Origin of the sequence: Micromonospora sp. URMC 103 (assembly GCF_051386435.1) — a bacterium.
In the GTDB taxonomy this organism is placed as follows: Bacteria; Actinomycetota; Actinomycetes; order Mycobacteriales; family Micromonosporaceae; genus Micromonospora.
Genome location: NZ_JBPQTR010000004.1, coordinates 1303594 through 1361264 on the forward strand (window position 1 = coordinate 1303594; position 57671 = coordinate 1361264).

Sequence of the window (57671 nt, forward strand, 5' to 3'; positions counted from 1 at the left end):
GATCCGCATGGCTCAGTGCCCCCCTTCCGGCGGCGTCGACGCCACCGACGTGACGGTCGCCACGATGTCGTCGGTGACCAGCATGAAGATCTGGTCACCCTCCTGCACCACGCTCGACGCGGTCGGCAGCGTGCCGATGCCGAAGCGACTCAGGTAGGCCACCCGCGCCCCGGTCGCCTCCTCCAGCGCGCGCACCGGCCGGCCCACCCAGTCCTTGTGGACCGGCACCTCGACGATCGACACGGTGCTCGTAGGGTCGCGGAAGATCTCGACGTTCCCCTCCGGCACGAGGTGGCGCAGCATCCGGTCGGCGGTCCACCGCACCGTGGCCACGGTCGGGATGCCGAGCCGCTCGTAGACCTGCGCCCGCCGCTGGTCGTAGATGCGGGCCGCCACGCGGGAGACGCCGAACGTCTCGCGGGCCAGCCGGGCGGAGATGATGTTGGAGTTGTCGCCGCTGGAGACCGCGGCGAAGGCGTCGGCCCGCTCGATGCCGGCCTGGCGCAGCACGTCGCCGTCGAAGCCGGCGCCGGTCACCGTGATCCCGGCGAAATCCGGACCCAGCCGGCGGAACGCGTCGGCGTCCTGGTCGATCACGGCCACCGAGTGCCCCCGGGACTCCAGGGTGTGGGCGAGGGTGGAACCCACCCGCCCGCAACCCATGATCACGACATGCACGCTTCCCTCCCAAGGTGCGCACCCGTCCGCACGGGGCCCGTCGTGTGCGAGCCTGCCACGTCCCGGCGGGGAACGGGCACCGACGGTACCGTGCGCGCGCACAGGTGATGATCGCCCACCCCCGCAGTGTCGGGCGGGTGGTCGTACCCTTGGCGTTCGTGGCCAGTCCCACCTCGCTCATGAAGCGGCTGCTCCTCGGTCGACCGTTCCGGTCCGACCGGCTGCAGCACACCCTCCTGCCGAAGCGCATCGCGCTGCCCGTGTTCGCGTCCGACGCGCTCTCGAGCGTCGCGTACGCGCCCGACGAGATCCTGCTGACCCTGTCGATCGCGGGGGCGTCCGCGTACGTCTTCTCGCCGTGGATCGCGCTCGCGGTGGTCGTGGTCATGTTGACCGTGGTCGCGAGCTACCGGCAGAACGTGCACGCGTACCCCTCCGGTGGCGGGGACTACGAGGTGGCGACCGTCAACCTCGGCCCGAAGTTCGGCATCGGGGTCGCCAGCGCGCTGCTGGTCGACTACGTGCTCACGGTCGCCGTGTCCGTCTCCTCCGGCGTGGCCAACCTCGGCTCGGTGCTGCCCTTCGTGGCCACCCACAAGGTCATGATCGCGGTCGTGGCCGTGGTGCTGCTCAGCGCCGTGAACCTCCGGGGCCTGCGCGAGTCGGGCACCGCGTTCGCCATCCCCACGTACGGCTTCGTCATCGTGATGGGCGGGATGCTGCTCACCGGCCTCGTCCGGGTCTTCGTGCTCGGCGACGACCTGCGGGCGCCCAGCGCCGACCTGGTGATCCAGGCCGAGCACAGCGTGACCGGTTTCGCCCTGATCTTCCTCCTGCTGCGGACGTTCAGCTCGGGCGCCGCCGCGCTCACCGGCGTCGAGGCGATCTCCAACGGCGTGCCGGCGTTCAAGGCGCCGAAGAGCCGCAACGCCGCCACCACCCTGCTGCTGCTCGGCGTGATCGCGGTGAGCCTGCTGGTCGGGATCATCTGGTTGGCCCGCCTCACGCACCTGCAGTTCGTCGAGGACCCGGTCGCCCAGATCGTCTCCGGCCCCGACGGGTACGTGCAGAAGACCGTCACCACCCAGCTCGGCGAGGCGGTCTTCGGGTCCGGCTCGATCCTGCTCTACGTGGTGGCCGGGATGACCGCGCTGATCCTGTTCCTGGCCGCGAACACCGCCTTCAACGGCTTCCCGGTGCTCGGCTCGATCCTCGCCCAGGACCGCTTCCTGCCCCGGCAGTTCCACACCCGGGGCGACCGGCTGGCCTTCTCCAACGGCATCCTCTTCCTCGCCGTCTTCGCGATCGTGCTGATCGTCGGTTTCCAGGCCGAGGTGACGCGGCTCATCCAGCTCTACATCGTCGGGGTGTTCGTCTCGTTCACCGTCTCCCAGGCCGGCATGATCCGGCACTGGAACCGGCACCTGAGGACCGAGCGGGATCCGGAGGCGCGCCGCCGGATGCACCGCTCCCGGGCCATCAACACGTTCGGCATGGGCCTGACCGGCACGGTCCTCGTGATCGTGCTGATCACCAAGTTCCTGCTCGGCGCGTGGATCGCGATCGCCGCGATGGCGGTGATCTACCTGCTCATGCTGGCCATCCGCGGCCACTACGACCGGGTCGCCCGGGAGCTGGCCCCGCCGGACGAGGGGCGGGCCGTGCTGCCCGCCCGCAACCACGCCATCGTGCTGGTCAGCAAGCTGCACCAGCCCACCCTGCGGGCCATCGCGTACGCGCGGGCCACCCGGCCGGACACCCTCACGGCGGTCACCGTGAACGTGGACGAGAAGGACACCCGGGACCTCCAGGAGGAGTGGGAGCGCCGGGAGCTGCCCGTGCCGCTCACCGTGGTCGACTCGCCGTACCGGGAGATCACCCGGCCGATCCTGGACTTCGTGGCCAACACCCGCCGGGAGTCCCCGCGCGACGTGGTGACGGTCTTCATCCCTGAGTACGTGGTCGGGCGCTGGTGGGAGAACCTGCTGCACAACCAGAGCGCCCTGCGGCTCAAGACCCGGCTGCTCTTCGAGCCGGGGGTCATGGTGACCAGCGTGCCGTGGCAGCTCGCGTCGACCGCCAGCAAGGACCTGGACCGGCTGGACGCCACCCTGTCGCGCGGCCCGGCCCGCGGTCCCCGGGTGGTGCCGCGCAGCGCGCTGCCGCCGAGCGTCCCGCCGGTGGTCTCGGTGCCGCCCGGCGAGTCCGGCTCGGGTGGTGGTGACCGTGGCTGAGCCGACCGACGGCCCCGGCCTGGCCGAGGCGGAGCGGGTCGAGCTGACCGTCGGCGCGGTGGCGCCCGGCGGGCACTGCGTGGCCCGCGTGGACGGGCAGGTGGTCTTCGTCCGGCACGCGCTGCCCGGTGAGCGGGTCGTGGCCGAGGTGACCGAGGTGCACCGCGGGTTCGTGCGGGCCGACGCGGTGACGGTGCTGGAGGCGTCGCCGGACCGGGTGGAGCCACCCTGCCCGTACGCCCGGCCGGGCCGCTGCGGCGGCTGCGACCTCCAGCACGTGGCGCCGCCGGCGCAGCGGGAGTGGAAGGCCGCCGTGGTCCGCGAGCAGCTCGTGCGGCTGGGCGGCCTCACCGATGCCGAGCTGGACGCGCTGGGCGTGCGGGTCGAGGCGCTGCCGGGCGGCCAGTTGGGCTGGCGCTCGCGGGTCCGGTACGCGGTCGACGCGGCGGACCGGGCCGGCCTGCTCAAGCACCGGTCGCACGAGGTGGTGCCCATCGACCGCTGCCTGATCGCCCACCCGACGATCCAGCGGCTGCCCGTGCTGACGCCGAGCGGGGCCCGCTGGCCGGACGCCGAAGCCGTGGAGACGGTCGCCTCCACGGGCGGCGACGTGACCGTCACGGCGGTGGCCGACGGGACGCCCACCGAGGTCCAGGGGCCCGCCGTGGTGCGTGAGGTGGCCGCCGGCCGGGAGTGGACGCTGCCCGCCTCCGCCTTCTGGCAGGTCCACCCCGCCGCCGCCGACACGCTGGTCACGGCGGTGCTGGAGCTGCTCGACCCGCGTCCCGGCGAGTCGGCCTGGGACCTCTACGGAGGCGCCGGGCTCTTCGCCGCGGCCCTCGCCGCCCGGGTCGGCGACACGGGCCGGGTCACCTCCGTCGAGGCGGCCGCGCAGGGTGTCGCCGCGGCCCGGGAGAACCTGCGTGACCTGCCCCGGGTCGAGGTGGTCCCGGCCCGGGTGGAGACCGCGCTCGCGCGGCGGCGGATCACCGGCCCGGTCGACGTGGTGGTGCTCGACCCGCCGCGCACCGGCGCGGGCGCCCGCGTGGTCCGCGAGCTGGCCGCCGCCGGGCCGCGGGCGGTCGCGTACGTGGCCTGCGACCCGGCCGCTTTCGCCCGGGACGTCCGCACGTTCGCCGAGCTGGGCTGGCGGCTCGCCGCCCTGCGCGGTTTCGACCTGTTCCCGATGACCCAGCACGTCGAGCTGGTCGGGCTGCTGCTGCCGCCGGACTGACCGCCACGGGCGGCGGTCGCGGGGCTGCCCGCGCCGGTCACCCGGCGCTAGCCTGGCGCCGTGAAGATCGTCGGGTTGATGTCGGGCACGTCGTACGACGGGGTGGACGTGGCGGCCGCCGAGTTCACCGTCGAGAGGGACACGCTCTGGCTGCGGCCGCTCGGGCACCGGGGGCTCGACTACGACGAGGAGCTGCGGGAACGGATCGGCGCGCTGCTGCCCCCGGCGGCCACCACCATCGAGGCGGTCTGCCGGCTCGACAACCGCCTCGGCGAGGTCTTCGCCGAGGCGGCGGCCGTCGGGCTGGAGCTGGCCGGCGGCGCCGTGGACCTGGTGGTATCGCCCGGCCAGACCGTCTTCCACTGGGTGCAGGACGGGACGGCCCGCGGCACCCTCCAACTCGGCGCGGTGGCCCGGGTGGCCGCCCGGGCCGGCGTACCGGTGCTCAGCGACCTGCGCGCGGCGGACATCGCGGCCGGCGGGCAGGGCGCCCCCCTCGTGCCCGCGTTCGACGCCCTGCTGCTGGCGCCGGACGCGGAGACACCCGCCGCGCCGGCCGCGCCGGCCGGAGACCGCCGGCCGGAGGACGCCGCACCGCCGCGGGCCGCGCTGAACCTCGGCGGCATCGCCAACCTCACCGTGGTGACGCCGGGCGCGCCGGTCCTGGGGTACGACGTCGGTCCGGCGAACGCGCTGCTGGACGCCGCGGCCCGCCGCCTCCTGGGCCGGCCGTGCGACCTCGACGGCGCCCGGGCGGCGGCCGGTCGCGTGCATCCCGGGCTGCTGGAGCGGCTGCTCGCCGAGCCGTACTACGCCGCGCCGGCGCCCAAGTCGACGGGGAAGGAACTGTTCCACGCCGGCTACCTGGACGAGCGTCTGGCCGCGCTCGGCGAGCCGGTGGCCGCCGACGACGTGCTGGCCACGCTCACCGAGCTGACCGCGCGGGTGGTGGCCGCCGAGTGCGACCGGCACGGGGTGACCGAGGTGATCGCGGCCGGCGGGGGAGTGCGCAATGTCACGCTCCGTGACCGCATCGCCGCGCTCGGCGCCGGCCGCTGGCGCCTGCGGACCACCGCCGAGCTGGGCGTCCCGCCGCAGGCCAAGGAGGCGTACGCGTTCGCGCTGCTCGGTTGGCTCTCCTGGCACGGCCTGCCCGGGGCCATACCGTCGGTGACCGGGGCGACGCGGGCCGCCGTCCTCGGCTCCTGGACGCCCACCGGCCCCGGTCCGCGGGCCGTCGTGGCGGCGCCGCCGCGCCGGCTGCGCGTGCGGGCCTGACCGCAGGCCGGCGGGCCCGCCTGAGCTGGGCGGATGTCGGGTCGGGCTGCGGACTGTCGGGCGGCCGATAGACTCTGCGGTCATGAGTGTTGAAGAGGACACGGCCAATCACGGCCCGCTGCTGGCCACCGTGCGCGGTCCGCAGGACGTCAAGCGAATGTCCGCCGAGCAGTTGGACATTCTTGCCGCCGAGATCCGTGACTTCCTGATCGCGAAGGTGTCCCGCACCGGCGGGCACATCGGGCCCAACCTCGGCGTGGTCGAGCTGACCCTCGCCCTGCACCGGGTCTTCGACTCCCCCCGGGACCGGCTCCTGTTCGACACCGGCCACCAGGCCTACGTGCACAAGATCGTCACGGGCCGGCAGGAGGGCTTCGACAGGCTCCGCCAGCGTGGCGGCCTCTCCGGCTACCCGAACCAGGCGGAGAGCGAGCACGACCTCATCGAGAACTCGCACGCCTCCACCGCCCTGTCGTACGCCGACGGGCTGGCCAAGGCGTACGCGCTGCGCGGGGAGCGGCGCAGCGTGGTGGCCGTGGTCGGCGACGGCGCGTTGACCGGCGGCATGTGCTGGGAGGCGCTCAACAACATCGCCACGGCCCGCAACCCCCTCGTCATCGTCGTCAACGACAACGGTCGCTCGTACTCGCCGACCATCGGCGGCCTCGCCGACCACCTCTCCTCGCTGCGCCTCAACCCGGGCTACGAGAAGGTGCTCGACACCGTGAAGGACGCCCTGGGCTCCACCCCGCTCGTCGGCAAGCCGATGTACGAGGTGCTGCACGCCGTCAAGAAGGGCATCAAGGACGCGGTCGCCCCGCAGGCCATGTTCGAGGACCTCGGCATCAAGTACGTGGGTCCGGTCGACGGGCACGACGTCGCGGCCGTCGAGTCGGCGCTGCGCGCCGCCAAGAACTTCGGCGGTCCCGTGATCGTGCACGCCGTCACCCGCAAGGGCTACGGCTACCGGCCGGCCGAGGAGGACGAGGCCGACTGCCTGCACGGCCCGAGCAGCGCCTTCGACATCGAGACCGGCCAGCTGGTCGCGGCGCCGTCGGTGAAGTGGACGCACGTCTTCGCCGACGAGCTGGTGGCGGTCGCCGACGAGCGTCCCGACGTGGTGGGCATCACGGCCGCCATGGCCGAGCCGACGGGCATCGCCACGCTGGCCCGCCGCTACCCCGAGCGCGTGTACGACGTGGGCATCGCCGAGCAGCACGCGGTCGTCTCGGCGGCCGGCCTCGCGATGGGCGGTCTGCACCCGGTCGTGGCGGTCTACGCGACGTTCCTCAACCGCGCCTTCGACCAGGTGCTGCTCGACGTCGCCATGCACAAGCTGCCCGTGACGTTCGTGCTGGACCGGGCCGGCATCACCGGCCCCGACGGGCCGAGCCACTACGGCATCTGGGACATGTCGGCCTTCGGGGTCGTGCCCGGGTTGCGGATCGCCGCGCCCCGCGACGCCGCCACGCTCCGCGAGGAGCTGCGCGAGGCGGTCGCCATCGACGACGGCCCCACCGTGCTCCGCTTCCCGACCGGCACGGTCGCCGCCGATCTGCCCGCGCTGCGCCGGGTCGGGTCGGTCGACGTGCTGGCCGAGTCGGCGCGCACCGACGTGCTGCTGGTCGCGGTGGGCGCGTTCGGCCACCTCGGCATGGAGGTCGCGGCCCGGGTCGCCGAGCAGGGCTACGGGGTCACCGTGGTCGACCCGCGCTGGGTGCGGCCCGTCCCGGCCGAGCTGGTCGAGCTGGCCGCCGGGCACCGGCTCGTGGTGAGCGTCGAGGACGGGGTCCGCGTCGGCGGCGTGGGCGACGCCCTCGCCCAGGCGATGCGGGACGCCGACGTCCGGGTGCCGTTGCGTGACCTCGGCGTGCCGGCGGACTGGCACCCGCACGGCAGCCGGGCGCAGATCCTCGCCGACCTGCGGCTCACCGCCCAGGACGTGGCCCGCGACGTCACCGGCTGGATCTCCGGGCTGGACGGCACGTCCGTCGAGCCGGTCCGGATCGTGGCCGACGACGCGGCCGCACAGAACTGACGTCCACGCACGACGGCGGGCGGTCCCGATCGGGGCCGCCCGCCGTCGCGTGAGCGGCGTCGGTCAGCGACCGCCGCCGATCGAGCGGTAGTGCGTCTTCTCCGCGTCGGTCAGGCTGACCGTCAGGGAACGGGCGGGCTGCGCGAGCACGACCAGGCCGGGGCGCTGCAGCAGCAGCGGCGTGCCCGGCGGCACCGACAGGGTCGTGTCCCGGGTGGCCCGCCAGCTCAGCACGACCACCGGATGGCCGGGCACCGGCAGCCGGTAGGCCTGCAACGGCGCGGACCGGTCGGCGGGGGAGACCACGGGCGCCGTCCCGCCGTCCGGGCGGTAGACGACGGCGGTCATCGTGTCGTCGGCGCTCTGCCAGGTGAGCTGGTGCAGCTCGCCCGGCTCGCCGCCGCTCAGCGCCGCCTCGCCGAGGGAGCGGATCGCCACCTTCGCCATGGGCCAGGACTCCGGCACCGAGCCCGGCGCGTCCCGGTCGTTGATGCGGCGCGGGATGCTGCCGAACGGGCCCCGCTCGTCGGCGAGGCGGCAGGTGTCCAGGCCCGTCAACGCGCGCCGGGCGGAGCCGGTGTCGTCCCGCACCAGGGGATAGCGCGGGCCGGTGATCCCGGTGCCGAGGTCGACCAGCCGGTCCGTGGCCCGCCCGCGGGGCAGCGACTCGGTGGCGCGCAGGGTCGCCGTCACGGGGGCGGCGGCGCACGCCGGCACGTCGGCGGGCGCGCTGATGCCGTCGGTGGTCGTCAGCTCGCGCCCGTCGGGCCCCGCGAGACGCTGCACCCGGTTGGAGACGAGGTAGCGACGGCCGGCCGAGGTCTGCACGGGCAGCACGTCGGAGTAGACGAGGTAGCCGGGGTCGGTGTACTCGGCGGCCCGCGCGACCGCGTACCGGTCACCGTCGCCGGTGAGCTGGAGCAGCCAGGAGGAGGCCTCCCCGGGCACGTCGGCGGCCACCAGGGCCAGCGGAGCGCCGTCCACCTCACCGGCGTAGAGGATGCCGGACGAGGGCAGGTGCGCCCGGTCGTCCGCGGGGGAGCGCCAGGCGCGTACCGCGTCGGTGACCGCCGCGGTGACGGCGGGGTCGCCGGCCAGCCCACCGCGGGGCGGCCAGACGGGCAGCGAGCCGTCCAGGCTGTCGTAGCCGACGGGAAGGTCCGCGGGTTGCCGCTCGGCGATCGGCCCGCAGGCCGTGGCGACCAGCAGCACGGTCAGCAGTGCGGCGGCCGTCGTGCCACGCCGGCGGACTGGAGCCACCTGTACGCCCCCGATCGCTCGCCGGACAGTCGAAGCGCAATGGTACGAGATGTCCGACGAGCGGGGCGCGGCGCCTCGTGCCGATCGGCCGCCCACAGCGGACTGCCCACAGGGGACCGACGGCGCCTGCCGTCGCAGGCCAGCCGTCCGGGACGGTGCGGTCGGGTCGATCGCGCCGGAGGTCGGCTATTTTCGTGCTTTTTACCCGCTCGGGTAGACTCCGCCGACTGTGACGCCTGCCGAGCCCCGCGCCGAGTCCGCTCCGGATGCCGACGCCGGCTCGACCGGCCTGGCTCTGGCGGTCGACGCCGCGCCGGCCCCTCCGGCGGTGCCGGACTCGCCAGCGGTGCCGGACTCTCCGGCGGTGCCCGACTCTCCGGCCGCGGACGCGGCACCGGTCCAGGTGGACGAGACCCCCGCCGCCGACGCCCCGCGGCCCGCCGCTTCCGTCCGCCGCTGGCGGTGGACCCCGCGTCGCCGGGACCTCGCCGTGTACGGCCTCTTCCTGCTCGCCGCGCTCTGGGTGACCAGTGGCATCTGGGCGGACCCGGCCGGCCGGGTCGCCTCGCTCTACAGCAGCGATCCCGCGCAGGTGCAGTTCTTCCTCGCGCACTCGGTGCGGGTGGTGCTCCACGGCGAGTTCCCGTTCTATACCGAACAGTTCAACTACCCGGACGGGGTCAACCTGATGGCCAACACGGCCATCCTGGCGCTCGGCATTCCGATGGTGCCGGTGACCCTGCTCTTCGGACCCGCGGTTTCCTTCGTCCTGCTCGTCACGCTCGGCCTCGCCGGCACGGCCGCCGCCTGGTACCGGGTGCTCTCCCGGCACGTGGTCCGCACGCCGCTGGCCGCCGCGGCGGGCGGGTGGTTCTGCGGGTTCTCGCCGGCGATGCTCTCGCACGCCAACTGGCACCCGAACATCATCAGCCAGTTCCTGCTGCCGTTCATCGTGTGGCGGGTGCTCGTCCTCACCCGCTCGCGCCGGCCCGTCCGGGACGGGGTGCTGCTGGCCCTGCTGGTCACCGCCCAGGCGTTCGTCAACGAGGAGATCCTGCTCTTCACGGCGCTGGCCTGCGGGATCTTCCTGCTCGCCGTGGTCGTCCAGGAGCCGGCCCGCTGGTCGGCGGCGTGGCGCCCGCTGGCCGTCGGCCTCGCGGCGTGCGCGGTGCTCGCCGGCGCGCTGCTCGCGTACCCGCTCTACGTCCAGTTCGCCGGGCCCATGGCGTACCACGGGCTCAGCGACACGGTGCCCGACTACGGCAACGACATCGCCGCCTTCTTCGCGCCCGGCTCACCGACGCTCGGCGGCAACGAGCGGGCCAACGTCAACCTGGCCCCGAACTACTCGGAGGAGAACGCCTTCTTCGGCTGGAGCCTCGCGCTGCTCACCGTGGGCGCCGTGCTCTGGCTGCGGCGGGAGGTGGTCGTCCGGGCGCTCGCCGCGACCGGCGCCTTCTTCGCGGTGCTCTCCCTCGGCGAGCGGGTCTCCTGGTGGGACCGGGAGCTGGTGACCGGGCCGTGGGCGGTGCTGGTCCGGTTGCCGCTGCTCGACGCCGTGGTGCCGACCCGGTTCGGCATGATCACCTCGGTGGTGATCGGTCTCCTGCTGGCGCTCGCCGTGGAGCGGGTCTGGTCGGTGCGGCCCGCCGACCGGCGTACCGTCCGGACCCTCACCGTCGCCGGCCTCGTGCTCGCCCTGCTGCCCATCGCGCCGATGCCGCTGCGGGTGGTCTCCCGTCCGCCGGTGCCGGACTTCATCACGGCCGACCGCTGGCGGGCGTACGTGGGGCCGGACCAGACGGTGGTGCCGATCCCGATCCCGAGCATGGGCAACACCTACGGCATGCGCTGGGCCGCCGCCACGAACCTCGACTTCAAGATCCCGGGCGGCTACTTCCTCGCCCCGCGCAACGGCAACACGGGTGACCCGGGCCGCTTCGGTGGCCGGCCCAGCGGCGTGGGACAGCTGCTGGAGGAGGTGGCGTCGACCGGCCGTACGCCGAAACTGGACGACCGGCAGCGCCGCCGCTCGCTGGACGAGCTGCGCCACTGGCGGGCGGCGATCCTGGTGCTGCCGGAGCGCCAGCAGAACGCCGAGCCGCTGCGGCGTACCGTCGAGCAGCTGGTCGGCCCCGGCCGCCGCGAGCTGGACGTCTGGGTGTGGGACGTGCGGACGTTGACCAGCCGACGCCCGTGACGGCCGCCGGGACCGCCGCCCCGGCAGCGAGCGGGACGGACCGGCGCGGCCCGCGCCCTCCGAGGTGGACGGTGGACGCGCTGGTGGTCGCCGCGTACCTCGGCCTCGCCGTGTTGCTCACGAGCGGGCAGTGGCGCGATCGCGGCCGGCTGTTCCACCAGGCGGGCGACCAGATCCTCTTCGAGTGGATGCTGGCCCGGGCGGCCCGCGCGGTGACGGGGCTGGAGAACCCGCTCTACAGCGGCGCGCTGAACGCGCCCGACGGGGTCAACCTCATGGCGAACACCTCGGTGCTCGGCCTCGGCGTCCCGTTGACCCCGGTCACCCTGCTCTTCGGCTCGCAGGTCGCGTTCTGCGTGGCCGTGGTGGGCTGTCTGGCCGGAACCGCCGCCGCCTGGTACGCGTTCCTGCGCCGCCGGCTGGTCGGTTCGCGGGCCGCCGCCGCGGTGGGCGGGCTCGTCTGCGGTTTCGCCCCCGGAATGATCGCCCAGGCCGGCGCGCACCTGCACATGGCCGCCCAGTTCCTGGTGCCGCCGATCCTCGCGGTGCTGTTCCGCGCCGGAAGCGGCCGGGTGCGCCGCGACGGGATCGTCCTCGGCCTGCTCGTCACCTGGCAGGTCTTCCTCGGCGAGGAGCTGCTGGTCTTCCTGGCCCTGGCCAGCGGGCTGTTCGTGCTCGGGTACGCGCTCGCGGACCGGGCCGCGGCCCGTCGGGCGGCACCCGCGCTGCTCGCGCGGATCGGGGTGGGCGCGCTGGTGGCGGGCGTGCTGCTGGCGTACCCGCTGTGGTTCCAGTTCCTCGGGCCGCAGCACTACCGGGGCATGGCCTTCGAGGTGGAGGCCTTTCCGCTCGACGCGGCGTCGTTCACCGCGGCGGCCCGGCAGACCGTGGCCGGCAACGGCCACCTGCCGAGCCCGCTGGCGCCGAACCCGACCGAGGAGAACTCGTTCTTCGGGCCGGGCCTGCTGGTGCTCGCCGTGGTGATCGTGGTCTGGCTGTGGCGGCGCCCGCTGGTCCGGGCGCTGGCCGGGTGCGGACTGGTCTTCGCGCTGCTCTCGCTCGGCCCGGAGCTGCGGGTGGGTGGTGAGGCCACCGGCGTACCCGGTCCGTACCGCCTGGTGGCCGGCCTGCCGCTGCTCGACCTCGCGGTGCCGGCGCGCCTCGCGCTGGTCTGCGTGCCGGTGCTGGGCACCCTGCTGGCCCTCGCTCTGGACCGGGTGCGCGCGCTGCGGACGGCGCCGGTGCGGCTGCTGTGGCGGGCCGCGGTGGCCGTGGCGCTGCTCCCGCTCGTGCCGACCCCGATCCGCACGGTCCCGGCCCCTGCCGTGCCGGCGTTCGTGGCGGGCGGCGGATGGCGGTCTTCCGTGCCGGCGGACCGGACGCTGGTGCCCGTGCCGCCCGTCACCAACGCGGCGGTCAGCCCGGGGATGCTCTGGTCCGCCCGGGCCGGACTCACGTTCCGGGCGCCGGGTGGGTACTTCATCGGCCCGAGCGGCCCCGACGACCCTACCGCGCGGTGGGGCGCCCCGGACCGCCCCACCTCGGTCCTGCTGCGCCGGGTCGCCGACACCGGCCAGGTGCCGCCGATCACCGATGCCGACCGCCGGCAGGCGGTGGAGGATCTGCGGCACTGGCGGGCCGCGGTCGTGGTGCAGGGCGACCCGCCCCACGCCGAGCCCGTCCGGCGCGCGCTCGACGAGCTGCTCGGCCCGGGCCGGGACGTCGGCGGCGCCCGGGTGTGGGACGTCCGCGACCGGGTGGGCTGAGCTGGGCCGTCCCGCCCGGCGCGTCCGTGTCGGCCGACGCGCGGCCGGGCGGCAGCGTCCGTGTCGGCCGACGCCGCGGCCGGGCGGCAGCGTCCGCGGCCGTCAGCCGACCAGCGGGCGTACGTCCCAGAGCCAGACGTCGTCGACGCGCTGGGGCGGGCCGAGCAGGGCGCTCATCAGCTCGCGCAGCACGGCCTCCCGCGGATGGGCGCCGAGCACCACCACCGAGGCCCGCCACCAGCGCAGGTCCTCGATCGCCTGGCGGCGGTTCTCGTCCGTGAGCGCGGGCAGCGTACCGGCGTCCATCGTGGAGTAGATGAGGCTGCTCGTGGGGCGGTTCGGCGCGCCGAACACGCCCTCGCCCTTCTCGTTCGGGCCGATGAAGTAGCCCGCCGGGACGGGGAACTCCTGCCCGGTCAGCGCGCTCCAGCGCAGTGTCGGCAGCCCGTGCACGTTGCTCGGGATCGGCACCGGCACCAGGGTCCGCCCGGCGGGGACGTAGGGCCGCCAGCCGCCGGCCGTGATGAAGTGCGGCGGCGGGTCGACCGGCTGGGCGGGCAGCGGCCGGGGCACGAGCGGGAGCAGGGCCAGCGTGATGGCCGCGTACCCCACGGGACGCAGCCAGCGCCGGCGGGCCGGGACGTCGGTGGTGGCCTCGCCGGCGCGTTGGGCCGGGATGCTGCGTGGGGCCGGGATGCGCGGCGGGCCGGACCGGCCGCCGCGCGAGAGCGCGTCCCAGGCGAGCGCGAGGAGCACACCCACCGCAGCGGCGACCACCAGCGCCAACCGGGTCGGCATCATCATCTCGACCAGCGGCAGGTCGTCGGGGATGTACGCCCAGGGGCCGTTCGTCGTCGTCTCCACGCCGTCGAGCCGGATCCGGGGGCCGAGCGCCGCGACGCCGAAGAGCACGACGAGCACCGCGAGGATCCGCGCCGCCAGCGACCGGCGGACGAGCAGCGCCAGCGCCACCACGGCCACCACCACCAGTGGCCACCCGAACCAGGTGTTCTGCTCGGTCAGGCCGATGGTCTGCTCCACCGCGGGGTCGCCGGCGAGCGAGTCCCGGGGAAAGGTCACGAAGGCGGCCAGGTCCTCGCCCCAGTTGTGGAACACCCCGCCCTGCAGGCCGCGGTAGGACTGCGGACCGTCGAACTGGAACCAGATCGGATAGGCGGTGAGCAGCAGCGCCACCCCGCCGGCCACGCCGAGCGCCGCCAGGAACGGGCGGGCCGCGGCCCACGTCGCGGACGGCCGCTGCACGGCGTACGCGAGGACCACGACCAGGCAGGCCAGCGCGGTGAGCAGCAGCATCTCCTCGTTGATGAAGATCTGGTACGCCACCAGCAGACCGAGCACGAGCCCGTTGCGCCGCCACCGGCCTGGCTCGCCAAGCCGCAGCACGCGCGCCACGATCAACGGGAGCAGGAAGTTGGAGACGAAGTTGGGCTGCCCGTTGGCGTGGTGCACGACGCCCGGGGCGAACCCGAGGAAGGCGCCACCGACGAACGCCGCCGCGCGGGAACGCACGAGGTGCCGGGAGAGCATCCAGTAGCTGGTCCCCGCGGTGGCCGCCAGCGCCCCGCCGAGATAGAGGGCGTACATCACCTGCGGGCCGAGCAGCATGGTCAGCGGGGCCAGCGGCAGCGTCACCCCGAGCAGCGAGGTGTTCGCCATCATGTTCACCCCGTCCGGGGCGTTCTGCCGGGCCGTGAAGAGCGGGTTCTCCAGGTGCCGTACGGAGTAGGCGCCGTGCGCGAAGAGCCACTCGAACCAACTGTGGTCGGTGGGCAGGTGCGAGGAGACGCGGTTCTGCACGTCCGCCCAGTAGTGAAGGCAGACGAGAACGCCGAGCACCACATAGGCTCCGAGAGCCAGCAGGTCGGCGCGGGCCGGTCGGAGCCGTCGCGCCGTACCGGCCACGGCCGGATCGGCGTCGGCGACGGGAGTCAGCGAGGGGTCTACCACCGGCACGGCCACGACGCGCCATCGTACAGGCGGGGATGGTGGCATTTGCCGGGCCGGTACGGCCACGGCCGGTTTGCCGGTCGTGCCGGCCGCCGCGGGTGACGGGAGGGTGCCGATGACGGTCATCGACCTCGGGGAGGTTGGCGGGTTCCCGGCGACGCGCCCTCCCCGCCCCCGACCCCGCATGGCCGGCCGTCCACTGCGGACGGTTGTCGTGCTGCTGCTCGTGCTGGTGACGCTCGCGGGCGCCGCCCCCGCCCCGGGACGGATCGCGGCCACGGTGCCGGGCTCGCCGCTGGCGGACGCGTTCCTCGTCGGCGACCTGGTCGTGGTCGCCGACCCGGTGGACGGGGTGAGCTCCGGCGTCCTCGAACTCACCGCCTATCCCCTGCCCGAGCGGCCGACCGCCGCCCCGCGCCGGCCCGAACCCCGGTGGCGCGTCCGGCTGCCCCTCGTCTACTCGATCTGGGGGCTGCACGAGCGGGACGGCATGCTGCTGGTCACGACCGGTCGCGGGCAGGGGGAGGGCGACACGATCGCGCTGCGGGCGGCGACCGGGCAGATCCGGTGGCGGCAGTCCGGGGTCGCCGGTTCCGAGACGAGCGGTCCGCTGCTGCTGAAGCGCCTCGAGGCGGACGGTCGTGCGGCGCTCCGGGCGGTGCGGCCCGACTCCGGCGAGGTCGTCTGGTCGCTCCCCGACGTGCCACAGAGCGCGTACAGCCTCAGCGCCGGCGCGGTCGACCGGGTCGTGCTGATCCGGCCCGGGGGCGAGGTCGAGGTCCGCGATCCGCTTACGCGGATGCTGCTGCGCCACGCCGATCTGCGTCCCGGCGCCCCGCCCGCCGAGTTGAGCGGCCAGGTCGTCGACGGTCTGCTTGTCCTCGCCGACGAGCGGATGGTGACCGCACACGACCTGGACGGACTGGAGCGGCGCTGGGCGCTGGCGCTGCCCGCCATGGGGTACGTGGAGCGCTGTGCGACGCTGCTCTGCGTCCACAGTGGCGGAAACGACGTCCGGGCCGTCGACCCGGCGACCGGCGCGCTCCGGTGGCGGACGTCGGGTTGGGACGGGGTGGTGACCGCCCGGTCGGGCCGCCTGCTCGTCGTGACCGTGCGGGACAACAGAACCCGGTACGGCGTGCTGGACGCCGGCACCGGGCGGCAGATGGCCGACCTCGGCGACTGGCGGCTGCTGTCGTCGAACGAGCCGGACAACCCGCTGCTCGGCATCCGGCCCGGCCACCCCGGCCGGCTCGCCCTTCACGAGCTGGATCTCGTGGCCGCCCGCTTCCGGCTCCGCGACATGATCCCGGACGTGAGCGAGCTCTGCCAGGCGGGGCCGGACGCCGTCCTGTGCCGGCGGCTGGACGGCTCGTTCGGGGTGTGGCGGTGGCCGCGGTGACGGACCGGCTCATCGACCTCGGCGAGCTGCGGCACGAGCCGGAGCCCGAGGCGCTGCCCCGGCCGCCGCGGGCGGTCGGCCGGCCCCTGCGCTGCGCGCTCGTGCTGCTGCTGGCGCTGGCGACACTCGTGGCGGGCGCGCCGGTGCCACGCCGCGAGGTGGTCGTCGTGCCGGCCGTCTTCGGGACGGAGGCGCTGCTCGCCGACGATCTCTTCCTGGTCATCGAACCCGGCGTGCTCGGGCGGCAGCGGGCGATCGACGCGTACCGGCTGCCGGGTGGCAAACGGGCGTGGCGGGCGCCGCTGCCGGTGCAGGGCCGGTACTGGGGGATGTTCGTGCTGGGCCGGACGCTGTTGGTGACCGGTTACCAGCAGGACGGCCGGAGCAACGTCACCGTGGCACTCGACCGGACCACCGGCGCGTACCGGTGGCAGCAGCCGGGCAACGCGCTCGTCGGCGGTGGCGCGCTGCTGCTGGAGACGGGCGACGACGAGCGGGGCCGCACCCTCCGGTCGGTCGACCCGTGCTGCGGCAGCCTGCGCTGGCAGGTGGACTTCCCGCCGGGGGGCCAGCTCACCTACCGGAACACCGAGGCCGGTGCCGACCGCGTGGTGCACAGCACGGTCGACGGCCAGGTCGAGGTGCGCTCCTCGGCCACCGGTGCCGTGCTGGCCCGGACGGACCTCTGGGGGCCCGCCGACGACCGGATGGTCAACGTCCAGGTGGCGGGCGATCTCCTGCTCGCCGTCGGCGGCGGCCCCGCCGCCGTCGCCGCGTACGACCTGGACCGCCTCCGGCCGCGCTGGCGCGTCGAGGTCGAGGACGCGCTGTACGCGTCGGAGTGCGGCCCCGTGATCTGCGTACAGGGCCGGTCCGGCGGGCTGCTGGCGCTCGACCCCGGCACCGGGCGGCGGCTCTGGGCGGACGACCGGTGGGCCGGCGTCTGGTCGAGCCGGGGGCGGCTGGTCGCCAGCGCCGTGAGCAGCGCGGGCCCCGGCGCCGAACAGCTCGCCCTGCTGGACCCGACCACCGGCACCGTCCTCGGTGAGCTGGGGCGTTGGGAGCTGGCCCACCCCGGTCGCCCCGACGGCCGGCTGATCGGCGTCCGACAGTACCGGGGCGCCGGGCGACTGCTCGTCGCCGAGCTGGACGTCGTCGCCGGCACGGCCCGGCCGCTGGACGTGTTGCGGGGCGCCGCCGGAGACTGCCAGAGCAGCGACGACCGGCTGGTGTGCCGCCGGCTGCACGGGGACTTCGGGGTGTGGCCGCTGCCCGGGTGACTCACCCGCCGCCGGCGCCGGTCACCAGTTCGCCTGCGCGGGCGCCGGGGGCAGGGGCACGTCGGACGGGCGGATGACGTACGCCATGCCACCGCTGCCGCCCTGCCAGACCGCCTCGAACCGCCCCCGGTCGACGACGCGCCGCACGGCCTCGTCGTCCGGGGCGTACGGGTCGTTGAGCACCGGATCCCCGTCGGCCGTGAAGCCCGCCAACACGATGAGGTGGCCCCGGGTGTCGTAGTCCAGCCCCGGCACCTCACCGGAGCGGAACGCCGCGGACACCACGAGCGGGATGCCGGCCGCGATGAACGCCTCCGCCTCGGCCAGCGACCGCAGCCGGGTCACGAACGCGTCCAGGCCGTGCAGGCCGGCGTAGGCGGTGTTGAACGGCCAGTTGCCGGCGCCGGCGTAGGCGTGGTCGAAGCAGTGCCGCGCCGCGTGCACCACGACGGGGCGCGGGCCGGGCGGGTCCACCCACGCGTACCGGTCGGCGGGCGGGGCGGCGCCCCAGAAGGCCAGCACCATCGACGTGCAGGTGGGGCTGCACCAGGAGTCACCGCCGCCACCCCACTCCGGGTACGCGCCCGCGTGCAGTCGCTGCGAGTAGCGGGGCACGTCGAGGACGAGCCCGCGTGCCCTGCCGTCGGGCCGTCCGGCGGCGTGCTCGTCCGCGTGCGCGGCCCCGTCGGTGCGCGCGGCTTCGTCGGCGTGCCCGGCTCCGTCGACGTGCGGGGCGCCGTCGGTGTGCGCGGTCCCGGTCGCGGTGGTGCCGGGGCGGCCCGTGGCCACGGCGCCCACGCTGCGCAGCGTCGGGGTGCGGTCGCTGCCGGCCGGCCGCAGCAGGGTGGCCCGCACCTGCCAGCCGGTGACCGCCGCCTCGCCCACGACCAGTGTGTCGGTCTCCACCCGGGCGGCCGGGTCACGCTGCCCGGGCACCGAGGCGCGGCGGACCGTCCCGTCGTCGCCGGCCCAGCGACCCAGCACGTACCAGCCGGTGGCCGGCGCGTCGCCGTGCCAGCCACGCACCTCGACCTCCAGCCAGCAGCCGTCCGGCGTCTCGGCCGTCCAGGACGGAACCACCTCGCCGACGGCGAAGCCGGCCGGCACCGGCGGTGCGGTCCAGGCGCCCCACTCGTACCGCCGGTCGTCGCCGTCCGGCCCGGGCCGGACACCCGCCGGCTCGGCGAGCAGCAGCCCCCGCGCGTCCGCGCGGAGCCCCTCGGCGGAGCCCGACCCGTGGTCTGCGGCGAGGCGGAACCCGCGGTAGGCGACGTCCCGGGTACGGGGCGGGGCTGCTGTGCTCACACGGTCTCCTCAGGTGGCGTCGAGGGGTCGCCGGAAGCATCGCGCACGGCTCCGGGTCGCGGCAACGGCAGACGGGCCGTACGGCGAGGGACGCTGGTTTGGCGGGCGGCACTAGGTTGTCGGGTGGTCAGCAGGAGGAGGCCGGCATGCGGGTACTGGTGGTGGAGGACGAGCGCAACCTCGCCGACGCGATCGCGCGCGGCTTGCGCAAACGGGGCATGGCGGTCGACGTCGCCTACGACGGCGACAGCGGGCACGAGATGGCCTTCGTCACCCGCTACGACGTCGTGGTGCTCGACCGGGACCTGCCCGGCGTGCACGGCGACCAGATCTGCGCCGAGCTGGTCGCCTCCGGCACCCTGACCCGGGTGCTGATGCTCACGGCCAGCGGCACCGTGGCCGACCGGGTGGAGGGCCTGCAACTCGGCGCGGACGACTACCTCCCGAAGCCGTTCGCCTTCGACGAGCTGGTCGCCCGGGTGCTGGCGCTCGGCCGGCGGGCCACCCCGGCCACGCCGCCGGTGCTGTCGGTGGCCGACCTCGTGCTCGATCCGGCACGCCGGGTCGCCACCCGCGCCGGAGCGCCCATCGACCTCACGAACAAGGAGTTCGGGGTGCTCTGCGAGCTGGTGAAGGCCCGCGGCGCCGTCGTCTCCAGCGAGGAGCTGCTGGAGCGGGTGTGGGACGCGAACACCGACCCGTTCACCACCATCGTCCGGGTCACCGTGATGACGCTGCGCAGGAAGCTCGGCGACCCGCCGCTCATCGAGACGGTGGTCGGCGCCGGCTACCGCACCGCCGAGGCGGCCGCGTGAGCGCGAGGAGTGAGCCGGTTTTGCGAGCCCCGCAGTCGCGAACTAAGGAGGCTGCGTGAGCGCGAGGAGTGAGCCGTTTTTGCGAGCCCCGGAGTCGCGAACTGAGGAGGCACTGTGAGCGGCGCACCGACTCCGGTCGCCGGCGCCTCCCGCCGGCGGCTGCGCCCCACCCTGCGGCTGCGGCTCACCCTGCTCAACGGCGTGCTCCTGGTCGGTGCCGGCGCGATCCTCGTGCTGCTGGCCTGGTTGCTGGTGCGCGACGCGCTCCGCCCGACCGACGAGCTGCTGCCCGGCACCACCGTGGTGCTCGCCGACGGCCGCACGCTGGACGCCGGGGAGTGGCAGCGGCAACTGGTCGACTCGGCCTCCGGCGAACTGCTCGCGAAGGGCCTCGTGGCGCTGCTCGCCATCAGCATCGTCGGGGTGGCCGGCGCGTACGCGGTGGCCGGCCGGGCCCTGCGCCCGCTGCACCAAGTCACCGCCACGGCGCAGCGGCTCGGGGAGGCCACCCTCGACCAGCGCATCGGCTACTCGGGCGCCGACGACGAGGTGGCGGAGCTGGCGAAGACCTTCGACGCGATGCTGGACCGCATCACGGCCGCGTTCGAGGCGCAGCGGCGCTTCGTGGCCAACGCCTCGCACGAGCTGCGTACGCCCCTCGCCGTCATGCGTACCGAGATTGACGTGACGCTGAGCGACGACGACGCCGACATCGGCGAGTACCGCCGGATGGCCACCGTGGTCCGGGACGCCTCGGAGCGGGCGAACGGGCTCGTCGACGCGCTGCTCGTGCTGGCCCGCAGCGAGGCGCAGGCCGGGCGACAACTCGGCCGGCGTACGGAGTGCGACCTCGCGGCCGGCACCGTGAACGCGCTCTCGGCCGTACGTCGGGAGGTGGAGCGGATCGGGCTGCGGGTGCAGACGTCGCTGGAGCCCGCACCGGTCGTCGGTGATCCGGGCCTGCTGGACCGGCTGGCCGGGAACCTCGTCGAGAACGCGGTCCGCTACAACCACCTGCACGGGCGGCTCTGGGTGCGGACCGGCACGGACGGGCGGCACTCCTGGCTCGTGGTGGGCAACACCGGGTTCGAGGTGGACCCGGCCGACGTGCCGGGTCTGTTCGAGCCGTTCCGGCGCGGCGGGCGGGAGCGTACCGGGGCCCGTGGCTCGGGCCTGGGGCTCTCCATCGTCCGGGCGGTCTGCGACGCCCACGGCGGCACCGTGCAGGCGGTCGCCCAGCCCGGCGGCGGCCTCGAGGTCACCGTCCGCCTGCCGTCGGCCGACGTCGCCCCGGTGGCAGCCGGCGGGGATCGGAAGGCCTCGGAGTCCACCCCCGGTCGCTGAACGCGGTTGCGGCGCGCCGCGCGGGCTGACAGGATCGTCGCCGTCAGCCCGACGGACGAGAGGGGGTGCGGCCGATGTCCACCATGACCAGTCCCGCGCCCCGCCCCGGTCACCGCTGACACCATCCGTCTTCCGCGGGGCGCGTCCAACCAGCTCCGAGGAGCGACCGTGAGCGTACGGATCCACAACATCGCCATCGACTGCCACGACACCTATGCCCTGGCCGGCTTCTGGGCCCAGGTCCTGGAGTGCCCCCGCCAGCCCGAGGACTTCCCGGGCGACCCCGAGGCCAGCCTGCTGCCGCCCGGCGGCCCCATGGTGCTCTTCCTGGCGGTGCCCGAGGACAAGACGATCAAGAATCGGGTCCACCTGGACCTCGCACCGACCGACCGGACGCGGGACGAGGAGGTCGAGCGGCTGCTCGGCCTAGGCGCGACGCAGGTCGCCGACCACCGCCGCTCCGACGGGACGGGTTGGGTGGTGCTCGCTGACCCGGAGGGCAACGAGTTCTGCGTCGTGCGCAGCGACGCGGAGCGGCAGCACACGGCGGCCTGACCCGGCGCGTCCCGGTCGCCGCGGAGAGCGGTGACCGGGTACGGCGAGGCCCCGGCCACCGCGGAGGCGGTGACCGGGGCCTCGTGCGTCGGTCAGGAACGCTTCTCGATCTCACCGCGCATCGTCACGAAGTCGGCCTTGATCTCGTCGACCGTCTTGAAATAGACCATGATCACGCCGACGCTTCCCGCGTCCGCCCAGGCGCAGACGGCCAGCGGGGCGTCCTCGGCCTTGCCCTCGCCGCACCGGGCCTCGCCCCCGAGCGGGCCGGGCTCGACCGGCGTCGTCGCCGTCACGCCGATCTCCGCGCCGAGCCCGGTCATCGCCTCGTCGAGCTCCTTCTTCGGGTCGGCCATCAGCCCGGAGATCGCGATGGCCACCACGAGGTCACGCTTGGCGGGGTCGCCGTAGAAGGCGCCCACGGTGCCCGTCTCACCCCGCGCCGTCTTCTTCATCTCCGCGACCATCTGGTCGGTGAGCGACTGGAGGGCCGGGTCGGTGATCTTGGGTCGTCCGGCGAGCGTCGCGGGCGCCTCCACGCGGGTGCGGGCCGCGTCGACGCCGGCGCCCACCTCGTCCTTCACGGCGAACCAGATGGCCGCCCCGCCGCCGAGGCAGAGCACCAGCACCGCGGCGACGACGATGAGGACGATCCTGCCGGCCTTGGACTTCCTGGGCGCCGGAGCGCCGGCGTCGGGCGCACCGAACGGCTGCCCCGACTGCGGCGGAGGCGGCGGGTAGTCGCCCGGCTGCGGCGGCTGGCCCGGTTGCGGAGGGGCGGGGTAGCCGGCCGGCTGTTGCGGGGCCGGGTAAGCGGGCTGCTGGCCGGGGTAGCCGCTGCCCTGCTGGCCGGGGTAACCGCCGCCCTGCTGGCCCGGGTATCCGCCCTGCTGGCCGGGGTAACCGCCGCTCTGTTGGCCGGGGTAACCGCCGGGCTGCTGGCCCGGGTATCCGCCCTGCTGGCCCGGGTAGCCGCCGCCCTGCGGCGCCGGGGCGCCGGGCTGCTGGCCGGGGTAGCCGCCGCCCTGCTGGCCCGGATAGCCCTGCTGCCCGCCCGGCTGCGGCGGCGGGTAGCCGCCGGGTTGCTGGTGCCCGGGGTAGCCGCCCTGGGGCGGGGGATACGAACCGTGCCCCGGAGGCGGGGGATAGGAATCTGCCGGCGGGTACGACATGGGTCAGCTCCAGGTGAGAAAAAGCGCAACGGGCGATCTTAGCCAGCCCGGTGCGAGGCCCGCTGCCCGCCGAACGGCCGGCCGCGGCCCGGAAAACGGACCGCCGTGGCCGCCGATCGGCGCGGAAAGACGATCGCGGTGACCGGCGGTGTCCGGAGTGGACGGCCGCCGGCCACCGCGATGCCGGGGAGCGGGGATGGATCAGGCGGGGAGGCTGGCCGCCCCGTGCGGGAGGAAGCGCCGGCCGGTGACCCGCTCGGACGTGCCCGTCCGGTCCAGGTACGGCGTGACGCCGCCCAGGTGGAACGGCCAGCCGGCACCGAGGATCATGCACAGGTCGATGTCCTGGGCCTCGGCCACGACACCCTCGTCGAGCATGAGCCGGACCTCCTGCGCCAGCGCGTCCAGCGCGTTCTGGCGGACCTGCTCGGCGCTTAGGGGAGCGTCGCCCACCACCAGCAGCGTGGCCACCTCCGGGTTCACCTCGTCGTCGACGACGATGGGCTGGCCGGAGTCGGCGATCCGCTTGAGGTTCTCGCTCACACCGAACCGGTCCGGGAACGCCGCGTGCAGCGTCCCGCCCACGTGGTACGCCACGGCCGGCCCGACGAGCTGGAGCAGGGCGAGCGGGCGCATCGGCAGGCCGAGCGGGTCGAGCGCGCTGTTCGCCACGTCCAGCGGGGTGCCCGCGTCCACGGCCGCGAACACCGTGCCGAGGAAGCGGGTGAGCAGCCGGTTCACCACGAACGCGGGGGCGTCCTTGACCAGCACCGAGGACTTCCGCAGCTGCTTGCCGACCGCGAACGCGGTGGCCAGGGTCGCGTCGTCGGTGCGCTCGCCCCGGACGATCTCCAGCAGCGGCAGCACGGCGACGGGGTTGAAGAAGTGGAAACCGACCACCCGCTCCGGGTGCTCGAGATCCTCCGCCATGGCGGTCACCGACAGGCTGGAGGTGTTGGTGGCGAGCACCGCCTCCGGCTTGACGATCTTCTCCAGCTCGGCCCAGACCTGCTTCTTGACGCCCAGGTCCTCGAAGACCGCCTCGATGACGAAGTCGGCGTCCGCGAACACGGCCTTGTCGACCGAGCCGCTGACCAGGCCGTACAGCTTGGCCGCCGTGCCCTTGTCCATCCGGCCCTTGCTGACCTGCTTCTCGATCTGGGTGTGGACGTAGCCCACGCCCTTGTCCACCCGGGCCTGGTCGAGGTCGGTCATCACGACGGGCACCTGGAGCCGGCGGGCGAACAGCAGCGCGAGCTGGCTCGCCATGAGGCCGGCGCCCACGATGCCGACCTTGGTGACCGGACGCGCGAGGCTCTTGTCCGGCGCGCCCGCCGGCCGCTTGGCCCGCCGCTGCACGAGGTCGAACGCGTACAGGCCGCTGCGCAGCTCCTCGGAGAAGACGAGGTCCGCGAGCGCCTCGTCCTCGGCCGCCGTGCCGGCCGCGAAGTTGGCGTCCTTGGCGGTGTCGAGCAGGTCCAGCGCCTTGTACGCGGCCGGCACCGCGCCGTGCAGCCGCTGGTCGAGCGTCTGCCGCGCGAAGTAGAGCACCCCGGCCCACATGTCCCGGTCGACCTCGGGGCGGGTGACGGTGATCTGGCCGCGTACCACGCCCGCGGCCCACTCCAGGGAGCGCTCGAGGAAGTCGGCCGGCTCCAGCAGGACGTCGGCGATGCCCAGCTCGGCCGCCTGCTTCGGCTTGAGCATCTTGTTCTGCATGAGCGGGTTCTGGATGATCACCTGGGTCGCGGCCGGGATGCCGATCAGGTTCGGCAGCAGCTGGGTGCCGCCCCAGCCAGGCACCAGGCCGAGCGAGACCTCGGGCAGGGCGAGCGCCGCGGCGCCCCCGGAGAGCGTCCGGTAGTGGCAGTGCAGCGCCAGTTCGAGGCCGCCGCCCATCGCCGCGCCGTTGACGAACGCGAACGTGGGCACGCTGCTGTCCTTGAGCCGGGCGAAGACCCGGTGGCCGAGCCGGCCGATCTCAAGCGCCTGCTCCCGGTCCGTCAGCAGCGGCAGGCCGGTGATGTCGGCGCCGACGCAGAAGACGTACGGCTTGCCGGTCACCGCGATGAACGCCGGATCCGCCGCGAGGGCCGCCGTGATCGCCTCGTCCAGGCTGGTGAGGCCACCCGGTCCGAAGGTGTTCGGCTTCGTGTGGTCGAAGCCGTTGTCCAGGGTGATGAGGGCCGCCGGGCGGTCCAGCCTCGGCACGTGCACCTCGCGCAGCAGCGCCCGGGTGACGACCTCGTTCGGTGCGGCGAGCGCGCTCACTTGTCTCCACCCTCCCAGTGCGGGTTCTCCCAGATCACGGTGCCGCCCATGCCGATGCCGATGCACATGGCGGTGAGGCCGTAGCGGACCTCGGGGTGCTCGGCGAACTGCCGGGCGAGCTGGGTCATCAGCCGTACGCCCGAGGAGGCCAGCGGGTGCCCGATGGCGATCGCGCCGCCCCACGGGTTGACCCGCGGGTCGTCGTCGGCGATGCCGAAGTGGTCGAGGAAGGCGAGCACCTGCACGGCGAACGCCTCGTTCAGCTCGAACAGGCCGATGTCGTCGATGGTGAGGCCGGCGATGCGCAGCGCCTTCTCCGTCGACGGGATCGGGCCGTAGCCCATCACCTCCGGCTCGACGCCCACGAAGCCGTACGACACGAGCCGCATGGCGACCGGGAGGCCCAGCTCACGGGCGGTGTCCTCGGCGGCGATGAGGCTCGCGGTGGCCCCGTCGTTGAGGCCGGCCGCGTTGCCCGCCGTCACCTTGCCGTGCGGGCGGAACGGGGTCTTGAGCGTGGCGAGCTTCTCCAGCGAGGTGTCCCGCGGCGCCTCGTCGACCCCCGCGAGGCCCCAGCCGCCCTCCTCGTCGCGGGTTGCCACCGGCACCAGGTCGCCCTGGAGCTTGCCGTTGGCGTACGCCTTGGCGGTCTTCTGCTGGGAGGCGAGCGCGAACGCGTCCGTGCGCTCCTTCGTGATGTGCGGGAGCCGGTCGTGCAGGTTCTCCGCGGTGGCACCCATGACCAGGGCGGACGGGTCGACCAGCTTCTCCGCGATGATCCGCGGGTTCGGGTCGACGCCCTCACCCATCGGGTGGCGTCCCATGTGCTCGACGCCGCCGGCGATGGCGATGTCGTACGCGCCCATGGCGATGCCACCGGCCACAGTGGTCACCGCGGTCATCGCCCCGGCGCACATCCGGTCGATGGCGAAGCCGGGAACCGTCTTGGGCAGGCCGGCCAGCAGGGCGGCGGTCCGGCCGATGGTGAGGCCCTGGTCGCCGATCTGCGTGGTGGCGGCGATCGCCACCTCCTCGACCCGCTCCGGCGGCAGCTGCGGGTTGCGGCGCAGCAGCTCGCGGATGCAGCGGATCACCAGGTCGTCGGCGCGGGTGTTGGCGTACATGCCACCCGCCTTGCCGAACGGGGTGCGGACGCCGTCGACGAAGACGACATCCCGAACTTCACGGGGCACTTGAGCCTCCTTTTCGACCATGCTCGGTCCCGCGCCGGCATGCGGCACGACGGACCGGACGAAGGTCGCCGGCACTGGCGTGGTCCCTCGGATGCTACTCGTCAGTAACCAAACCCGGACACCGCCCCCCGGTGTAACCCAGCCCACACCGGCACCCCGTCCGCCGTGCGCCGCGTTGATCATGAAGTTATTGCGCCGACACGCCGGGCGGGCGGGCAATAACTTCATGATCAACGGGCAAGGGCTGCGGCCCGGAGGCGGCGGGTCGCGTCAGGGGGTGGAGGCGGGGTCCTCCAGGGCGACCGTCAGGTCCTTCACGAGCAGGCCGATCTGCCACTCGCGGGCGCCGAAGCCCCGCAGCGTGTCGGCGACCGTCTCCTCGGTGACGTCCTCCGGCGGCACCCAGGCCAGCCGGCGTACCGAGTCCGGAGCGATCAGGTTCTCCGCGGGCAGCCGGTGCTCGCCGGAGATCCGCAGCACCACCTCCCGGCAACGCGCCAGCCGCGCCGCGGCCACCGGATCCCGTTCGGCCCAGCGGTGCGGGGGCGGCGGCCCCTCGACCACGGGGGCGACGGGCAGCGCGTCCTCCGGCAGTTGCCGGGCGTCGTCCAGCGCCGCGAGCCAGGTGCGGGCCAGCCGGCGTACCGACCGGCCGCCGAACCCGGGCAGGGTCAGCAGCGTCTTCTCGTCCTTCGGGTCGAGTTCGGCCGCCGCGATGATCGCCGAGTCCGGCAGCACCCGCCCCGGCGCCGCGTCCCGGCGGGCGGCGATCTGGTCCCGGGCGTACCACATCGAGCGCACGCGAGCCTGCGCCCGCGCGCCGCGCACCCGGTGGATGCCGGAGGTACGCCGCCACGGCTCGGCGCGGACGCGCGGCGGCCGGGCGCCGGTGCGGACCAGCGCGGCGAACTCCTCCGCGGCCCACTCCGACTTGCCCTGCCGGGTCAGCTCCTCGTCGAGGGCGTCCCGCAGGTCGACGAGGAGCTCCACGTCGAGCGCCGCGTACGTCAGCCACGACTCCGGCAGCGGCCGGTTCGACCAGTCGGCGGCCGAGTGGTGCTTCTCGAGGGCGAACCCCAGCAGCTGCTCGGTCAGCGCGGCCAGGCCGACCCGCTCGAATCCGGCCAGCCGAGCGGCCAGTTCCGTGTCGAACAGACGGCGAGGCCGCAGCCCCAGCTCGGCCAGGCAGGGCAGGTCCTGGCTGGCCGCGTGCAGCACCCACTCGGCCTCGCCGATCACCTCGTCGAGGGAAGTGAGGTCGGGCAGCGGCAGCGGGTCGATCAGGACCGTGCCGGCGCCCTCGCGGCGGAGCTGCACCAGGTACGCCCGCTGGCTGTAGCGGTAGCCGGAGGCGCGCTCGGCGTCCAGGGCGACGGGGCCGCTGCCCGCGGCGAACCGCGCCACGACCTCGGCGAGTTCCTCCGGGGTGGCCACCGGCTGGGGGGTGCCCTCGCGGGGAGCGGTCAGCAGCACGGGCGCGTCGGCCGTGCCGTCGGTCTCCGCGTCCGTCGGCTCCGGCCGGCCCGACGGCGGGTCGTGCGGCGCGTCGTCCGGCCGGTCTACGGCGGCCCGACGGCGCAGGGGTGGTTCGTCGGTCACCTGACAACCCTAGTGCGCGCGGCGACCCGGCGTGCGCAGCCGGTGGGCCTGTGTCGATCGGATGGCCGGCAGACGGGCCGTCGCGGCGCCGGACATCGGGGGAGACAAAGCCCGTTCCCGCCGGTACGGTCCGAGAGCCACCGCCACGGGTCCGGCCCGGAGGCGGCTTCAGCGTCGACGGGGAGGGCGTGGCGATCATGACGGCTGGCTACGGTTCGGCTGGCTACGGTCCGGGCGAGGGGCACCCGGCGGAGGCCGGCCCCCACGACCCGGCCCGTGCGACGGGGGACCGCCCGGGACCGCTGCCACCGCGGATCGAGCCGGCCCGCGCCGCCGTGCCGGGCTGGCCGGCGCCACCCGCACCCGCGCCCGGCCCTCCCACGCACCCGGCGGCCGGCGGCGTTCCTCCGCAGCCGGCCGTGCCCGGCGTTCCCCCGCAGCCGACGCCGGCCGCGGCTCCCGCACCACCGACCCCGGCCGCGGCTCCCCCGCCACCGACCGGTCCCGGCGTCGCCACGCCGCCGCCCTCGGCCGCGGTTCCCGGACAGCCGACCGGGCCCGGCCTCTTCATGCCACCCACCGGCCCCGGCCTTTCAGCGCCGCCGCCCGGTCCCCGTCTTTCAGCGCCGCCGCCCGGTCCCGGCGGCGCGGGACCGGTGCCCTCCGCCGCCGGTACGCCGGCCGAGGCAGGCGCCGCCGTACCCGCACCGCCGGCCCCGCCCGTCGGGCCGGCTCCGGTCGCGTACGGTCCGCCGACCGGCCCGGCCGGGAACGCGCCGTTCGGGTCGGTGCCACCGGCCGGACCGACGTGGCCGGCGGGGACCGTGGCGTACCCGGCCCAACCCGCGCCGCCGCCGGCCCCCCGCCGGCGCGGGCGCTGGCTCACCGTCCTCGCCGCGCTGGTCGCCCTCGCGCTCGCCGGGCTGGCCGGGTTCCAGGCGCACCAGATCGACCGCCTCGGCGACCGTCTCGCGGCCACCGACCGCCGGCTCGCCGAGGCCCAGAGCGACGACGGCGCGCGGCTGGGCGGGGTGGAGAAGCGTACGGAGGCGCTCGAGAAGCAGGCCGGTGCGACGTTCAACCCGGAGGCGGTGGCCAGCGCCGCGCTGCCCAGCGTGTTCCGGGTCCGCGCCGGCCAGTTCACCGGCACCGCGTTCGCGATCGGAAAACCGGCCGCCGGTGGCGGGACGAACCTGTTCACGAACTTCCACGTGGTGGAGGCGGTCTGGGACGGCGGCGGCCGGGAGGTCTTCCTGGAACGCACCGACCAGCGCTTCGCGGCGACCATCGTGAAGGTCGACAAGACCAACGACGTCGCCCAGCTCCGCACCACCGGCCGCTTCACCGGCCTGGTCGCCGCGCCCGAGGCCGTGAAGTCGGGTCAGCAGATCGTCGTGGTCGGCGCGCCGCTCGGTCTGGAGGACAGCGTCACCACCGGGGTCGTGAGCGCGTTCCGCGACGCGCGGGACGGCTCCGGGCCGGTCCTGCAGTTCGACGCGCCCATCAATCCCGGCAACTCGGGCGGTCCGGTGATCAACGGCAGCAAGCAGGTCGTCGGCATCGCCACGGCCAAGGCGCGTGACGCCGAGGGCATCGGTCTCGCCGTACCCATCGCCATCGCCTGCGACGGCTTCAAGATCTGCTGACCGTGCGGGCCTGCCCGGGCGCTGACGCCCGACGGCCGGCCCCGACCCCGACCACCCCGACGTCCGCCCGGGTCCTGCCGGCCGGCCGTCGTACCACTGACGGTCCGTGGCGTCCGCCGCCGCGGACCGCGTCACCCTGGAGGAAAACGAGATGACCCAACCACCGACCGGGCCGCAGGGCTTCCCGCCCGCGTCCCCGGCGCAGCCAGCCAGGCCCGATCACCCGCCGCCCGCCGGCACGTACCCCGCGACGCCGCAGCCGCCCGCGCCGTACGGCGTGGGGCAGCCGGCGCCGGCCACCGCGCCGATGCCGGCGCAGCCCGCGGGGCACACGCAGCCGATGCCGGTCTACCCGGCGGCAGCCGGGCATCCCGCCGCGCCGGTCCAGCCGGCGCAGCACACCCAGCCGATGCCGGCGCAGCCCGTCGCGCCGGTTGCCCACGCAGCCGTTCTCCGGGCCGCCCGCCGCCGGGTACCCGCCGGCCAGTTCGCCGCCGTACGGTGTCTCCGCGCCGCCGGTCGTCGGCGTCGACCAGCCCATGTCCGTGCCGCCCGTGTCCGGCCCGGTCTACGGCGCGCCGATGTCGGCGCCGCCCGGCACCATGCCGCCGTACGGGCCGACCGGACCGGGCGCCGGTCGTGGCCGCACCGTGCTGGTCCTGGCCGTGGTGGCGGGGCTGCTCTTCGTCCTCGGCGGTGTCATGACCGGCCTCTACGTGACCAAGAGCGGCGAGCTGGACCGTACCGAGCGGCGTCTCACCGCCCAGGTCAGCGAGCGCGACGGCACGATCGCCGCGAACGCCCGGGAGCTGGAGAAGCTCAAGGCCGACCTGCAGGGCGTCCAGGACAAGCTGGCCGACACCGAGCAGGACCTCACGGGCACCCGCAACGACCGGGACGAGCAGGCCCGGCAGAAGAAGGTCATCGCCAACTGCCTCGACAAGCTGACCACCGCCCTCGGCGCGGCCGCCGCCGGCAACAAGGGCGAGTACGACAAGGCCATGAGCGGCCTCAACAAGGTCTGCGACGAGGCCGAGAACTACCTCTGACGCCGCCCGTACGGGGTCAGGCCGCGCCGGCGGAGCGACGCTCCGGCAGCGCGGTCACCCCGGGCGGCGGCAGCCCGGCCGTCGAGGCGAGCAGGGCGCACCACGCCAGCAGGTGGGGGGCCAGGTCGTCGTCGACCGGTGTCCAGGAAGCGCGGATCTCGATGTCGGCCACGGCGGGCGGGCCGGCCAGCTCGCCGAACCGGGTCGACATGGTCTGGGTGACGGTGCCGCCGATGGCCCGGTGGCCGGCGTCCTGGGCGTCGAGGGCGTCGGTGAGCCACGTCCAGCCGACCCCGGGCAGCAGCGGATCGGCGGCCAGATCGACCTCCAGCTCGGCGGTCACGTAGGTGACCAGCCGCAGGGTGCCCTGCCACGCCTCGTGCCCGGCCGGGTCGTGGAGCAGGATGAGCCGCCCGGTGGCCACCTCGTCGCCGTCGCGCAGCACGCTCGCGGCGAGCGCGAAGGCGTACGGGGCGAGGCGCTGCGGCGCGCCGACCTCCTCCAGCACGATCTCCGACCGGGGCGCCGCGGACCGTAGCCCGGCAACCGCGCGGGCGAACGTCTCCGGGAGCGCGATCGGGGGGGCCATGCGGGCAGCCTATGCCCGCCGCCCACCCGCCGCCGCGACGGCGCGCCGACGGGTGGCGGCACACCGCGGGCGGGGCGGATCACACGTGGGGGCGGTGGGCGTCGCGGGCGTCGGGCGGCGTGGCACGATGGCCGCGATGAGCACGGACACCACGGGCGACGCGGCCCGAGACGGAAGCCCCGCCCCTGCCGGACCGGGCGACTCGCCCTTCGTCCGGGCCTGCCGGCGCCAGCCCGCACCGCACACGCCGGTCTGGTTCATGCGTCAGGCCGGCCGCTCCCTCCCCGAATACCGGGAGATTCGCGCGAACGTCGGGATGCTGGAGTCCTGCCGTCGCCCCGAGATGGTCACCGAGATCACGCTCCAGCCGGTTCGCCGGCACGGGGTGGACGCGGCGATCCTGTACAGCGACATCGTGGTGCCGGTGGCCGCCGCCGGGGTCGAGCTGGACATCGTCCCGGGCACCGGGCCCGTGGTGGCCGAGCCGGTGCGCACGGCCGACGACGTCGAGCGGATCCGCCCGATCGGCCGCGACGACGTCCCCTACGTCGACGAGGCCGTCCGGTCGCTCGTCGCCGAGCTGGGCGACACCCCGCTGATCGGCTTCGCGGGCGCGCCGTTCACGCTGGCCAGCTACCTGATCGAGGGCGGGCCGTCACGGACGCACGCGAAGACCAAGGCGCTCATGCACGGCGACCCGGACCTGTGGCACGCGCTCTGCTCGCGGCTGGCCGAGGTGACGCTCGCGTTCCTGCGCGTGCAGGTGGCGGCCGGGGTCTCCGCGGTGCAGCTCTTCGACTCCTGGGCGGGGGCGCTGTCGGAGGCGGACTACCGCCGCTACGTGCTGCCCCACTCGACGAGCGTGCTCGCCGGGCTGACCGACGCGGGCGTCCCGCGCATCCACTTCGGGGTGGGCACGGGCGAGCTGCTCGCGGTCATGGGCGAGGCCGGAGCGGACGTGGTGGGCGTCGACTGGCGTACGCCGCTGGACGTGGCAACCCGCCGCATCGGCCCGGACCGGGCCGTGCAGGGCAACCTCGACCCGGCCGTGCTCCTCGCACCGTGGCCCGTCGTCGAGGCCGAGGTGCGCCGGGTGCTGGAGGAGGGCCGGGCCGCGCCGGGGCACGTGTTCAACCTGGGCCACGGCGTGCTGCCGGAGACCGATCCGGAGGTGCTGACCCGGGTGGTCGCGCTGGTTCACGAGCTGACCGCCGGCGCGGGCGACCGGAGCTGAGCGGGATGCGGCGGCCGTGGCGGGTGGCGGTGATCGGCGGCGGAATCGCCGGGCTGGCCGCCGCCGTCCGGTTGCGCGACCGCGCGCCCGCCGGCACCGAGATCACGGTGTACGAGCAGTCCGGCGCGCTCGGCGGCAAGCTGCGCACCGGCGAGCTGGCCGGCCGGCCCGTCGAGTTCGGCGCCGAGTCCTTCCTCATGCGCGATCCGGCCGGTGGCGAGTCCGCCGCCGTGGCGCTGGTCCGCCGGCTCGGCCTGGCCGACCGGATCGTCCACCCGACCGTCGGGCAGGCCGCGCTCGCCGTCGACGGGAGCCTGCGCCCGGTCCCGGGCGGCACGCTGGTGGGCGTACCCGGGGACCTCGCGAAGGTCACGACGGTGGCCACACCGGCCGCGGACGCAGACCGGGACGCCGGCCGCCCGCTGCTCGACGAGGACGAGGACGTGAGCGTCGGGGCCCTGGTCCGGTCCCGGTTCGGCGACGAGGTCGTCGACCGCCTGGTCGACCCGATGCTGGGCGGGGTGTACGCGGGGCGGGCCGACGACCTGTCCCTGGTCACCACCATGCCGGCGCTGGCGCGGACGGCCCGCGTCGCGCACACCCTCGTCGGCGCGGTGCGTGCCGCGCAGGCCGCCGCGCCGCGCGCCCCCGGCGCCCCCGTCTTCGGCACCCTGGTCGGCGGGCTCGGCACGCTCGTCGAGGCGGCGGCCCGCGAGAGCGGCGCGACGATACGCCGGGACGCGACCGTCCGGAAGCTGCACGCGACGCCGGCCGGCTGGCGGTTGACCGTGGGCCCCACGCGCGACCCGGAGCACGTCGAGGTCGACGCCGTGGTGCTCGCCCTGCCGGCGCGCCCGGCCGCCCGGCTCCTCGCCGGGCCGGCCCCGGAGGTGGCCGGCACCGTTGGCGGGCTGGACTACGCGAGCGTCGCGCTGGTCACCCTCGCGCTGCCCGAGCCGGAGCTGCCGGAACTCTCCGGCTTCCTGGTGCCCGGCACCGAGGGGCTGCTCATCAAGGCGTCCACGTTCTTCACGACGAAGTGGGGGCACCTGCGCCGGCCGGACGGGTTGGCCCTCGTGCGGGCCTCGGTCGGCCGGTACCGCGAGGAGGAGCAGCTCCAACGCCCCGACGAGGACCTGGCGGCGACCGTGCACCGCGAGCTGTCGGCGGTGGTCGGCACGCCGCTGCCCGCGCCGGTGGCCGGGCACGTCCAGCGCTGGGGCGGCGCGCTGCCGCAGTACACGCCCGGACACACCGACCGGGTGGCCGTGGTGCGGGCCGCGCTGCGGGCGAGTCACCCGACCCTCGCCCTGGCCGGCGCCGGGTACGACGGGGTGGGCATCCCGGTCTGCGTCCGCTCGGGTGAGACGGCGGCCGACGAGATCATCACTGCACTGGGAGGATCGGGGACATGAGCGAGCAGACCAACGCGGCCCGGCTGCGGGAGCTGAACGACACCATCCGCTACACCATGTGGTCGGTGTTCCGGGCCAGCAGCCCGCTGCCCTCGCTGCGGAACAACGTTACGGCCGAGGTCGAGGCGCTCTTCGAGGAACTGGCCGGCAAGGACGTGACGATCCGCGGCACGTACGACGTGTCCGGGCTGCGCGCCGACGCGGACCTGATGATCTGGTGGCACGCGTCGTCCAGCGACGCGTTGCAGGACGCGTACCTGCGGTTCCGCCGCACCACGCTCGGCCGGGCCATGACCCCGGTCTGGTCGCAGATGGCCCTGCACCGGCCGGCCGAGTTCAACAAGAGCCACATCCCCGCGTTCCTGGCCGGCGAGGAGCCGCGCGCCTACCTGTGCGTCTACCCGTTCGTCCGCTCGTACGAGTGGTACCTGCTGCCGGACGCCGAGCGGCGCGAGATGCTCGCCGAGCACGGCCGGCTGGCCCGCGGCTACCCGGACGTGCGGGCCAACACGGTCGCCTCGTTCGCGCTGGGCGACTACGAGTGGATGCTCGCCTTCGAGGCCGACGAGCTGCACCGGATCGTGGACCTGATGCGCGACCTGCGTGCCTCGGCCGCCCGCCGGCACGTGCGCGAGGAGGTGCCGTTCTTCACCGGGCGCCGCCGGTCCGTCGCGGACATCGTGAGCTGCCTCGTCTGACCGGTCCGGAATCCCCCGATCGCCGATGTGGCGGTGTCCCGATCCACCGGACACCGCCACATCGCCGTACCGGTGTCGGTCAGAGGAGTTGCTTGACCATCACCTGCTCCCGGCGGACGCCGTCGGGCATGAGGTCGCCGAGTTCCCCCGTGGTCACGAACCCCTGGCGCTCGTAGAGGCGGACGGCCGCCTCGTTCCCCGCCGCCACCGCCAGCCGTAGCCGGTCCGCGCCGGCCTCCCGGGCCCACCGGGCGACGGCGTCCACGAGCGCGTCGCCGACGCCCCGGCCGCGCGCGTCCGGGTGCACCCACAGGGAGATGAGTTCGGCCGTCCCGGCGGTCGGGGTGGGCACGCCGCTGCCCATGCCCACCGGTCGCCCGTCGAGGTGCGCGAGCAGGTTGTGCGAACCGGGGATCGCCAGGCGGTCCCGCCAGCGCTCCTCACGGTCGCCGTCGCCCTGCCAGTCCGCGAGGCGGGATCCGAAGGCGTACGGCGCCTCGGCCAGCGCCCCGAGGCGCGCCTCGCGCCACAGTTTCCAGTCGTCCGGGCTGAGCACCCTGATCTCGATCATGGGCGTCATGGTCCCGCCGTGCGCGCCCGGCACGCGACCCGATTCCCGCGCGGGACCGTCACCTGCCGGGATCGCGGCGCATGGGGACGTGCGGGATGCCGTCCTCGACGTACTCGGGGCCGGTGACCGTGAAGCCGTGGCGGGCGTAGAAGTCGACCAGGTACGACTGGGCGTCGAGCACGCAGGGACGGTCGCCCACGACGGCCAGCGCCTCGGTCAGAAGCCGGCCGGCGTGGCCCCCGCCGCGGGCCCGGGGCGCCACCACCACGCGACCGATCCGGGCCACGCCGCCCGGGTCGGCGAGGATCCGCAGGTACGCCACGGGTCCCACCGCGTCGGCCAGCCAGAGGTGCCGGGTGCCCGGCTCGACGTCACGGCCGTCCAGTTCCGGGTACGGGCAGTCCTGCTCGACCACGAACACGTCGATCCGCAGCCTCAGCAGGTCGTGGAAGGTGCGGGCGTCCAGGTCGGCGAAGGTGGCGGTGTGCAGCTCGATGGTCCGCGGCGGCATTCCGCGATCGTAGGCCGCCCCGGTGGACCGGCCGCGGGAGGCGTACCGCTTCAGGCGGGACGGACGCCCACCGCGTCGCGGATCTCGGCGCCCTGGGCGCCCTCGACGGCCCGGGCGCAGTGCCCGCTGCAGAAGAACCGTCCGTTGACCTCGACGCCGTGCCCGACGATCTTGATCTGGCAGTGCTCGCAGATCGGAGCCAACCGGTGGATCGCACACTCGAAGCTGTCGAAGGTGTGCGTGTCGCCGCTGACGGTGCGCACCTCGAACGCCATCCAGTAGTCGTTGCCGCAAACCTCGCACGTCGCCATGGAAAACCCCCGAATCAGGACAGGTGTCCTCAGACTGCGGCAGGCCAGGACGGCACAGGGCGGAACCGCTGCAATCCGCCTCGTGCGGGCGGCGTGTCGACCCCGGCGTGTCGCCCGTTAGGCCCGGTAGGCACCCCGAGCCCCTGGAGGTACTCCGTGATCAAGCGCAACAGGCTCTTCGGCAACCAGACCCGCGTCACCTTCTGCCTGCCGCGGGACACGCCGCCGGGGACGGTGAGCGTGGTCGGCTGCTTCAACGGCTGGGAGCCCGGCCGGCACGAGCTGGTGGCCCGACGGGACGGCACCCGCACGGTGACCGTGCGGCTCGGCCCGGGGGAGTACCGCTTTCGCTACCTGGCGACCGGCGGCGTCTGGCTCGACGACGACACGGCCGACCGCGTGGACGAGCGTGGCTGCACGCTGGTGATCTGACGACATTCAGGAGCGCCGATTCTTTTATCGATAAGGGTCTTTACTGTTAACAAAGTTTAATTTATGTTGGGGGCATCGTCATCCGGCCGTGGAGGTGCCACCATGCGTCGAAGAATCACCGTCCCGATCGTGGCGGCGGGCGCCGTCCTGTCCTCACTCGCCGTCGCCGCGCCCGCCCAGGCGCACGGCTACGTGTCGTCGCCGCCGAGCCGCCAGGCGCTCTGCGCACAGAACCGGGTCCCCGACTGCGGGCAGATCAAGTACGAGCCGCAGAGCGTCGAGGGACCGAAGGGCCTTCGCAACTGCCACGCGAACATCGCCCAGTTCGCCGTGCTCAACGACGACAGCCGGGGCTGGCCGGCCACCTCGGTCGGCAGCACGGTGACCTTCACCTGGGTCAACACCGCCCGGCACGCCACCAGCAACTGGGAGTACTACATCGGCAACAGCCGGGTCGCCGTCTTCAACGGCAACGGCCAGCAGCCGGGGGCGACCGTCACGCACACGGTGAACCTGGGCGGCTACTCCGGCCGGCAGAAGGTGCTTGCCATCTGGAACATCGCCGACACCGCCAACGCGTTCTACTCCTGCATCGACCTGCAGATCGGCGGGGGCGGCGGCCCCGGCCCCACCCCCACACCGACGCCGACACCGACGCCCACCCCGCGGCCGACGACCACGCCCACCACGCCGCCGCCGGCGGGTGGCACCTGGACCGTGGGCCGGGCCTACCAGGTCGGTGACGAGGTCACCTACGGCGGGCGGACGTACCGCTGCCGCCAGGCGCACACCGCGATCGCCGGCTGGGAGCCGCCGAACGTGCCGGCGCTGTGGAGCCAAATCTGACCGTACGGGCGCGGCCCGTCCCGCCAGCGGGCCGCGCCCCCGTACCCCTGTCGGCTCCACGCCGGAGGTCCTCATGACCCGTCCGCCCGCGGCGGTCGCCGCGCTCGCGGCAGTGCTGCTGGCCGCCGGCTGCGCGACCGGCCCGGCCCCGTCCGCCACCCCGGCGCCGCCGCCCGTCGCGGCGTCCGCTGCCGCGCCCGGCGGCTCCGCGCCGACCGCGGCGAGCGGCATCGACCTCCTCTTCCTCACGATGATGGCGGCGCACACCGAGCAGACGTTGGAGATCGTCCGGTCGGTCCGGGACCGCGTCACCGACCCGGAGCTGCGGACCCTCGTCGCCGCGATCGACGTGACCGAGGCCGACGAGCTGGCCACCATGCGCGGCTGGCTGCAGGCCGCGAGCCAGGCGCCGGACGAGGCGCGCCGCCGGCACGACCACGCCGGGCACGGCGTCTCCGCCACCGACCTCGCGCGGCTGCGCGACGCCGCCGACGGCGAGGTCGACGCGGTGCTGCGCGAGGTGCTCGCCGACCATCAGCGGGCGGCGGCCGACCTGGCGCGGGCGCACGTGAGCGCCGGCACCGACGAACGGGTACGCGACCTCGCCCGGCGGATCGAGCAGTCGCGTACCGCCGAGGTGCGGCTTCTGGCGGGATCGCCGGCCGCCCAACCGTGACCGCCGGGCGTGATGTCCCGAGCGGCGGCCGCGGTCACCGCTGGCGCGACTGGCGGAGGGCGAGCGCGACCGGCAGCAGCGGCACCAGCACCCAGAGCTGGCGGACGGTGTAACGCCGCAATTCACCGGGGATGTCGACCCCGGCCAGCTCCCGCGCCAACGCCTCCGGGCGACGCAGCGCCACGGCGTGCAGGGTGAGGGGGACGTAGTTGAGGCCGAGCAGGACGAAGTAGCCGCCCAGCACGGCGTCGCCCGGGCCGTCGGCGTCCGCGACGAGCCACCCGCCCAGCGCCAGGCAGCCGAGCACGCCGACGGCGAACTCGGTCAGGATCACCCGGCGACGGACCGACGACCCGGCCGAGCCGTGCAGGTCGATCGCCGCGAGCCGGCGTACGTCGAGAAGGGTCACCCGTCAACAGGTAGCCCACGTGCGCCAGCCACCGGTCAGCGCGGCTCCAGCCGGATCGAGAGCGAGTTGACGCAGTGCCGGGTGTCCTTGGGTGTGAAGCCCTCGCCGTGGAAGACGTGCCCCAGGTGGCTGTCGCACCGGGCGCAGCGGATCTCGGTGCGGACCATGCCGTGGCTGCGGTCCTCGATCTCCCTGACCCGCCCGGGGATGGCGTCGTCGAAGCTGGGCCAGCCGCAGTGCGAGTCGAACTTGGTGTCGCTGGAGAAGAGTTCCAACCCGCACGCCCGGCAGTGGTAGACGCCCTGGGTCTTGGTGTTCACGTACTCGCCCGTCCACGGGCGCTCGGTGCCGGCCTCCCGCAGCACCCGGAATTCCTCCGGGGTCAGGCGGACGCGCCACTCGTCCTCGTTGCGGGGCAGCTGGGTGTCGTCGAGACTCACCCGTCAACGGTACGCCGGACGTCGGAGGCGTCGCATATGGTCGCCTGATGGGTGGCACCACGAAGGGAACGGTGACCGAGGTCGAGGTGGCCGGGCACACCGTACGGCTGACCAGTCCGGACCGGGTGATCTTCCCGCAGCGGGGGTTCACCAAGGGCGATGTCTTCCACTACTACCTGGCCGTGGGTGACGGCATCCTGCGCGCCCTGCGCGACCGGCCCACGACCCTGCAGCGCTTCCCCGAGGGCGTCGAGGGGGAGATGTTCTTCTCCAAGCGGGTGCCGACCCGGGGCGTGCCGCCCTGGGTGCAGACCGCCCAGATCACCTTCCCGAGCGGGCGTACGGCGGCCGAGCTCTGCCCGGCCGACCTGGCCCACGTGGCGTGGGCCGCCCAGATGGGCACCGTGGTGCTCCACCCGTGGCCGGTGCGGGCGGCCGACGCGGACCGGCCCGACGAGCTGCGCGTCGACCTCGACCCGCAGCCGGGCACCGACTTCGCCCACGCCGCGGAGGCCGCCGGCGAGCTGCGGGCCCTCCTCGACGAGCTGGGCGTCGCGGGGTGGCCGAAGACCTCCGGTGGCCGGGGCGTGCACGTCTACCTGCGCATCCAGCCCCGCTGGACGTTCGTCGAGGTGCGCCGCGCGACCATCGCGCTGGCGCGGGAGCTCGAACGCCGCCGTCCCGACCTGGTCACCACCTCCTGGTGGAAGGAGGAGCGCGGCGCGCGGGTCTTCGTCGACTTCAACCAGATGGCCCGTGACCGCACCATCGCCTGCGCGTACTCCCTGCGCGCCAACGCCCGGGCCACCGTCTCCACCCCCGTCACCTGGGACGAGCTGCCCGACGTCGATCCGGACGACTTCGACCTGGCCACCGTCCCCGCCCGGCTCGCCGAGCGGGGTGACCCGCACGCGGGCATCGACGACGAGCCGTGGGACGTCACGCCGCTGCTCGAGTGGGCCGAGCGGGACGCCGCGGCGGGGCAGGGCGACATGCCCTATCCCCCCGACCACCCGAAGATGCCGGGGGAGCCGAAGCGCGTCCAGCCGTCCCGGGACCGCGACCGCCCACGCTGACCAGGGCTCCGCCCCGCACGGTAACGATCAAGTAACGGGCGGAACCTTTTCCCTCGGTCGACCGCTTTCCCTGGTCGTTCGGCCCGACGGGGGCCAGGGGAGGGGTCGGATGAAGCTGGTGTGGAGGCGGGCCGGCGAGGCGCGGGGGCTGCTGGCTGCCGCGGTGGTCGCCGCGCTGGTCGCGGTGGCCCTGGTGACCGGCCTTTCCGACTACAACCGCCGCGCCGTGGACGCGGGGCAGCGCGCGCTCGTGGCGGCCGCGCCCGCCGAGGAGCGCAGCCTTCTGGTGAGCGGCTCCGGCGGCACCGGCGTCGCCGAGTTCACCACCCGCGACCGGGCGGTCCGCGACGAGTTCGCGGGCGGTCTCGGCGGCGCCCCGGTCACCGTGGCCGCGGCCCGCTACGGCACGGGCCGGGAGCTGACCGGCGACCTCGGCACGGTGACCCGGCGCGACGGGCAGCCGGTCTTCGCCAACCTGTTCACGCTGGGGGACCTGGCCCGGCACGCCGAGTTGACCGCCGGCGCGTGGCCGGTCCCGGGCGCCCGGCCGACCCAGGTGACGCTGCCGGAGAAGGTCGCCGCGACGCTCGGGCTCACGGTCGGCGAGCGTGTGCCGCTGCGGGACCGGCGTACCGACCGCGCCGACGAGGTCGTGCTCGCCGGCACGTGGCGGCCGCGTGACCCGGCCGAGTCGTACTGGCGGCTGGCCCCCGGGGTGGGCACGGGCGCCAGCGCCGCCTCGGACACGTCGTACGGGCCGTTCGCGCTCGACCCGGCCGATTTCGCGGCCACGTTTCCCGGTCTGGTCTCCGCCTCCTGGCTGGCCGAGCCGGACCTCACCGCCGTCGAACCGTCCCGGCTGGACCCGGTGCGGAAGGCGGTGGCGGCGGTGGCCGCCGACCTGCCGACCGCGGCCGGTCTCGGCGCGTCCGCGCAGACCGCCACCCGGATCGACGGGCTGCTGGACCGGATCGCCCGAGCCGATCTCGTGGGCCGCTCCGCGCTGACCACCCCGCTGCTGCTGATCGTGGTGCTCGGCGGGTACGCGCTGGTGCTCGTGGCCGCGTTGCTGCACGAGGACCGTCGGGCGCAGACCGCCCTGCTGCGGGCCCGGGGCGCCGCGCGCCGGCAGCTCGCCGGGTTCGCGGCGCGGGAGGCGACCCTCGTGGTCGTACCGGCCGGCCTGCTCGGGCCGCTGGTCGCCGGGGAGGCGCTGCGGCACCTGCGACCCGCGGGGGCGACGGGGTTCGCCGACGCGGGCAACGGGACGCTGCTCTGGGCTGCCGCGGCCGCGGCGGCCGCGGGCTGCCTGGCCGCGATGGTCGCGCCCACCCTGCGGGGGGCCGGGACGTACGTGGCCGACATGGCCGCCCGGTCGCGGCCCAGTCGCGGCGCCGCCGTCCAGCGGGCCGGCCTCGACCTGGCGCTCGTCGCCCTCGCCGTGCTCGCCTGGTTCCAACTGCACCGGTACGCCTCGCCGTTGGCCGGCGCCGGCGGCCGGCTCGGCGTCGACCCGCTGCTGGTCGCGGCGCCGACCCTCGGTGTGCTGGCCGGGGCGGTCGTGGCGCTGCGGCTGCTCCCGCCGGCCACGCGGTTCGCCGAACGGTTCGTCGACCGGCGTCCCTGGACGGCCACCATGTTCGGCATGTGGCAGGCCGGGCGACGCCCGCACGCCGGCCCGGTGCTGCTGCTCGCCCTCGCCGTCGGGGGCAGCACCCTCGCCTGGTCGCTGGTGTCCACCGGGGAACGCTCGCAGGTCGAACAGGCCGACCACACCGTCGGCGCCGACCTGCGGCTCACCGAGCGCAACGGCGCCGCGCCGCCCGCCCGGGCCGGGCAGATCGCGGCCCTGCCGGGCGTGGACCACGCGCTGCCCGCCTGGCGTGACGAGGTGCGGGTGGGCCGGGAGGACCTGCCGGTCACCGTGCTCAGCCTGGACGCCGCCGCCGCGGCCGACACCGCCCGGTTCAACGACCGGCTGGCCGACGATCCGGTGCCCGCGCTCTACCGGCGCATGGTCGAGGCCCGCGGCACACCCGCCGGGACCGAGCTGCCGGCCGGCACCACGGCGATCACCGGCGTGGTGCGCACCCGGGTCGAGGAGGCGCTACGGCCCATCGACGTCACCGTGACGCTCCTGGTCACCAGCACGGCGGGACACGCGTGGCGGCTGCCCATGGCCACCGGTGGCGCCGACGGCCGGGCCGTCCCGTTCACCGTGGAACTGCCCGACTCCGGGGGCGTCCCGCTGCGGCTGGCCGGCTTCGAGGCCGACGGCGGCCCGCTGGAAGGACTCGTCTACCGACTCACCGTGGAGGACCTGCGCGTGGTGGGCGCCGACGGCGCAGCACGGCCGGCTGGGTTGAGCGGGTCCTGGGCGGTCGTCGCCCCGGAGGACTACCCGACCGCGCCCGCGAAGGTGAACCCGACCGGCATCTCCGGCGACAAGCTGGCTCGGATGACGAGCGGTTCGCGCTACTTCACCGCCCCGCCGTCCCGGTTCACCGTCGTGCCCGCCGCCGAGAACGCCCCGGTGCCGGCGCTGATGACCCCGCGGGTGCGCGAGGCGCTGAGCCTGAAGGTCGGTGAGACGGTCAAACTGGCCCTCTCCGGGGCGTCGGTGCCGGTGCGGCTCGTGGGTGAGGTCGACGCGGTTCCCGCCACGGCCGGCGAGGGTGTGCTGCTCGACCTGCCGGCCGCGGTGGACTGGCTCGTCCGGGCGAGCGGGACGATCCGGCCCACGTCGGAGTGGTGGGTCGACACCACCGCCGCCGGGCACGCCGACGCGGCCCGGGCCGTCACCGAGCTGGCCGGGGTCACCGTTCTCGACCGCCGGGCGGCGGCGAGGACGGCCGCCGAGGACCCGTACTGGCGGGGCGCCCGGGTCGGCCTCCTCGCCGCCGCGCTGGGTTCCGTGCTGCTCGCCCTCGTCGGGTTGATGGTCGACGTCTGGGCCACCGGTCGACACCGCCTCACCGAGTTCGCGGTGCTGCACACGCTCGGCGCCACGCCCCGGCTGCTGGCCCGGGCGCTGCTCGCCGAGCAGACCTTCCTGGCCGGCATCGGCGTGGGCGTCGGCCTGCTGCTCGGCGCGGCCGTCGGCGCGACCATGGCGCCGCTGGTCATCCTCACGCCGGCCGCCGGCCGGCCGGTGCCGGAAGCGGCGTTCGCGCTGCCCTGGGCGCCGATCGGGACGACCGCGCTCGGCCTCCTGGTGGCCGCGCTCGGCGCCAGCGCGTTCATGGCGTCCGGCCTCCGGCAGCGGGTGGCGGCGGCGCAGCTGCGGATCGGGGGAGAACGGTGAGCATCGGCGGGGTCGTCAACCGGGTCCGGGCGTACGGGGGGCAGTTCCTGCTCCTGGGCGTCCTGACGCTGGTCATCACGCTGCTGATCAGCGGTGTGCCACGGGTCGCCAACCGGCTCACCGACCAGGGGTTGCGGGAACACCTGGCGGCGCAGTCGCCGGCCCAGCGCGACTTCACGTACACGGCGGGGCAACTCGCGGGCGGCACGGGCCCGTCGGACGCCCGGGGCGCCCAGGCGGAGACGGACAAGCTCCAGGCGGCGATGCCGCCCGAGGTCCGCGACGCGGTCGCGGAGCGCTGGTTCGCCGCGGACACCCCGTTCGCCCGGCTGACCGGACCGGACCTCAAGGTGAACAACCTGCTGGTCGACCTGAAGCTGCGGGCAGCGCCCGGCGTGCCCGAGGCGGCCACCCTCGTGGAGGGACGGTGGCCGGACGCCGGCCGCCCCGCTCGTGGCGAGCCGGTGCAGGTGGCGCTGGGCGAGCACGTCGCCGGGAGACTGCGCGTCCACGCCGGCAGCCAGCTGCGCCTCGCCCTGCCCTCCGACGCGGGGGAGCTCGCGCCCACGCCGGTGGTCGTCGTCGGCATCTTCACGCCGAAGGACCCCGCGGACGGCATCTGGGACACGGTTCCGCAGCTGCTGCGGGCGGGCGAGCCCCAGGGCGACGGGGAGCCGTACCTCGCCGTGGGGCTGGCCGACGCGGGCGCCGTGGACGGCCGGGCCGCCGAAGGATGGCCGTTGCACTTCACCTGGCGCTACCGGATCGGCGCCGACGGCGTCGACCCGCAACGGGTGGGCGCCACCATCGACGCCATCGAACGTCTGCAACGGGCCACGCCCGAGGGGTTCGCGCTGACGCAGGGAGTGGACATACCGCTGCGCGAGTTCCGCGACGCGCTCGCCTCCGCCCGGACGCTGCTCGCGGTGATCGCGACCGGTGTGCTCGCCACCCTGGCCGGCCTGGTGGCGCTCGCCGCCGGCCTGGCGGCGCGGCGCCGGCGGTCCGAATTCGCGCTGCTGCGAGCGCGCGGGGGTGGGCGCACGATCGCCGCCCGCCGGAGCCTCGCCGAGTCGCTCCTCGTGATCCCCGTGGCGGGGGCGCTCGGGTGGCTGCTCGGCACGCTCGTGCCCGGCGCGCCCGGCTCGACCGTCCCGCTCGCCGCGGTGGCCGCCGTGCTGGTCACGCTGGCGCTGCCGGTGGCGGCGCTCGCCGTACCGACCGGCGCCGGGCGGCGCGACCTGGTCCGCCTGCGCCCCACGGCCCGCCGGCTCACCCTGGAGGCGTTCCTGCTGCTGCTGGCCGCGCTCGCCGTGGTGCTGCTGCGCCGGCGCGGCCTCACGCTCGGGGAGGTGGACCCGCTGCTCGTGGCCGTGCCGGTGCTGCTGACGATCGGCGTCACGGTGCTGGTGCTGCGCGTGTACCCGTGGCCCCTCCGGCTCCTCAGCCGGTTCACGGCGCGTACCCGCGGAAGCGTGGCCTTCCTCGGCACGGCCCGTGCCGGTCGCTCCGTGGTGGCCACCCCGCTGGTGGTCGTGGTGCTGGCGATCGCCACCGCCGCGTTCTGCGGGGTGGTGGCCGCGGGAGTCGAGGCGAGCCGCGACCGGGCCGCGAGCCGCGCGGTGCCCGGCGACGCGCTGATCGTCGGCGACCGGCTGGCGGCCGACACCGGCGACCAGCTGGGCCGACTGCCCGGCGTCGAGGCCGTGGCGGCGTTCCTCGACGAACGCGGCCAGCGGTTCGCGCGCGACGCGGGCGGCACCGACGCCGGCGCCGGGGACACCCGCGTGCTCGCGGTCGACGGTCCCGCGCTCGCCGCCGTGAGCCGGAAGGCGGGCCGGGAGTCGACCGTGCCGCCGGCGCTGCTCACCGGAGCCAGCCCGGGACCGCTGCCCGCGGTGGTCTCGCCAGCGGTCGCGGCCGACCTCGCCCGGGCTGGGCTGGACCGGTCCGCGTTCGTCGCCGTGCAGGGTCAGCGGTACGAGTTCCGGGTCGCCGCCACGGTCGACAGCTTCCCGCTCGTCGCGGGGACGACCGAACGGTTCGTCGTCCTGCCCCTCCAGGCGCTGCCCGCGCGGCACACCGTCCGGGCGCCGACCGGCTTCCTGCTGGCCGGTGACCACCTGGACACCGGCGAGCTGAGCCGCGTCGGCGACGAGGGGCAGCGCCGGTACCTGAGCACCGGCACCGTGACCGGCGGCGCGCCGCCGCGCGGCGTGCAGGTAAGCACCTGGGCGGACACCCGCGCGCAGCTCGGCGGCGGTGGGGCCAACGGCCTGCTGGTCTTCGGGTTCGCCGCCGGGGCGGCCGGAGGGGTGGTCCTCGGCCTGCTGGCCATCGCGTTCACCGTGCTGGCCGGCGCCCGCGCCCGCGGGCAGGTGCTGTCCCGGCTGCGTACCCTCGGCCTGTCCCGCCGGCAGTGGCGGGGCCTGCTCCTCGTCGAGCTGGCCCCCCTGGTCGGCGTCGCGGTGGTCACCGGCGCGCTGGTGGGTGCGCTGCTGCCGCTGCTGCTCACCCCGTTGCTCGGCCTGTCCGCCTTCACCAGCGGAATCCCGGTCCGGGTCGCGTTCGAGCCGGGCCTGGTGGCCGCGGTCGTCGCGCTCGGGGCGGTCGCCCTCGGCTTCGCGGTTGCCGTCGAGGCCCTGAACAACCGCCGGCTGCGCCTCGGTGAGGTGCTCCGGCTCGGAGAGGAGAGCTGAGATGACCGCTACCGCGGCGACACCTGTCGTACCGGACCTGGCCGCCCTGCAACAGCGCGCGGCGCAGCGCGCGGCCGAGCGGGCCGGCGGCCGTGACCGGCTGCGCGGGCACATCGTGTGCGACGGGCTGGTGCGCATCTTCAAGACCGAGGGGGTGGAGGTGGTCGCCCTGCAGGGGCTGGACCTGGTCATCGACCGTGGCGAGCTGGTGGCCATTGTGGGCGCCTCCGGCTCCGGCAAGTCCACCCTGCTCAACATCCTCTCCGGGCTGGACACCCCGACCGCCGGCATCGCGCGGGTGGCCGGGTACGACCTGCTCAACCTCTCGGTGAAGCGCCGGCTCAGCTACCGGCGGCGGACCGTGGGCTTCGTCTGGCAGCAGACCGGACGCAACCTGCTGCCGTACCTGACGGCGCTGGAGAACGTGGAGCTGCCGATGAAACTGGCCGGCCGGCGCGGCGGCCGAGCCCGCCGGGAACGGGCGCGGGAGCTGCTCGACCTGGTGGGCGTCGGCTACTGCGCGGACCGGCGGCCGGGCCAGCTCAGCGGCGGCGAGCAGCAGCGCTGCGCGGTGGCCGTGGCGGTGGCCAACGATCCGGAGGTGCTCTTCGCCGACGAGCCGACCGGCGAACTGGACGAGGCCACCGGCGCCGAGGTCTTCGGGGCGCTGCGCACCATCAACGCCGAGCTGGGCGTCACCGTCGTAGTGGTCACCCACGACCAGGCCGTGGCCACCCAGGTCCGGCGGACCGTCGCGATCCGCGACGGCCGGACCGCCTCGGAGGTACGCCGTACCGCGCGCATCGGCGCCGACGGCAGCGCCGAGTTGGTCAGCGAGGAGTACGCGGTGCTGGACCGCACCGGCCGGATGCAACTGCCGGCCGCGTTCGTGGAGGCGCTGGCGCTGCGGGACCGGGTCCGGCTCGATCTGGAGCCGGACCATGTGGAGGTGCGGCCGGGCGACCAGCAGCGCACGGAACGGGAGGCGCAGGCGTGAACGGGCACGACGTGACGACGACGGGTCGGGGTGGCGCGCTGGCCGCCACGGTCACCGGCGAGCTGGTGCGGGTCGAGGGCGTGAGCCGGACCTTCGGCCGGGGTGAGCGTGCCGTCCACGCGGTACGCGACGTGTCGTTCACCGCCGCGCGGGGCGAGCTGCTGGCCATCCGCGGGCGCTCGGGCGCCGGCAAGACCACGCTGCTGAACCTCGTGGGTGGGCTGGACCGGCCGGACAGCGGCCGGGTGACGGTGGCCGGGCACGAGGTGACGGGCGCGAGCGAACGGGAACTGCTGGACCTGCGCCGGGGCACCATCAGCTTCATCTTCCAGACGTTCGGGCTCGTGCCGATCCTCTCCGCCGCCGAGAACGTGGGGGTGCCGCTGCGGCTCGCCCGGGTGCCGGCCGCCGAGCGGGAGGAGCGGGTCGCCGTACTGCTCGAACTGGTCGGGCTCGGGGCGCACGCCGCGCAGCGGCCGTACGAGCTGTCCGGCGGGCAGCAGCAGCGGGTGGCGGTGGCCCGGGCCCTGGCCAACGAACCGGACCTGCTGATCGCCGACGAGCCGACCGGTCAGCTCGACTCGGAGACCGGCCGATCGATCATGGACCTGCTCCGCGCCGTGGTGCAGGCCCGCGGCACCACCGTCCTGGTGGCCACGCACGACCCCGCCCTCATCGAGTTGGCCGACCGCACCCTGACCCTCCGCGACGGCCGCCTCCTAGATACCTGACCGCCTCGCGCGCCCCCGCGCCCCCGCCCCCGCGCCCCCGCCCCGTCGGCGTCGATCATGCAGTTGTGGTGCCTGCTCTGCGCCGATTCGCGGCCTTTGTAAGGCACCACAAGTGCATGATCGCCGGGCGGATGGGGCGGGGGTTGAGGGTGGGTTAGAGGGGGAGTTTCATTCCCTCGTGGCTCGCCACGAAGCCGAGGTTGCGGTAGAAGCGGTGGGCGTCGTGGCGGGTCTTGTCGGTGGTGAGCTGCACGAGACCGCAGCCACGCTGCCGGGCCTGGTCGATCGCCCAGACCATGAGTTGCCGGCCCAGCCCCTGGCCACGCCGGTCGGAGCGGACGCGGACGGACTCGACGAGCGACCGTTCGGCGCCGTGCCGGCCGAGGCCCGGGATGTAGGTGATCTGGAGGCAGCCCACCAGCTCACCGCCCTCGTCGGCCACGATCAACTGGTTGCGCGGGTCGGCCGTAACGTCCGCGAACGCCCTCTCGTACGCCTCGTCGACCTCGGTGAAGTCGCGTGTCTTGCCGAGCGGGTCGTCGGCGAGCAGGGCGAGGACGGCGGGCAGGTCCGCCCGGACGGCCTCCCGGAAGATCACGTCAGCCATGCGTCGAGCCTCGCACAGCGACGGCCACGGATGTCCACGTCACCGGGCCGGGCAGCGCAGCCCCTCCCGGGGAACGGTCAGGTCGACCACGTACGCGTCGACGGCGTCGGTGATGCACGCGGTCTGCGGGTAGGCGGTGTGCCCCTCGCCCTCCCAGGTGAGCACCCGGCCGACGCCGAGCATCGAGGCGAGCGCGCCGGTCTGCTCGTACGGCGTGGCCGGGTCGCCCGTGGTGCCCACCACCACGATGGGCGGCGCGCCCGCCGCGGCCCCCGTGGGGTACGGGTCCCGCCCGCCGGGCCACTCCACGCAGCCGAGCATGCCCACGGCCAGCGCCGGCCCGAACAGCGGGTATTTCTGCCGCCACTCGGACTGCAACTGGCGGATCCGCGCGAGGGTCGGCTTCTCGTCCTCGTCGACGCAGTTGACGGCCAGGTTGGCGTCGAACAGGTTGGAGTAGCGGCCGTCGTCGCCCCGACCGGCGTACGCGTCCGCGAGCCGGAACACCTCGGCCGGGTCGCCGCCGTCCAGGCGGTCGATCGCGCGGGCCAGCTCCTGCCACCCGCTCTCCGTGTAGAGCGAGGAGATGATCGCGTAGAAGACCCAGCCGGGGGTGGCCTCCCGCCCGTCGGCGCCGTGCGCCGGCGAGACGCGCGCCTTGTCGATCGCCGACGTCACGGCGGCGCGGGCGTCGGGGGCGATGGGGCAGCGGCCCGCGTTGGCTGTGCACCAGCGGGTGAAGTTGCCGAAGGCCCGCTCGAAGCCCTTGGCCTGGCTCTCCGACCCGGCCACGAGGCCCTGCCGCGGGTCGACGGCGCCGTCGAGCACCAGCGCCCGGACGCGCTGCGGGTAGAGCTGGGCGTACGTGGCGCCGAGCAGCGTGCCGTAGGAGTAGCCGAGGTACGTGAGTTTGTCGTCGCCGACGGCGGCGCGGACGGCGTCCATGTCGCGGGCCGCCTGCTCGGTGCCGTAGAGGGGGAGCTGGTCGCCGTACTTCCCGCCGCAGCCCTGCCCGATCCGCCGGTTCAGCGCCACGAACCCGTCGAACGCCGACTGGCTGCGCGGGTCGGGGTCGTAGCCGAAGCTGGCGTCCAGGTCGGCGTCGGAAATGCACTTCACCGGGCTGGACCGGGCCACACCGCGCGGGTCGAAGCCGACGATGTCGAACCGTTCGGTCACCGCGGGGGGCAGGCCGCCGAACGCCGGCCCGAAGGAGAGGTAGACGGCCGTGTCCACACCGGACCCGCCCGGGCCCCCGGGGTTGATGACCAGCGACCCGAGACGGTCGTGCTGCTTCGTCGAGCGGGCACGCAGCAGGGAGATCTCGAAGGTCTGCCCGACGCCGGGGCCCGTGGTGGCGCCGGCGCCGGTGCCCCAGTTGCGCGGCACCGCGATGCGGGCGCACTCGTAGCGCATGTCGGGCGCGCCGCGCCCCACGAGCTCGTCGGCGACCTCCGGGCAGTCACGCCAGGTCGGCGCGGCGCCGGGCGCGGCGGCCGGGCCGTCGGTCGTACCGTCGGGTTCGGTGCGCGGCGCGAACGCCGGCAGCGTGCAGCCGGCGGTGAGCAGCGCCACGACGGCGAAACCGGCGAGGGTGCGGCGGACCCGGCGGATCCGGTCGGCGGTGCGGGACACGAGCAGCCCTCCGTGATCGTCTCGCCGCCAGGCTACGCCGGGCCGGCGGCGGGCCGGTCCACGGTGGCCGTGGGGTCGCCGCGCAGCACCTGGTCGACGTCGAACCGCACGGGACGGTCGAGCTGGTCGTAGCGGCAGGAGCGGGGGTCCCGGTCGGGCCGCCAGCGCACGAACTGCGCCGTGTGGCGGAACCGGTCACCCTCCATGGCGTCGTAGCCCACCTCGAGCACCAGCTCCGGGCGCAGCGGCTCCCACTCGAGGTTCTTCGTGCCGGTCCACCGGCTCACCCCGCCCGGGATGCGCTGGCCCCGCTCGTGGTCGCCGTGCACCCACGGGTGCTCCCCGCCGGTGTCCCGGTAGGGCGCCAGCTCGTCGAGCAGCTCGGCGCGGCGCGCCATGCTGAACGACGCGCTCACCCCGACGTGGTGCAGCACGCCGTCGTCGTAGAGGCCGAGCAGCAACGAGCCCACCACCGGCCCGGACTTGTGCCACCGGAAGCCGGCCACCACCACGTCGGCGGTGCGGGCGTGCTTGACCTTGAACATGAGCCGCTTGCCCGGCGCGTACGGCAGGTCGGCCGGCTTCACGATGAGCCCGTCCAGGCCGGCGCCCTCGAAGACCTCGAACCAGCGGTGTGCCGTCTCCGGATCGGTGGTGATCTGGGTGACGTGCACCGGCGGGCGCACCCCGGCCAGCGCCGCCTCCAGCCGGGCCCGGCGCCGCGGGTAGGGCTGGTCGACCAGCGACTCGTCGTCGATCGCCAGCAGGTCGAACGCCACGAAGTCGGCGGGGGTGGTCTCGGACAGCAGCTTCACCCGGGACGCGGCCGGGTGGATGCGCTGGCCCAGCATCTCGAAGTCGAGCCGTGGCTGCCCGCCCGGGCCGTCCCGGCGGATCACGATGAGCTCCCCGTCGACGGCGCAGCGCTCCGGCAACTGCCGGCGGGCCTGCTCGACGACCTCCGGGAAGTAGCGGGTCATCGTCTTGCCGCCCCGGCTGGCAAGCTCCACCTCGTCGCCGTCGCGGAAGATGATGCACCGGAAGCCGTCCCACTTCGGCTCGTACGTCATCCCGGGCGCGGTGGGGATCCGCGGGACGCTCTTGGCCAGCATCGGCTCGACCGGAGGATTGATCGGCAGCTTCACGGCGACCAGTCAACCAGACGCCGCCGACAGGGTGAGGCAGATCACCGCGCGCTCGGCGGCGTGGTGTCCGCCGCCGTCCCCGCTCGTCCCCCGCGGGCGAATCACAAAACCGCAGGTCAGAGCTACTTTCGCCGGGTGCCGGAGTGGAGGTGTGCCTGCTGCGGGCGGTACCGGGTCAGCGTCGAGCTGATCGGTGGCCGCTACCGCTACCGGCTCGTGCACCGGTACCCGCGGCAGTTCGGCGGCGGCAAGAACGTGCTCGGCGAGGTCGGCTCGGTCGCCGAACTGGAGGACCTGCTGCGCCGGCACACCACGCTCACACTCGCCGACCTGCGTGAGGCCGCCTGAGCCGGTGGCCGGGCGCCGCCCGCCGTACGCTGGCCGGCAGACGAGCCTGGAGGTGCCCGGCATGCCGGCCCTGACCTATTCCGACGTCGGCGCCACCCGCACCGGCGCCCTGCCGCCCGGCTGGCGGCACGTACGGCACCGGGTCCGGCTGCCCGAGGGAAGCTACCGGGCCGCCGGCGCGGCGGTGCTCGGTTGGCGGCTGCACCGGGCGGCCGGTATCCGCATCGAGGCGGACGCCCCCCGCGCGGCCCCCGGGGTGCGGGTGGTCTCCGGGCTGGGCGTCGGCCCGCTGCGGCTGCGCGCCCCGTGCGAGGTGGTCTGGGTCGCCGACGACGGGCACCGGATCGGCTTCGGGTACGGCACCCTGCCCGGGCATCCGGCGCGCGGCGAGGAGGCGTTCGTGGTCAGCCGCGACGACGCCGGGCACGTGTGGTTCGAGGTGGTCGCGTTCAGCCGCCCCGCCGGGTGGCTCATGCGGCTCGCCGGGCCGGTCGGCCGGGCCTTCCAGCACGCGTACGCCCGCTGGCTCGGCCGGACCCTGCGCCGGCTCTGCGCGGGCGGATAGCCGGCGGCGGCGGACCGCGGCCGGGCAGCCGGAGCGGGGTCGGCGAATCCCGGTCAGTACCGCGCGAAGGAGCGGATGGGCGCTCGCGGCCCGTACTTCGGTGCCTGGATCCCGGCGGCCTCCAGCAGCACGCACACCCGGCCCCGGTGGCCCCGGAACGGCTCCAGCAGCGCCAGCATCCGGGCGTCGTCGCCGCGGGGCTCGCCCGCGAGGGCCCACGCCACCGTGTTCGGGAAGTGGTAGTCGCCGACGCTGACCGCGTCCGGGTCGCCGTACGCCACCCGGACCACCTCGGCGGCCGTCCACACGCCGATGCCGGGCACCGCCGTGAGCCGGCGGGTCGCCTCGGCGGAGTCGGCGCAGCGTTCCAGCCGGGCCGCGACGGCGGCCGCGCGACGCAGCGTCTCCGCCCGGCGCTGCTCCACGCCGAACGGGTGGAAGACCCAGTAGGGCGTCGCGGCGACCGCGGCCGGCTCCGGCGGCAGGAGCAGCGGCGTCGGGCCGGGCGCGGGCTCGCGGAAGTGGCGGACCGTGGCGGAGTACGCCCGGTACGCCTCCTTGCCCGTGACCTTCTGCTCGAAGACCGCCCGGAGCACCCGCGGGAAGACCAGCCCGGTGGCCGGCATCCGCAGCCCCCGGTGCTCCCAGGCCAGCCGGGCGACCAGCGGGTGCGTGGCCGCGAGGTCGGCGAAGCCGCTCAGGTCGTCGCGGAGCCCCGCGATCGCGTCGGCGCGTTCCACCACCCATCCGGCGCCCGGGCCGTACCCCTCGGCGAGCAGGTCGCCGGCCGACGGCCGCAGCGCCAACGTGGCGGGGCCCTCCGGGGTGCGGGTGGCCCACCAGAAGGCGCCCCCCGCGATCCGGGCGCAGGGGTCGTACGGGCTGAAGGTCAGCGGGCGGACCGAGCCGGCGAGGCGGTAGCCGGCCGGCGGGTGCAGCACCCGGCGTGCGGTCGGCTCGGTCGCGGTCACCCCGCCACTGTGCCAGAGACCGGCGCCGGTGGGCGGCGGCGGTACGTCGGCGAGTGGCCCGCGAGACACCGTCGAGCGACGGAGCCTCCTCAGCCGAAGTGGCAGCCGGGGCTCAGTCGAGCAGGCGGAATTTTCTTGTGCGAAGTGGACGTGCGGTCAGCAAACGCCACGCGGCGGTGCCGCGCGGGGGACCGGCGGGTGTCCGGTGGGTGGCTGTGCGGTAACGGCGCTGCTACCGTCTCGTCCGCCGCCTTCCCAGAGATGCTCCGTCGTCCGGCGCCACGGCCCTGGCCGGAGCCGCGACGGCGCGTCCGCAGGTGACGTCGCGCGCTCCTCTCCCGGGGTGCGCGTGGCGGCAACGGGGATGGTGTGAGGAAAGGCGTTCGCCGATGCCTGCTGCGAAGACGTACCGACGGATCGCTTCCGTGCCGTCGCCGTTCCCTCGGCGCTGACCGTGCGTGCCGACGAGGTGGCCGTCCGTCCGGGACGGCCGGACGCATGATCGCCCTGCGGGTCTACCGGCTGCTCCCACCCCCCGCGCGGCGCCGGCTGGTCCAACTGCTGCCCGCGCACCGGCGGATCGGTCTCGTGCGCACCTTCGTCCGCCCTCCCGGCGGCGACACCGTGCACGCCGTCGGATCGCGGGTGGCCGTCGACGACGGCGGCGTCCGCACCCGCGCCGAGGTGGTCGCCACGGCCACGCCGCTTCAGATGTGGCACCGCAACCTGACGGCCGTCACGACCGCGCTCGACGCGGCCGGCATCCGGTACCACTGCCTGCGCAACGACGACCAGCTGCGCAGCACCGTGGCGGTCGTCGACGACCAGCGTGAGGCGGTCCGCGCCGCCCTGGAGTCGGCTCCGGCGCTGGCGGACGCCCAGGTCCGCACCGTGGAGGTCCGGCCCGGCCGCCATCAGCCGGACCTCGCGCCGACCGAGGTGTTCCAGGTGTGGTTCCCGGTGACCGACGCCCGGGCCGGCGTGGTGCTGGGCTCCCAGTTCGCCTGCGAGATCGAGTTCTGGACGCGCGACGGCGACGTCGTACGCGCGCCCCGGCACAACGCGGTGATCGACGAGACACCCGTCGAGCCGGAGCCGGTCCGCGTCGCGGCGGCCCTGCTCAGCCACTTCGTGCCCGAGGCGGACGACCACACGTACGGGACCCGCCGCGATCTCGCCGTCCGCGCCTTCGACCGGGTGGGCTTTCCCATCGACGCCGTCTACACCTGGGTGGACGGGTCGGATCCGGAGTGGCGGGACCGGAAGCGGGCGGCGCTGAGCGGCGGCGGCCCGCTGCACGCGGTGGCGGCGAACTCGTCGCGCTACCACAACCGCGACGAGCTGCGGTACTCGATGCGGTCCCTGCACAGCTTCGCGCCGTGGCTGCGGCGCATCTTCCTCATCACCGACAGTCAGCTGCCGAGTTGGCTCGACCCGCACCACCCGATGGTCACCGTCGTCTCGCACGCCGAACTCTTCGCCGACCTCGGCGGGCGGTCGTCGTTCAACTCGCACGCCATCGAGTCCCGGTTGCACCGCATCGAGGGCCTGGCCGAGCACTTCCTCTACCTCAACGACGACGTCTTCCTGGGCCGGCCGCTGCTGCCCACCCACTTCTTCCACGCCAACGGCATCGCGAAGTTCTTCCCGTCGCCGGCCCAGTTCGGCCTGGGCGACGCGAAGCCGGGCGACCTGCCGGTGAACGCGGCCGGCAAGAACAACCGGCGGCAGATCCAGCGGCAGTTCGGCGTCACCATCACGCAGAAGATGAAGCACACGCCGTTCGCCCTGCGGCGCAGCATCATGCACCAGATCGAGCACGTGCTGCGGGCGGACGTGACCGAGACCGCCAAGCACCAGTTCCGGCACCACGCGGACCTGTCGATCCCGTCGTCGCTGCACCAGTACTGGGCCTACCTCACGGCGCAGGCGGTCCCGGGGGACATCGAGTACGAGTACGCCGACCTCGGCCACCCGTCGACCCCCGCCCGCCTCGCCGAGCTGCTGGCCCGTCGTCACCGGGACGTGTTCTGCCTCAACGACACCGACTCGGATCCGCGGTCGCTCGCCGAGCAGGAGCGGATGCTGGCCGACTTCCTGCCGCGCTACCTGCCCTTCCCGGCGCCCTTCGAGCTGCCGGACGACGTGGTGGCGCAGCGGCGGGAGCAGGGTGCCACCGCACTCTGGCGGCAGGCCCGGGCCGCCGCCCGGCCCACCGGGCCGGTCGACGCCGCGACGACTCCCGCGCTCCGGTTGCCCACGGGGCCGGACACGGCGAGCGCCTCGCGGGTGCGCGGTGGTCCCCGGCTGGACGCGCCCACCCTGCCCTCGATGCGCATCACCGCCGCCCGAAACCCCGACCACGACACCGGTGCGCCGCGCGGGGCCCGGCCCTTCCCCCCAGGAGACACGCGAGATGCCTGATCACAAGGAATGGCCCGGGCCGCTGCTGGCGCTGGGTCGTCGGGCCGCGCGTCTGCCGCGTGCCGGGAGGGCCCGGTCCGCTCCCGTCGGGCCGGCGCGCTCGATGGCCGTCATGGCGCACCAGGACGACGATCTCTACTTTCTCAACCCCCTCCTCGTGAGCCAGTTGCGCAGCAGCGAGGCCCACCTCACCGTCTGCCTGACCGCCGGTGAGGCGGACGGCCGCAACGCGCCCGGCGGCACCGCCGAGCACGCTGCCGCTCCGCTGGACTTCGAAGCCTTCGCGGCCGCCCGGTACAACGGCCTGCGCTGCGCGTACGCCGACATGGTCCTGGGCGACCGGGACGCGAAGTGGCGCCGGGAGGTGACGATCCTGGCCGGCGGCGCCGAGGCGGACGTGTCGGTCCTGGTCGACGCCCCGCACATCCGGCTGGTGTCGCTCAACCTGTGGTGCACCCCGCCGGGAGGCACCGTGCCGGACACCGGATCGCTGCCCGAGCTGTGGTCCGGGCAGGTGGCGTCGAACGCGACCATGATCCCGCTCGGTTCCCCGGTGACGGGGGTGCACAGCTACACCCGGGAGACGCTCGTCGAGTCACTGGTGATGCTGCTGGACCGCTTCGCGCCGACGCTGCTCTGGACGATGGACCCCGATCCCGACCGGCAGGTCCACAACCGCGCGAACCCCCGCCACGCGGACGCCGAGGGCTACTCCGACCACAGCTTCCACACCGCGACGGGCCTCTTCGCCCACGAGGCGCTCACCCGCTGGTTCGCGGCCGGTGGCGGCCGCAGGACGTCCGTCGAGGCGTTCCGCGGATACTACGTCCGGCGCTGGCCGTCCAACCTCAGCCCGGAGGGGCGCGCCGTGAAGCAGCGTTACAAGGACGTGTACGGCTGGGCCGACCGCCGGCCGAGCGACGATCCCGCCGGGCTGGGCGACCGGAAGGTGAGCGGCGACCTCATCGCCTCCGGTAACGCCTCCGGCACCACGCTGCGCTATCCCGGCTCGCGGTCCTGGGCCCGGCCCGGGGCCGACGATCGGCTCTCGGCGTTCGCCGTGCGGGGCGGGCAGGTCGTGCACTGGCGGGAGAACCGCCGTGGCGCGTTCGCGGAGAGCCGGCGGGTGCCGGGCCGCAAGCTGCTGCCGCACGTGGACGCCGTACCGACCGGGGACGGCGGCTGGCGTCTCTTCGCCGTGCGGCAGGGGCTGACCGCCGATCCCGACCGGCACGTGCGGGACGTGTGGACGGTCGTGCTCCCGCCGTCCGGGGACTACCGCGACGTGCGGTGGGAGTCGCTGGGCAACCCCAACGCGCACAGCGAGCCGGCGAAGCGGCGCAACATCGGGATGCCGCTGGCCGTGCCGCTCGTCGGTGACCGGCTGCTGCTGCTCGCCCGCAACGCCGGCAAGGGGCTGAGCGGACGCCTCCACGACGGCTCCGCCTGGACGCCGTGGCGAGACCTCGGCGGCGGCGACACCCAGGACGGCCTGGCCGCCGTGGCGCTGCCGGACGGGTCGGTCGAGGTGCTCGCCGCGGCGCGCCACGGCCTCGCCCGCTGGCTGGTCTCCGCGACCGGCCCCACCGCCGCGTTCTCGGTCGTACCCACCGAGGCGCCCGCCGGTCCGCCCACCGTCGTCCGGCTCCCGGACGGCGGCCGGATGGCGTTCTGCCGGTGCCGGGACTCGGCGTCGATCGTCGCGTTCCGCACGATCGGTGACGGGCCGGTCTGGGACCCGTCCACCCTCGTGGACCTCGGCGGCCACGGCGGGCCGGGGCCCGTCGCCGCCCGGTTCGTGCCGGACGCCGGCGCGGTGCTGGTGGCCGTGCGGGACGACGACTCGGCGACCAGTGCGTTGTGGGTGGGTTTGGACGGCCGCGCCCGCGGCGCCTGGATGCGGGAGGGCACCCCCGTGGCCGGTAGCCACGCCGTGTCCGTCGACTCCGCCGGCCGTCCGGTCGTGCTGGCGGTCTCCGCCGCCGGCGGGCTGCTCACCCACGTGGTGGAGCAGGCGACGTCGTCGATTAACCTGATGAAGGAAGTACCGTGACCCTCACGCCCTCCGCCCCTGAGCCGCTGACGGACCCGTCCGTCCCCCCGGGCGGGACCGAGGTCAGGGAGGTGCTGGTGGACGGCGGGCGTCGGCACGCCCACGTGCATCCCGGCCTCACGCCCCTGCGCGCCCGTCAGTTGAACGCCAGCGCCGTCACCGCCGCGCTGGAGGCCCACGGCGTGGACCACTTCCTCGTCCGGGGCATGGACGACCGGACGCCGGTCGTCGGTGTCAGCGAGGACGATCGTGTCGCGGCCCTCGGCGCGCTCGAGAAGCTCGGCGCGGTCGGTCCCTGCTACGTGAGCCAGGTGCTGCCCAAACCGCCGATCGTCGGCGCGCTGCGGGACGCGGCCGACCCGGAGGCCTGGGCGGACCTGCACATCGCACGGGCGCTCAAGGTGACCTGGTTCCGGATGGATCCCACGGCGAAGCTGATCGCCGGCGCCGCGTACGGCTGCGAGGTCGAGTTCTGGAAGCCGGACCGGAAGGCCGCTGTGCTGCGGGCGCCGCGACGCAACCGGATGATGTTCGCGGTCTCGATGGCCGGCGTGCCCGTGGAGGCCGGTGAGCACCGCTTCACCCGGCTGGCGTCTCCGGCCACGCCGGGCGTGCGGTTCCGCACCCGCCCGGAGTTCGACCGCGTCCTCCCGGACGACATCGACTTCCCGATCGACGTCGTCTACACGTGGGTCGA

Annotated in this window: 48 protein-coding genes (2 of these 48 only partly in view); 29 read left to right on the top strand and 19 right to left on the bottom strand. The window is 75.0% G+C overall.

Annotation, left to right across the window (positions count from 1 at the left end; translation table 11 throughout):
• Together ACSNOA_RS09720 and ACSNOA_RS09725 are read right to left on the bottom strand one after the other, a co-directional pair.
• Nucleotides 1–9, bottom strand: partial view of a potassium channel family protein gene (locus tag ACSNOA_RS09720; RefSeq protein ID WP_436657619.1) — the start only. The gene continues 681 nt to the left of window position 1, outside the view; 9 of the gene's 690 nt are visible here — the first part of the coding sequence; it begins with the start codon at nt 7–9; its stop codon lies off the left edge, out of view.
• Between the two features lie 3 nt (nt 10–12).
• Nucleotides 13–678: a potassium channel family protein gene (locus ACSNOA_RS09725; protein ID WP_436657620.1), complete on the bottom strand. Its 666-nt coding sequence runs from the start codon at nt 676–678 to the stop codon at nt 13–15.
• A 158-nt stretch (nt 679–836) separates the two neighbouring features.
• On the opposite strand from ACSNOA_RS09725, the gene ACSNOA_RS09730 reads away from it, so the two are divergent.
• The 4 genes from ACSNOA_RS09730 to dxs all read left to right on the top strand — a co-directional run bounded on the left by ACSNOA_RS09730 (nt 837) and on the right by dxs (nt 7462).
• Nucleotides 837–2912 carry an APC family permease gene (locus ACSNOA_RS09730; RefSeq protein WP_436657621.1) on the top strand — a complete coding sequence of 692 codons (2076 nt, stop codon included), beginning with the start codon at nt 837–839 and terminating at the stop codon, nt 2910–2912.
• Nucleotides 2905–4146 carry a class I SAM-dependent RNA methyltransferase gene (locus tag ACSNOA_RS09735; RefSeq protein WP_436657622.1) on the top strand — a complete coding sequence of 414 codons (1242 nt, stop codon included), beginning with the start codon at nt 2905–2907 and terminating at the stop codon, nt 4144–4146. Before ACSNOA_RS09730 ends, ACSNOA_RS09735 begins: the two co-directional genes overlap by 8 nt.
• Nucleotides 4147–4206: 60 nt before the next feature.
• On the top strand, nt 4207–5424 hold the full coding sequence (locus ACSNOA_RS09740) for an anhydro-N-acetylmuramic acid kinase (protein WP_436657623.1): 1218 nt from the start codon (nt 4207–4209) through the stop codon (nt 5422–5424).
• 82 nt (nt 5425–5506) lie between these two features.
• On the top strand, nt 5507–7462 hold the full coding sequence (dxs, locus tag ACSNOA_RS09745) for a 1-deoxy-D-xylulose-5-phosphate synthase (protein ID WP_436657624.1): 1956 nt from the start codon (nt 5507–5509) through the stop codon (nt 7460–7462).
• A gap of 63 nt (nt 7463–7525) precedes the next feature.
• Here the strand turns inward: dxs and ACSNOA_RS09750 are convergent, their stop codons facing one another.
• On the bottom strand, nt 7526–8722 hold the full coding sequence (locus ACSNOA_RS09750; protein WP_436657625.1) for a hypothetical protein: 1197 nt from the start codon (nt 8720–8722) through the stop codon (nt 7526–7528).
• A 229-nt stretch (nt 8723–8951) separates the two neighbouring features.
• Between ACSNOA_RS09750 and ACSNOA_RS09755 the strand changes: the two genes are divergently transcribed.
• Together ACSNOA_RS09755 and ACSNOA_RS09760 are read left to right on the top strand one after the other, a co-directional pair.
• Nucleotides 8952–10922, top strand: coding sequence for a hypothetical protein (locus tag ACSNOA_RS09755; RefSeq protein ID WP_436657626.1), 1971 nt, complete (start codon nt 8952–8954; stop codon nt 10920–10922).
• 71 nt (nt 10923–10993) lie between these two features.
• Nucleotides 10994–12688 carry a hypothetical protein gene (locus ACSNOA_RS09760; RefSeq protein ID WP_436657627.1) on the top strand — a complete coding sequence of 565 codons (1695 nt, stop codon included), beginning with the start codon at nt 10994–10996 and terminating at the stop codon, nt 12686–12688.
• A gap of 102 nt (nt 12689–12790) precedes the next feature.
• On the opposite strand, the gene ACSNOA_RS09765 is transcribed toward ACSNOA_RS09760, so the two are convergent.
• Nucleotides 12791–14668, bottom strand: a complete 1878-nt coding sequence (locus ACSNOA_RS09765) for a hypothetical protein (protein ID WP_436657629.1) — start codon at nt 14666–14668, stop codon at nt 12791–12793.
• Nucleotides 14669–14771: 103 nt separating this feature from the next.
• On the opposite strand from ACSNOA_RS09765, the gene ACSNOA_RS09770 reads away from it, so the two are divergent.
• Both ACSNOA_RS09770 and ACSNOA_RS09775 read left to right on the top strand, forming a co-directional pair.
• The gene (locus ACSNOA_RS09770) at nt 14772–16058 is read left to right on the top strand and encodes an outer membrane protein assembly factor BamB family protein (RefSeq protein WP_436657630.1); all 1287 of its coding nucleotides are present in this window, start codon (nt 14772–14774) and stop codon (nt 16056–16058) included.
• Nucleotides 16046–17338, top strand: a complete 1293-nt coding sequence (locus ACSNOA_RS09775) for an outer membrane protein assembly factor BamB family protein (protein ID WP_436657631.1) — start codon at nt 16046–16048, stop codon at nt 17336–17338. The genes ACSNOA_RS09770 and ACSNOA_RS09775 overlap by 13 nt, the downstream gene beginning before the upstream one ends.
• 21 nt (nt 17339–17359) lie before the next feature.
• On the opposite strand, the gene ACSNOA_RS09780 is transcribed toward ACSNOA_RS09775, so the two are convergent.
• Nucleotides 17360–18643, bottom strand: a complete 1284-nt coding sequence (locus ACSNOA_RS09780; protein ID WP_436657632.1) for a peptidase C39 family protein — start codon at nt 18641–18643, stop codon at nt 17360–17362.
• A 146-nt stretch (nt 18644–18789) separates the two neighbouring features.
• On the opposite strand from ACSNOA_RS09780, the gene ACSNOA_RS09785 reads away from it, so the two are divergent.
• The 3 genes from ACSNOA_RS09785 to ACSNOA_RS09795 all read left to right on the top strand — a co-directional run bounded on the left by ACSNOA_RS09785 (nt 18790) and on the right by ACSNOA_RS09795 (nt 21357).
• On the top strand, nt 18790–19458 hold the full coding sequence (locus tag ACSNOA_RS09785) for a response regulator transcription factor (protein ID WP_436657633.1): 669 nt from the start codon (nt 18790–18792) through the stop codon (nt 19456–19458).
• Between the two features lie 159 nt (nt 19459–19617).
• Nucleotides 19618–20802, top strand: coding sequence for a sensor histidine kinase (locus ACSNOA_RS09790; RefSeq protein WP_436658364.1), 1185 nt, complete (start codon nt 19618–19620; stop codon nt 20800–20802).
• Between the two features lie 168 nt (nt 20803–20970).
• Nucleotides 20971–21357: a VOC family protein gene (locus tag ACSNOA_RS09795; protein WP_436657634.1), complete on the top strand. Its 387-nt coding sequence runs from the start codon at nt 20971–20973 to the stop codon at nt 21355–21357.
• A 92-nt stretch (nt 21358–21449) separates the two neighbouring features.
• On the opposite strand, the gene ACSNOA_RS09800 is transcribed toward ACSNOA_RS09795, so the two are convergent.
• The 4 genes from ACSNOA_RS09800 to ACSNOA_RS09815 form a co-directional block, all read right to left on the bottom strand.
• A complete protein-coding gene (locus ACSNOA_RS09800) occupies nt 21450–22529 on the bottom strand; it encodes a hypothetical protein (protein WP_436657635.1) in 1080 nt (359 codons plus the stop codon).
• Nucleotides 22530–22730: 201 nt separating this feature from the next.
• Nucleotides 22731–24800 (bottom strand): 3-hydroxyacyl-CoA dehydrogenase NAD-binding domain-containing protein, encoded by a 2070-nt coding sequence (locus tag ACSNOA_RS09805; RefSeq protein WP_436657636.1) that lies wholly within the window; start codon nt 24798–24800, stop codon nt 22731–22733.
• Nucleotides 24797–25993 carry a thiolase family protein gene (locus ACSNOA_RS09810; protein ID WP_436657637.1) on the bottom strand — a complete coding sequence of 399 codons (1197 nt, stop codon included), beginning with the start codon at nt 25991–25993 and terminating at the stop codon, nt 24797–24799. The genes ACSNOA_RS09805 and ACSNOA_RS09810 overlap by 4 nt, the downstream gene beginning before the upstream one ends.
• A 270-nt stretch (nt 25994–26263) precedes the next feature.
• On the bottom strand, nt 26264–27592 hold the full coding sequence (locus tag ACSNOA_RS09815; protein WP_436657638.1) for an HRDC domain-containing protein: 1329 nt from the start codon (nt 27590–27592) through the stop codon (nt 26264–26266).
• A 197-nt stretch (nt 27593–27789) separates the two neighbouring features.
• Here ACSNOA_RS09815 and ACSNOA_RS09820 point away from each other — a divergent pair, with 197 nt between their 5' ends.
• Both ACSNOA_RS09820 and ACSNOA_RS09825 read left to right on the top strand, forming a co-directional pair.
• Nucleotides 27790–29238 (top strand): S1C family serine protease, encoded by a 1449-nt coding sequence (locus ACSNOA_RS09820; RefSeq protein ID WP_436657639.1) that lies wholly within the window; start codon nt 27790–27792, stop codon nt 29236–29238.
• A gap of 434 nt (nt 29239–29672) precedes the next feature.
• Nucleotides 29673–30287, top strand: a complete 615-nt coding sequence (locus tag ACSNOA_RS09825; RefSeq protein WP_436657640.1) for a hypothetical protein — start codon at nt 29673–29675, stop codon at nt 30285–30287.
• A 16-nt stretch (nt 30288–30303) separates the two neighbouring features.
• On the opposite strand, the gene ACSNOA_RS09830 is transcribed toward ACSNOA_RS09825, so the two are convergent.
• Nucleotides 30304–30876 (bottom strand): DUF3000 domain-containing protein, encoded by a 573-nt coding sequence (locus ACSNOA_RS09830; protein WP_436657641.1) that lies wholly within the window; start codon nt 30874–30876, stop codon nt 30304–30306.
• A 127-nt stretch (nt 30877–31003) separates the two neighbouring features.
• Here ACSNOA_RS09830 and hemE point away from each other — a divergent pair, with 127 nt between their 5' ends.
• The 3 genes from hemE to hemQ are packed head-to-tail and all read left to right on the top strand — an operon-like array spanning nt 31004 to nt 34223.
• Nucleotides 31004–32110, top strand: coding sequence for a uroporphyrinogen decarboxylase (hemE, locus tag ACSNOA_RS09835; protein WP_436657642.1), 1107 nt, complete (start codon nt 31004–31006; stop codon nt 32108–32110).
• 5 nt (nt 32111–32115) lie between these two features.
• Entirely contained in the window at nt 32116–33525 is a 1410-nt protein-coding gene (gene hemG, locus ACSNOA_RS09840; RefSeq protein WP_436657643.1) for a protoporphyrinogen oxidase, read from the top strand.
• Entirely contained in the window at nt 33522–34223 is a 702-nt protein-coding gene (gene hemQ / locus ACSNOA_RS09845) for a hydrogen peroxide-dependent heme synthase (RefSeq protein WP_436657644.1), read from the top strand. Before hemG ends, hemQ begins: the two co-directional genes overlap by 4 nt.
• Before the next feature lie 79 nt (nt 34224–34302).
• Here the strand turns inward: hemQ and ACSNOA_RS09850 are convergent, their stop codons facing one another.
• Genes ACSNOA_RS09850 through ACSNOA_RS09860 form a run of 3 tightly spaced genes read right to left on the bottom strand, consistent with a single transcriptional unit; the run spans nt 34303 to nt 35616 of the window.
• Entirely contained in the window at nt 34303–34794 is a 492-nt protein-coding gene (locus ACSNOA_RS09850) for an N-acetyltransferase family protein (protein WP_436657645.1), read from the bottom strand.
• A 58-nt stretch (nt 34795–34852) separates the two neighbouring features.
• On the bottom strand, nt 34853–35305 hold the full coding sequence (locus tag ACSNOA_RS09855) for a GNAT family N-acetyltransferase (protein ID WP_436657646.1): 453 nt from the start codon (nt 35303–35305) through the stop codon (nt 34853–34855).
• 50 nt (nt 35306–35355) lie between these two features.
• Nucleotides 35356–35616, bottom strand: a complete 261-nt coding sequence (locus ACSNOA_RS09860; RefSeq protein ID WP_436657647.1) for a Prokaryotic metallothionein — start codon at nt 35614–35616, stop codon at nt 35356–35358.
• A 156-nt stretch (nt 35617–35772) separates the two neighbouring features.
• On the opposite strand from ACSNOA_RS09860, the gene ACSNOA_RS09865 reads away from it, so the two are divergent.
• From ACSNOA_RS09865 to ACSNOA_RS09875, 3 genes are all read left to right on the top strand, one after another.
• A complete protein-coding gene (locus ACSNOA_RS09865; RefSeq protein WP_436657648.1) occupies nt 35773–36048 on the top strand; it encodes an isoamylase early set domain-containing protein in 276 nt (91 codons plus the stop codon).
• A 102-nt stretch (nt 36049–36150) separates the two neighbouring features.
• Nucleotides 36151–36894, top strand: a complete 744-nt coding sequence (locus tag ACSNOA_RS09870) for a lytic polysaccharide monooxygenase (protein ID WP_436657649.1) — start codon at nt 36151–36153, stop codon at nt 36892–36894.
• A 73-nt stretch (nt 36895–36967) separates the two neighbouring features.
• Nucleotides 36968–37570 (top strand): DUF305 domain-containing protein, encoded by a 603-nt coding sequence (locus tag ACSNOA_RS09875; protein ID WP_436657650.1) that lies wholly within the window; start codon nt 36968–36970, stop codon nt 37568–37570.
• A 34-nt stretch (nt 37571–37604) separates the two neighbouring features.
• Here the strand turns inward: ACSNOA_RS09875 and ACSNOA_RS09880 are convergent, their stop codons facing one another.
• Both ACSNOA_RS09880 and msrB read right to left on the bottom strand, forming a co-directional pair.
• The gene (locus tag ACSNOA_RS09880) at nt 37605–37979 is read right to left on the bottom strand and encodes a hypothetical protein (protein WP_436657651.1); all 375 of its coding nucleotides are present in this window, start codon (nt 37977–37979) and stop codon (nt 37605–37607) included.
• A 35-nt stretch (nt 37980–38014) separates the two neighbouring features.
• Nucleotides 38015–38419, bottom strand: coding sequence for a peptide-methionine (R)-S-oxide reductase MsrB (msrB, locus tag ACSNOA_RS09885; RefSeq protein ID WP_436657652.1), 405 nt, complete (start codon nt 38417–38419; stop codon nt 38015–38017).
• 47 nt (nt 38420–38466) lie between these two features.
• Between msrB and ligD the strand changes: the two genes are divergently transcribed.
• From ligD to ACSNOA_RS09910, 5 genes are all read left to right on the top strand, one after another.
• Nucleotides 38467–39495: a non-homologous end-joining DNA ligase gene (ligD, locus tag ACSNOA_RS09890; protein ID WP_436657653.1), complete on the top strand. Its 1029-nt coding sequence runs from the start codon at nt 38467–38469 to the stop codon at nt 39493–39495.
• Nucleotides 39496–39604: 109 nt separating this feature from the next.
• Nucleotides 39605–42799 (top strand): FtsX-like permease family protein, encoded by a 3195-nt coding sequence (locus ACSNOA_RS09895; RefSeq protein ID WP_436657654.1) that lies wholly within the window; start codon nt 39605–39607, stop codon nt 42797–42799.
• Nucleotides 42796–45498, top strand: coding sequence for an FtsX-like permease family protein (locus ACSNOA_RS09900; protein WP_436657655.1), 2703 nt, complete (start codon nt 42796–42798; stop codon nt 45496–45498). Before ACSNOA_RS09895 ends, ACSNOA_RS09900 begins: the two co-directional genes overlap by 4 nt.
• Before the next feature lies 1 nt (nt 45499).
• Entirely contained in the window at nt 45500–46495 is a 996-nt protein-coding gene (locus tag ACSNOA_RS09905; protein WP_436657656.1) for an ABC transporter ATP-binding protein, read from the top strand.
• 38 nt (nt 46496–46533) lie between these two features.
• Nucleotides 46534–47226 (top strand): ABC transporter ATP-binding protein, encoded by a 693-nt coding sequence (locus ACSNOA_RS09910; RefSeq protein WP_436658365.1) that lies wholly within the window; start codon nt 46534–46536, stop codon nt 47224–47226.
• 154 nt (nt 47227–47380) lie between these two features.
• Here the strand turns inward: ACSNOA_RS09910 and ACSNOA_RS09915 are convergent, their stop codons facing one another.
• Genes ACSNOA_RS09915 through ACSNOA_RS09925 form a run of 3 tightly spaced genes read right to left on the bottom strand, consistent with a single transcriptional unit; the run spans nt 47381 to nt 50613 of the window.
• Nucleotides 47381–47833 (bottom strand): N-acetyltransferase family protein, encoded by a 453-nt coding sequence (locus tag ACSNOA_RS09915; protein WP_436657657.1) that lies wholly within the window; start codon nt 47831–47833, stop codon nt 47381–47383.
• Between the two features lie 39 nt (nt 47834–47872).
• Nucleotides 47873–49447, bottom strand: coding sequence for an alpha/beta hydrolase (locus ACSNOA_RS09920; RefSeq protein ID WP_436658366.1), 1575 nt, complete (start codon nt 49445–49447; stop codon nt 47873–47875).
• A gap of 53 nt (nt 49448–49500) precedes the next feature.
• Nucleotides 49501–50613, bottom strand: coding sequence for an ATP-dependent DNA ligase (locus ACSNOA_RS09925; RefSeq protein WP_436657658.1), 1113 nt, complete (start codon nt 50611–50613; stop codon nt 49501–49503).
• Nucleotides 50614–50748: 135 nt separating this feature from the next.
• On the opposite strand from ACSNOA_RS09925, the gene ACSNOA_RS09930 reads away from it, so the two are divergent.
• Both ACSNOA_RS09930 and ACSNOA_RS09935 read left to right on the top strand, forming a co-directional pair.
• A complete protein-coding gene (locus ACSNOA_RS09930; RefSeq protein WP_436657659.1) occupies nt 50749–50961 on the top strand; it encodes a hypothetical protein in 213 nt (70 codons plus the stop codon).
• Between the two features lie 61 nt (nt 50962–51022).
• A complete protein-coding gene (locus ACSNOA_RS09935; protein WP_436657660.1) occupies nt 51023–51526 on the top strand; it encodes a DUF1990 family protein in 504 nt (167 codons plus the stop codon).
• Between the two features lie 53 nt (nt 51527–51579).
• Here ACSNOA_RS09935 and ACSNOA_RS09940 read toward each other — a convergent pair whose 3' ends face one another.
• On the bottom strand, nt 51580–52497 hold the full coding sequence (locus tag ACSNOA_RS09940; RefSeq protein ID WP_436657661.1) for a DNA-3-methyladenine glycosylase family protein: 918 nt from the start codon (nt 52495–52497) through the stop codon (nt 51580–51582).
• Between the two features lie 498 nt (nt 52498–52995).
• On the opposite strand from ACSNOA_RS09940, the gene ACSNOA_RS09945 reads away from it, so the two are divergent.
• The 3 genes in view from ACSNOA_RS09945 to ACSNOA_RS09955 are tightly spaced (each overlapping or abutting the next) and all read left to right on the top strand, a layout consistent with a single transcriptional unit that may run on beyond the window.
• Nucleotides 52996–54921, top strand: coding sequence for a stealth family protein (locus ACSNOA_RS09945; RefSeq protein ID WP_436657662.1), 1926 nt, complete (start codon nt 52996–52998; stop codon nt 54919–54921).
• The gene (locus ACSNOA_RS09950) at nt 54914–56974 is read left to right on the top strand and encodes a PIG-L family deacetylase (protein ID WP_436657663.1); all 2061 of its coding nucleotides are present in this window, start codon (nt 54914–54916) and stop codon (nt 56972–56974) included. The genes ACSNOA_RS09945 and ACSNOA_RS09950 overlap by 8 nt, the downstream gene beginning before the upstream one ends.
• On the top strand, nt 56971–57671 hold the start of the coding sequence (locus ACSNOA_RS09955; RefSeq protein WP_436657664.1) for a stealth conserved region 3 domain-containing protein. 910 nt of this gene lie beyond the right edge of the window; 701 of the gene's 1611 nt are visible here — the first part of the coding sequence; the start codon lies at nt 56971–56973; its stop codon lies off the right edge, out of view. Before ACSNOA_RS09950 ends, ACSNOA_RS09955 begins: the two co-directional genes overlap by 4 nt.

What these genes read in the sequence shown, in the direction of transcription:
- ACSNOA_RS09820 (WP_436657639.1), top strand. Translation starts at nt 27,790, where the DNA reads ATGACGGCTGGCTACGGTTCGGCTGGCTACGGTCCGGGCGAGGGGCAC.
- ACSNOA_RS09830 (WP_436657641.1), bottom strand. Translation starts at nt 30,876, where the DNA reads ATGGCCCCCCCGATCGCGCTCCCGGAGACGTTCGCCCGCGCGGTTGCC.
- ACSNOA_RS09855 (WP_436657646.1), bottom strand. Translation starts at nt 35,305, where the DNA reads ATGCCGCCGCGGACCATCGAGCTGCACACCGCCACCTTCGCCGACCTG.
- ACSNOA_RS09870 (WP_436657649.1), top strand. Translation starts at nt 36,151, where the DNA reads ATGCGTCGAAGAATCACCGTCCCGATCGTGGCGGCGGGCGCCGTCCTG.
- ACSNOA_RS09905 (WP_436657656.1), top strand. Translation starts at nt 45,500, where the DNA reads ATGACCGCTACCGCGGCGACACCTGTCGTACCGGACCTGGCCGCCCTG.
- ACSNOA_RS09945 (WP_436657662.1), top strand. Translation starts at nt 52,996, where the DNA reads ATGATCGCCCTGCGGGTCTACCGGCTGCTCCCACCCCCCGCGCGGCGC.
- hemQ (WP_436657644.1), top strand. Translation starts at nt 33,522, where the DNA reads ATGAGCGAGCAGACCAACGCGGCCCGGCTGCGGGAGCTGAACGACACC.
- dxs (WP_436657624.1), top strand. Translation starts at nt 5,507, where the DNA reads ATGAGTGTTGAAGAGGACACGGCCAATCACGGCCCGCTGCTGGCCACC.
- ACSNOA_RS09915 (WP_436657657.1), bottom strand. Translation starts at nt 47,833, where the DNA reads ATGGCTGACGTGATCTTCCGGGAGGCCGTCCGGGCGGACCTGCCCGCC.
- ACSNOA_RS09800 (WP_436657635.1), bottom strand. Translation starts at nt 22,529, where the DNA reads ATGTCGTACCCGCCGGCAGATTCCTATCCCCCGCCTCCGGGGCACGGT.
- ACSNOA_RS09895 (WP_436657654.1), top strand. Translation starts at nt 39,605, where the DNA reads ATGAAGCTGGTGTGGAGGCGGGCCGGCGAGGCGCGGGGGCTGCTGGCT.
- ACSNOA_RS09935 (WP_436657660.1), top strand. Translation starts at nt 51,023, where the DNA reads ATGCCGGCCCTGACCTATTCCGACGTCGGCGCCACCCGCACCGGCGCC.
- hemE (WP_436657642.1), top strand. Translation starts at nt 31,004, where the DNA reads ATGGCCGCGATGAGCACGGACACCACGGGCGACGCGGCCCGAGACGGA.
- ACSNOA_RS09770 (WP_436657630.1), top strand. Translation starts at nt 14,772, where the DNA reads ATGACGGTCATCGACCTCGGGGAGGTTGGCGGGTTCCCGGCGACGCGC.
- ligD (WP_436657653.1), top strand. Translation starts at nt 38,467, where the DNA reads ATGGGTGGCACCACGAAGGGAACGGTGACCGAGGTCGAGGTGGCCGGG.
- ACSNOA_RS09875 (WP_436657650.1), top strand. Translation starts at nt 36,968, where the DNA reads ATGACCCGTCCGCCCGCGGCGGTCGCCGCGCTCGCGGCAGTGCTGCTG.
- ACSNOA_RS09950 (WP_436657663.1), top strand. Translation starts at nt 54,914, where the DNA reads ATGCCTGATCACAAGGAATGGCCCGGGCCGCTGCTGGCGCTGGGTCGT.
- ACSNOA_RS09785 (WP_436657633.1), top strand. Translation starts at nt 18,790, where the DNA reads ATGCGGGTACTGGTGGTGGAGGACGAGCGCAACCTCGCCGACGCGATC.
- ACSNOA_RS09860 (WP_436657647.1), bottom strand. Translation starts at nt 35,616, where the DNA reads ATGGCGACGTGCGAGGTTTGCGGCAACGACTACTGGATGGCGTTCGAG.
- hemG (WP_436657643.1), top strand. Translation starts at nt 32,116, where the DNA reads ATGCGGCGGCCGTGGCGGGTGGCGGTGATCGGCGGCGGAATCGCCGGG.
- ACSNOA_RS09850 (WP_436657645.1), bottom strand. Translation starts at nt 34,794, where the DNA reads ATGATCGAGATCAGGGTGCTCAGCCCGGACGACTGGAAACTGTGGCGC.